The sequence below is a fragment of the Dielma fastidiosa genome (genome assembly GCF_000313565.1).
Classification (GTDB): Bacteria; Bacillota_I; Bacilli_A; order Erysipelotrichales; family Erysipelotrichaceae; genus Dielma; species Dielma fastidiosa.
The window spans coordinates 1-57,671 of record NZ_HE578930.1 but is presented as its reverse complement, the minus strand read 5'-3'; the positions used below and the strand labels follow the sequence as shown (position 1 = coordinate 57,671).

Here is a 57,671-nt window from a genome sequence, read left to right as displayed (position 1 = left end):
TCATTGAAGCAACCCTTTATAATTGTACTACATGCGTTGCAGGGAGGATGAAATTATGATTACAAAAATAAAGAAACGTGACGGCCGAGAAGACCTTTTTTCTCCGGATCGGATTACCCGCGCAATCTTTTTGGCTGCCAGTACAGTAGCTAAAGAAGAGGGTACAGAGGCTGATTATAATACTGCTGAATATCTGACAGACCGGGTTGTAGGGCTGTTAAGCAAGGAATTTAAAGATGTTGTGCCAACCGTGGAACAAGTACAGGATGCGGTTGTTAAGGTGCTGATTGAAACCGGTCATGCGAAGACCAGTGAGAAATATATTCTGTATCGTGCGGAACGGACAAAAATCCGTAATATGAAAACCCGTCTGATGAAAACGATTGAAGAAATTACTTTCTCTGATTCTGATGAAAGTGATTTAAAGCGTGATAATGCCAATATTGACGGTAATACAGCTATGGGAACTATGCTGCAGTATGGCAGTGCGGTTTCTAAAGAATTCTGTATGAGTCAATTGATGAATCCTGAACATGCGGCGCTGCATGAGAATGGGGATATTCATATTCATGATATGGATTTCATGAACATGGGAACGCTGACTTGCTGTCAGATTGACTTAAATCAATTGTTTAAGGGCGGTTTTTCTACAGGTCATGGCTTTTTAAGAGAACCGCAGGATATTATGAGTTATGCGGCATTAGGTGCAATCGCGATTCAAAGTAATCAAAATGATCAGCATGGCGGACAGTCAGTGCCGGCTTTTGATTTCTATATGGCACCGGGAATTATTAAAACTTTCAGAAAGAGTTATATCGATAATGTGAAAAAGGCTGTTGAATTGATGGTTGATGCCAAGGCTGATCCAAGTGCAGATTTAAAAGCGCTGCAGGATCAGGAGGACTTATATCCGCGCTTAGAAATGAATCCTGAATATCTTGCGCGTCAAAAAGCAATCTTGACTGAGAAGTATGGTCTTGAACCTGAGGTTTTAAAGAAAATCGAGGATTTTGCTTACAGTGAAGCATATGCTGAAACGGATAAGAAAACTTATCAGGCGATGGAAGGCTTTATTCACAATCTGAATACAATGCATTCAAGAGCCGGTGCGCAGGTACCTTTCTCAAGTATTAATTTTGGTACTGATATTTCACCAGAAGGCAGAATGGTTTCCAAAAATCTTGTATTAGCTCAGGAGGCAGGTCTTGGTAACGGTGAAACGCCGATTTTCCCTATTCTGATCTTTAAGGTTAAAGAGGGTATCAACTATAATGAACAAGATCCTAACTATGATCTGTTCAAATTAAGCTGCCGTGTTTCCGCAAAGCGTCTGTTCCCGAATTTCTCATTCCTTGATGCACCGTTTAATAAACAATATTATATTCCGGGCCGTCCAGAATCAGAAGCTACCTACATGGGCTGCAGAACTCGTGTTGTCGGTAATGTATGCGGTGAAGAAACCGTAAATGGCCGCGGTAATATCTCCTTTACATCAATCAATTTGCCGCGTATCGGTATCAAGCATGGCGTTGTAACCCTCGGTCGTTTTGATGAGGCTGGTTTCTTTGCGGAGCTTGACAGTAAGATTGACGCCGTTTTTGCGCAGCTGTTGGAAAGAATGATTATTCAGGGACATAAGCGGGTTAAAAACTTCCCGTTCCTGATGGGACAGGGCGTATGGCGCGGTTCTGAAAATCTGGATTGGAATGATACGCTGGAAGAGGTTATCAAACAAGGTACTTTAACGGTGGGATTCATCGGTCTTGCGGAATGTTTAAAAGCAGCCATCGGTGTGCATCATGGTGAAAGTGAAGAAGCGCAGAAGCTGGGCTTAAAGATTGTTTCACATATGCGTGAGAGAGCGGATCAGGCTGCTCAGCAGTATAAATTGAATTTCTCATTGATCGCGACACCAGCTGAAGGACTGTCTGGCCGCTTTACCCGTATGGATAAAAAGCGCTATGGCATCATTGAAGGAGTTACTGATCGTGATTATTATACAAACAGCTTCCATGTGCCTGTTTATTATCACATTAATGCATTTGAGAAGATTAAAAAGGAAGCGCCTTATCATGAGATGACTAACGGCGGTCATATTACATATATTGAAATGGATGGCGATCCGCTGAATAACCTGGAAGCCTTTGAAGCAGTTGTACGCTGTATGAAGGAAAGCGGTGTAGGTTATGGAAGTGTCAATCACCCGGTTGACCGCGATCCAGTATGCGGCTATTCAGGTGTGATTGAAGGTCACTGCTGCCCAAAATGCGGCCGTGATGAACTAAAGAGTGAAGTTAAGTTTGAGAAAATCCGCCGTATTACCGGCTATCTGGTTGGTACTTTGGATCGTTTCAATGACGCGAAAGCTGCGGAAGAAAGAGATCGTGTCAAGCATGTCGTAAGCAGCTCACATGAGTAAGCTGCGGCTGGCAGCGCCCTGCAATATTGACAGCATTGTTGATGGACCGGGGCTGAGAATTGTTGTTTGGACACAGGGCTGTCCGCATCACTGCCCATTCTGTCACAACCCGCAGACGCAGTCATATGAAGATGGCTTTGAAGCTGACAGTGATGAGATTGTCAAATTCATTCAGGCTTCACATCTGCAGTCAGGCATTACGCTGTCAGGCGGTGAGCCGTTTGAACAGCCGCTTGCGCTAATGCCGATCGCGCAGGCCGCAATTGAGTTGGGTTTGAATGTCTGGGCATACAGCGGCTATACTTATGAAGAGATTATAGCGGATGAAAATAAATTTGCTTTATTAAAATTGGTCGATGTGTTAGTAGACGGCAGATTTGTCAATGATTTAAAGCATTATAAGCTGCGCTTTAAAGGCTCAAGCAATCAGCGCATCATTGATGTGAAAAAATCATTGGCTGAGCATCAAGTGATTTTAAGTACCTACGATGAAGTAAATCAGCAATTAGGCAGTTAGTATATAACAACTGCCTTTTTCTTTGCGAATAACGATTAAGGCTTTTAAACAAAGGTAAAAGTGGTATAATAGTAAAGCTAACGGCGAGGTGAAATCATGTTTAGAATAGGACAATCTACGGATATACACAGACTGGAAAAAGGGCGTAAGTTAATTCTTGGCGGTGTGGAAATTGAGCATGAGCTGGGACTGTTGGGGCACAGTGATGCTGACTGTCTGCTGCATGCAATCAGTGAAGCAATCTTAGGTGCATTGGCGTTAGGTGATTTGGGCAGTCATTTCCCGGATAATGATCCGCGTTATAAAGACGCTGATTCGCTGATGCTGCTTCATGAGGTAGTTCAAATGATGAAGGCAAGACAGTATGCAATTGGCAATATTGATGCCTTGATTCTAATTGAAAGACCTAAAATGGCACCGCATATCGAGAAGATGCGCGGCAATATCGCGGGGGTGTGTGAATGCTCAATAGATCAGGTCAGTGTTAAGGCAACCCGCGGTGAAAAATTGGGTTTTATTGGACATGAGGAAGGCGCAGCCGCACAGGCAATCGTCCTGTTAGAAAAAAAGGAAGGTTAAACGAATGGAAAAGCGAGTTAGAGTAAGATACGCACCAAGTCCTACGGGATTTTTACATATTGGCAATGCCAGAACAGCAATGTTTAATTATCTGTTTGCGAAGCATTATCATGGCGATTTTGTTTTGCGGATTGAAGATACCGATGTTGAGCGCAATGTTGAGGGCGGTGAAGAAAGTCAGCTGCATTATCTGCGCTGGTTGGGAATGGAACCTGATGAATCACCGTTGAAGCCAGGGAACTATGGCCCTTATCGGCAGATGGAAAGGCTGGATCTATACAAAGCAGTCATTGATGAATTATTAGATCGGGGGCTGGCTTACAAGTGCTTCTGTACCAGTGAGGAGCTGCAGGCAGAGAAGGAAGCTCAGGAAGCGGCTGGCATCGCACCGATGTATAACCGCAAATGCGCTTATTTAACCCCAGAAGAAATCGCCGAAAAAGAAGCGGCGGGACTGCCTTATGTGATTCGTCTGCGCGTGCCGGAGGGTAAGCATTATACGTGGAAGGATATGATTCGAGGTAAGATCAATGTTGAGTCTAAGGATATCGGCGATTGGGTTATTGTGAAATCTAATGGCATTCCAACTTATAATTTTGCGGTTGTCGTTGATGATCATTTAATGGAAATTACCCATGTATTCCGCGGTGAGGAGCATATTTCTAATACACCGAAACAGCTGATGGTTTATGAAATGATGGGATGGGAAGCTCCTGAATACGGTCATATGACCTTAATTGTGAATGAACAGCATAAGAAGCTGTCGAAACGTGATAACAGCATCATGCAGTATGTTTCCCAATATGATGAAGCCGGCTATCTGCCGGAAGCAATGTTTAACTTCATGGCTTTATTAGGCTGGTCACCTGAGGGTACGGAGGAAATATTCACTAAAGAGGAATTGATTGAACAATTCTCTGAAAAACGTTTATCTAAGGCACCTTCGATGTTTGATAAGCATAAACTGGCTTGGGTAAATAATCGTTATATTAAAAAATTGACACTGGAAGAATGCGCGGCCTTATGTATTCCTTATTTGAAAAAAGCTTATGACTGCAGCAATATCAGCGATGAATGGCTGAAGCAGTTAGTGGCACTGTATCAGGAACAGTTATCCTATGGACAGGAAATTGTAGAATTGACGGAAATTTTCTTTAAGCAGTCCATTACCTATAATGATGAAGCGAAAGAAGTTCTGGCATGGGAAACTGAAGCCGCGGTATTAAGTGAATTTAAGCGTCAGCTTGAGATGCTTGAGGAGTGGAGCGTTGATGGTTTGGCAGCGGCAATCAAACAGGTTCAGGTTAATACTGGCATTAAAGGAAAGCCGTTATTCATGGGTATCCGTGTCGCGGTTACAACGTCTCTGCATGGCCCGGATCTTAAAAACTCAATTCTGATGATTGGTAAAGAGGAAACATTAAAACGTGTAAACCAGTGTCTGAATGCCTAGGAGGATTTATGAATCAATCTTATTATGAAAGCGTAAGGAATCAGTTTGAACGCTTAAGAAAAGCACTTCAGGAAGACGGCCAGACAGTTAATATGTGCGAGTGTATGTTCCTTGGGTATGCATTGGATTGTATAAAGCTGGCTGATGAAGAATTTCAGTTTGAACTGGACGGCAGTGAAAGCAGCTTGCTTCAGTTTGATGAAATCCTGCATGCGGCACATTTAGCTTATCAGACAGGTGAGTTAAAGGAAGCGGATTTGGCTGAGTTTTCAAAGCTGTTTGCAGGGTATGCGGGTACTGTTTTGATTCAGCAGCTGGGCGGCGTTTGGACTTATGCTCAGGATGCGGCAGAACATGTAGGCCCGGCTATCGATTTTAATGGCAATCATTTATTTATGGTCGGAAAAATGGCCGATTGTATTATCAAGGATGAGCCTTATTCAAGATTTTATCAATGGATCAAGGAAAATCAATAAATAAGAAGCGTTGAATGAGACAGGCGGTAATTTATTGCCTGTTTTTATTGTGATGGGAAAGCATTAATAATGGTCTAATTAAATCATAGCTAAGGGGAGGACAGCTTGTGCCGAAGATTGTTTCAAAAGATTTATAATACTCAGTAAAATTCTCAGAATTGTGCCATAAAGTCAAAGAACCATTAAAAAAGGATATAACGATCATGAGTGTTAAATATTATGAGCTTTGTCAGAATCTATATAAAGAATTTGAAATGTCAGAACAAAAAATCAGAGAAGGTAAAACAAAGAACGCAAGAAATTCTCTTAGCATTATGAAGATAAGATATACTTAATGAAGAATTGAGGATATAACAAGAAAAAGCACTTTAACTAATGTTTAGGTGCTTTTTATATACGCAAATATGCTTGGAAATCAACATCTGAACTATATTATTATTTCAGGCAAATAGGTATATCCACATATCCTTTTTTTGCTTTAACGTACTCTTCTTTATAAAGTAAAGAGTAGCAGATGCATGAAATAAAAATGAATAGGCTGCCCCCAATGATACCGGTTAGATTTGGCCCAATAAAAGAATTAGCAGGCTGACTCATAAACAGCTTCACAGGAGTAATTTTATCAATGGCATTCAAGGCAGCATGGAATATGATAGAAGGCCAAAGATTACTAGTCTTGAAATAGAGCCAAGAGGACAAACCACTTACTACTATGCAAAACAAAATCATGGCTAACATACCAAGCACAGGGTGTTCAGTACCATAATTGAAACCAGTTAAGATGATTGGAGCATGCCAAATTCCCCAAATTGTACCACTTACTAAAACTCCTTTAAAACGTCCTATCTGTTCAGCCAGTGCTGGCAGCAGGAAACCACGCCATGCAAATTCTTCGCCTAGACATTGCAGTATTCCGCCGATTGGATTCATCAAGACGGCTAATGGCAGCATTACCATTAACTGACTAAAATAAGCTGAACTGCCTGTCAACTGCCACTGTTTGGCAATTTCAGAATGGAGTGGATCGAAATGATTAGGGAATAAGGTAAAATAAATAAAAGCACCACCGAAAGCGAGCAAAGGAGTAGCAAAATATACAATTAAAAAAATCTTTTTATTTTTAGATAAGTCTGGCTTCAGTTGCTTAAAATTAAGTGGCTGATGAGTAATTTGCTGAGTCAGAATACAGCTTATAGTTGGTGTGAGCATCAAAATTGTCAGCACTGATGGTTTCATAGATTGAATGTATATACCACTTAAAACGGCTAAAAATAATCCTGTAAATATTAAAAAGATTAAGATATTTTTTTGAATTTTCATAAATGTTCCTCTTTCTAAGGTGAGAGGAAATTATTTTTTTATGAATGAAAGGGTTAATAAAAGACAAGCTGCAAATAACAGTCCAACTGTCATTATTGCCATTAAATTGTCAGAGAGTTTAAATTCTAGCATCAGTGGAATGGCAAGAATAGCGATTGCAAACAAAATGACTGAGCTGATTCTTAACAGCTTTTTCATTGGATATGTCTTTGACGAAGATTGCATTTCTGATTTTGATTTTTCAATTTTCTTAACCTGAAGCAATTCATCTACTGATAAATTGAATAAATCACAAAGCGGAACAATCTTATCAAGATCGGGTGTACTTTCATTTCGTTCCCATTTAGAAATAGTCTGTCTTGATACATTAAGCTTATCACCTAATTCTTCCTGACTTAAATTTTGTTGTTTTCTAAGTTCATATATCTTTTCACCAAGATTCATTCCTTCACCTCCCCAATATTGTAATCAAACTGATGAAGTGCATCTACCAGATTTGGTTGTCACTTTGTCAACTGAATTTAACATTCTATGTTTAACATGATTTTAAACACTTTGCAAGTACCTATTATCAATTCAGCCAGAGCAGCTGATGAAAGTGAATATAAGTTTTCATTTTTAATAGTGCAATATAAAATCTATACTGATAGCGTTTACATGCTCAGTAAGCATTTTTTTCATTTTTGAATTGATGTATAATTATCAATTATATCGTTAATCAATCAAGATTATGAAAAGAGGCGCAGGGATGGATAGGAAATTATTTGATAATGCGGCATTGAAACGTTTGATTATTCCATTGGTAATTGAACAATTTCTGGCAGTATTTATGGGTATGATGGATATGATCATGGTATCCAGTTGTGGTGAAGCGGCTATTTCAGGGGTGAATTTGGCAGACAGCATCAATATTTTAATTATAAATGTACTTGCCGCTTTAGCTACCGGCGGGGCGGTGGTAGCGAGTCAGTATTTGGGTAAACAGGAGCCTGAAAATGCAAGTAAATCAGCAAAGCAGCTGATTTATTCAAGCTTGATTTTTGCATTAGCATTGGCAATAGGCTCCATGCTTTTCTGCAAGCCGCTTTTAGGTTTTGTCTTTGGCAGTGTTGATGCTGAGGTTATGGGTAATGCAACAACTTATTTCTTTATAACAGCAATATCTTATCCATTTCTTGCTTTGTATAATTCAGGGGCATCTCTGTTTAGAGCGATGGGTGATTCTAAAGTCAGCATGAAGGTCTCAATGATCACTAATGTTGAGAATATTGTCGGTAATTACATTATGATTTTCCCATTACAGATGGGAGTTGCCGGTGCGGCGATTTCAACGCTTGTTTCACGTTTGACAGGTGCCGTTATCATGCTCGTACTGCTGAAAAAAGAAGAGAACCCAATTCATATCAAGAAATACTTGCATTTTGAATGGAGTAATTCTTTAGTAAGTAAAATCCTGGCTGTCGGTTTGCCAAGCGGTATGGAGAATGGTATCTTTCAATTGGGCAAGATTTTAGTGCAAAGCTTGGTATCAACCTTTGGCTTAAGCGCAATTGCGGCTAATTCTGTTGGTTCTACAATGGCCTCTGTCTGTACGATTCCAGCGGCTGCGATTGGTTTAGCCTTAGTTACGGTGGTCGGACAATGCATGGGAGCCGGTAAACCAGAGGAAGCGGCTTATTACATGAAAAAACTGACAGGCATTGCTTATGTCTGCATCTTTGTTACAGCAGCCCTCACTTATCTGTCATTGCCGTTTATCTTCCGTCTTTATCAGCTATCACCAGAAACAATGACTATTGCCAGAGAGCTGGCGGTATCCTTCTGTATTGCATGTGTTATTTTCTGGCCAGCCAGCTTTACCTTCCCAAATGGTCTGCGCGCGGCAAACGATGCCCGTTATACGATGATTGTATCTGTATTATCCATGTGGATCTTCCGTGTTGGCAGCGCCTATGTTTTTGCCCAGTACATGAACATGGGAGTTATGGGCGTATGGTTTGCGATGTATCTGGATTGGATTGTACGGCTATTATTCTTTGTTTTACGCTTCAAAAGCGGCAAGTGGCAAAGACGCAAGCTTGTATAAGTTATACAGGGATTTCATTTTGATAGAAAATATAGATAAATATTCGAGATATAATATAGCCATTGAAAATAGATACTGAGAAAAGAGTAGGCTTATGAGTAAAAAAAAGAAAAATAACAATAACAGTGAATGCTTTGATGAGTTCGATTATATATATTATGAAGCATTGGACACTGCCGAACAGCAGAGAAATGATATAAAGAAACTTATTATTCTATTGATTGAATATGATATTCCAATTCCTGATGATATTATCAACAAATATCTTAAAAAGGATTCGTATATTGATAACATATCAGAAGAAGATTTGCCTTTTTAATGAAATACTATAACTGCACAGCCAAATGTTACTTGACTGTGCAGTTTTTAAATTTTAACTATTATTTATCAGCATCAAATACAATGCCAGCATCTTTTCTTGCGGCTTCCATCACTTCACAAACGCTCAGTGAATAATCAAGCAGCTTGTAACAAGCGTCATAATCTTTTGCTTCTACAATCTTTAAGAAATCCTTCATCTCATAATACAATGCAGTAATATCTTCCTGATCATTGATGATTTCAACTTCTTCACGATCATTCAAGTGAATTTCAACCTGCCGGCAGCGGCTTGTTTCACCTTCAATCAGCATATATCCCTTTTCGCCTTGGATCTGTGCCATATTATGACTCTTTGTATCCTTGCAGCCAACTGCTTCAGCATAGAACCCATCATATGTGAAAATCAATACGCCGGAAGTATCGATGCCATTGTGAGCTAGATTTGCGAAATAATTGATTTTCTTTGGTTTGCCAAACAAGCCCATAATAAAATTAGTATTATAGACATTAATATCCATCAAAGCGCCGCCAGAGAATTTAGTTGTGAATACATTCGGCGATTCGCCTGCTAAAAATTGATCATACTTTCTTGAATATTGTGAGAAATTACACTGAACCATTTTCAAAGGCCCCAGCTCACCGATTTTTTCTTTCAGACGTTTAAAATTCGGCAGATGAATCGTTGTGATAGCTTCAAAAAGGAATAAATGTTTTTCCTTTGCCAAGCGGATCAGTTCCTGACATTCTCTGACATTGCTGGTAAACGGTTTTTCACCAATGACATTCTTGCCAGCTTCTAGTGCTTTTAAAGCGTAACTGTAATGCAGACTGTTAGGTGAAGCAATATAGATAAAATCTATTTCCTCATCCTTCAGCATCTCTTCAAAATCGGTATATACTTTCTTAACATTAAACTTATCAGCCAGCGCGCGGCCTGTTTCTTCTTTTCTTGAAAAAACAGCCAGGCATTCGCAATTTTCATTATGCTCTACCGCGGTTAGAAACCATTCGACAATAAAACCAGTTCCAATCGTACCTATTTTCATTTGGATCACCTCTGTGTCTATTGTATCATGGTTGAATTGTTTAGTCAGCCTACACATTTGCATAATTACCATAAAGCTGGTTTGATGATTTAAAAAATGTTCGAAACATAAACCATTGTACATCAAAAGTGTTTCTTGTTATGTTTATATAAATGAAGCAGTTATCCGTGTGATTCTGTTTGCTTTTGTATACATTGTTTAAAAATCAGCAGTGAACATTGAGACTCATAGTTTATTATGTTTGATTGAAAATATTTACATGTTGACAATTGACCTTTTACTTGTTTTAATGAACGATGGGTTAAACCGTAAAAGGAGGCTTTTTTTCGTGAAAAATAAATATGATGTGGTAATAATCGGCGGTGGTATCGGCGGTATAATGACTGCTTATCGTCTGGTGGAGAATGATCCGTCTTTACAGGTGGCAATCTTTGAGAAGGGGAATGCTATTACTAAAAGACAATGTCCAATCGTAGCGAAGAAAGTAGAAAAATGTGTAAAATGTCCATCTTGTTCAATCATGGAGGGAATGGCAGGCGCGGGTGCATTCTCAGATGGCAAGTATGTAATATCAACCGAATATGGCGGCTGGCTGACTGATTTTTTAAAGCCGGAAACGGTTATTGATTATATTGAACAGGCAGATAAGGTCCTCGTTTCCTTTGGTGCTACTGAGGAACGCTATATGCCTAATAATGAATTAAAGAAGCTTTGTCTCCAGCATGATCTTCACATGTCACAGGCTCAGCTTAAACACTTGGGTACAGATTCTAATTTCGATACAATGCGTAAGCTGATCGAGTCTTTAGAAGGTAAGGTAGAAATTATTACCGGTGCTAATGTTGTGGATGTGGATAAGGATAGTCACATCGTTCGTGTTCAGCATGCCGGCGGCGAGCATTTTGTGGAGGCAGAGAAAATTGTATTCGCAGTAGGCCGTGTGGGCAGCCGTTTCTTCTCAAAATGGTGCCGTGAAAATGATATCAAGCTTGAGAATAATCAAGTGGATATTGGTGTGCGAGTAGAAGTTCCAAGCATGGTGTGGGAAGATTTTTCTAAAAAAATCTATGAACCTAAAATTTGGTATCGTTCACAGAAATACGGCGATGTTACTAGAATGTTCTGTTTTAATGAACGGGGTCAAGTAGTTACGGAGTTCACTGACGGAGTGCTGACTGTCAATGGCCACAGCTATCGTGATCAGTCACGCAAAACCGAGAACTCTAACTTTGCCTTGCTGTCAACGATTCGTTTTACTGAACCATTTAAGGAACCGATTACCTATGCGCGTCATGTTGCTTCGCTGGCTAATTTGATTTCTGGCGGCAGTGTGCTGGTACAGCGCTTGGGTGATTTGGAGGATGGCCGCCGAACTACGGAAAAACGTCTTCGTGAATCATCACTGCAGCCGACATTAAATGCGGTGCCGGGTGATTTAAGTCTCTGTCTGCCAAAACGCCAACTGGATAATATTGTAGAGACATTGCATGCGCTTGATGTAATAGCGCCGGGTACAGCGAATTATGATACACTGCTTTATGGTATTGAGTGCAAATATTATTCGGCTCGTCCTGAATGTGAGGATTTTGCAATTAAGGGCTGTGAGAATATTTATGCAATTGGTGACGGCGCTGGTTTTACCCGCTCCTTGTCACAGGCTGCCGCGAATGGCCTGTATGTTGCTGATAAATTAACTAAATAAAGAATACCGCAGGAAACTGCGGTATTTTTACAGTTTTCCCTATGGATAGGAAATCATTTATTTGCATTGATTATCCTTACAATTTCCACACACTTAGGAAATTAAATATTTGCGGTAAGAATAAGAGTCTTTTATACTGGAATCAACAATTAATAAGTGTCGACGAAGCGTAATTGTTTTGAAAAGGAGATAGGGAAACTATTATGAATACACTACAAAATGTGTTGATGAAATACCTAATGCCAATTGCAAATAAGGTAGAACAGCAAAAGCACCTTCAAGCTATTAAGGATGGAATGATTGCCGATATTCCTATTGTTATCATTGGATCAATTTGCTTACTGCCAATTGCATTTATGAATTTGCTTGGAAGTGGTCCTATTTATGAATTCCTAGCTAATAATATCAGTATTTTCACCTATGCCTCATTGTATACAAATGATATACTTTCTGTCTATGCGGCTTATTTCATTGCTTCCGCACTCGCAAAACGTTATGACATGAACGCATCAAGATCAGGTATTACTTCAATTGCAGTCCATTTGATTTTGTCCGGTGTTGCTATTGAAGGCGGTATCGGCATTGAGTATCTAGGTGCATCAGGCTTATTTACAAGTATTGTTTCAGCAATTTTATCAGTAGAAGTTTCAAGACTGCTGCTTAAACATCACGTATATATTAAACTGCCTGACAGCGTACCGGAAATGGTTGGTGAAAGCTTTAAAACATTAATTCCACTAGTTATTAATGTTATTGTTGCTGTAATAATTGCTAATCTGTCTTTGGCAATGAGCGGTAAAGTATTCCCAGCACTTGTTATGAGTCTGCTTGCACCAGCAATTAGTTCAATGGATTCATTACCTGCATTATTAACCGTTATCTTTTTTACTCAGCTGCTTTGGTTCTTTGGGTTACATGGACCTTCAATTACATCAGCTGTATGGGCACCGTTTGCTATAGCTTATGGAGCTGAAAATATTGCTAATTTTGCCGCTGGAGCTCCTGTAAGTCATATCTTTACATTTGGTTTATATTATAATATTCTTCAAGTAAGTGGATCAGGTCTGACATTAGGTCTAGTATTCCTTATGATGAAGTCAAAATCAAAAGCCTTTAGTTCAATGGGAAAAGTAGCATTAGTACCTTCATTATTTGGCATAAATGAACCTGTTATATTTGGTCTTCCAATCATTTTGAATCCATATATGCTGATTCCGTTTGTATTCGGACCGTTGGTTATCACTGCTATGACCTACTTCGTTATGAATACAGGCTTTATTGGAATGCCAATTGCTAATCCGCCAGGATTCTTGCCGCCAGGTGTCGGGGCCTTCTTAATGACTCTTGACTGGCGTTCAGTAATCTTCGTATTCGTATGTCTGATTCTTATGACCTTATTCTATCTGCCATTCTTCAAAACGATGGAAGCGGAAGAACTGAAACGGGAACAGGCAAGCGAAGCAGCTAATAATAACTAGAGACGGGAGAAATTACATGTTCACTGGGAGACAACTTAAAATCATCGAGCTGATATTCAACAATACTCAAGGTATTCACGGTTCTAAAATCGCCGAGCTTTTAAGTGTGTCTTCCAGAACAATCCGTCATGAAATAGGTGAAATTAATGATCGCTGGCAGAATGAATGCTGCATTAAATCATCGAAAAAGAGTGGTTATTATTTTCAAGCAGAAAATATCCAGTTTGTCCGAGATTTTTTATTCAAATATCGCAATCTCGAAAATGAAGATACAGATAGTGAAAAAAGACGTTATGCGATCCTTGGCTTACTGCTTTTTGATGAAGATATGGAACTTGATGAAATTGGTGAACGACTCTATGTTTCATCACAAACGGTGTATAAAGATATTCTTAAATTACAGCAGCAGCTGAAAAAGAAATATGGAATTGAACTTTTAAATATATCTGGATCGTATGTACGCATTATTGAGGATGAACATAAAATACGGGAATTAATGTTCAAAATCATTAAAGATGAAGTTTTAATTAAAGAATCCGCGGGTACACATTATCTTAAAGATTTACTGCCGGATGCCTATGATCAAAGTGAATATGAATATTTATTAGAACAAATCAAACATTATTTTAATGAACAAGGTGTAATGCTGACGGATGGTAATTTGATTATGGCCGCAAGTGCTATTTATATCGCGATTGTCAGAAACCAATACGATTATCGAGCCGCAGAGGTAGAAAATAGCGGTATAGATAGTAATGTGAAAAGGCTGATTGATGTACTCATACAAGCACAATGGTCGCTTTATCCTCAGGATATGTATTCTTTGAATCAATTTCTGCATACATTCAAATTAAATGATGAAAAGGATGAAAGTGATATCAGCAATTTCAGTATACATGTATTAGATGAATTCTGTCAGGAAGTATTGGATAAATACAATTTTGATTTGCGTACTTCAGAAGCACTTTATTTGAATATGCTGGCTCATTTTGAATATATGCTGCGCCGTCTTGAAAATGGGTTTCAGTTATTGAATCCAATTCTTGATGATGTAAAGAAAAAATATCCATATGCTTATGAAATTTCTATGTTAATTGTTCATATCGTGTATAAATATAAAAACACCTATGTTCAGGATGATGAAATTTCATACATTGCAATCTATTTAGAGCATTTTCTTGAGAATGTAAATCAAAAATTAAATGTGATCTTAATCAGTTCAGCACGGCTTAGTGTTTCCCATATTCTGTTGAATTGGCTGAAAAATAACTTCAGCAATCAGTTAAATGTTCAGACCGTACTGCCGATTCATTCTCTAGCTAGTTATGTGAATGAAAATGCGGTTGATTTGATATTATCGACTAATGATATGGCACTACATCCAATTATTCCAACTTATAAAATTAACAGCTTGCCAAGTTCACAAGATCAATTGCTTTTGAATGATATGATTCATACAATCAGAATCAGTCAAAGATTCAGAGAAGTTGTAAAAAAACATTTTAGTCCGGAAATGATTAAGATTTATGAAGATAAAACGACGTTTGAATCAATTATTACCGATATGGCTCAGAAGCTGGAAACGTACAATAAAATCAATGATGCAGAAGAATTTGCAAAGGACGTTTTACAAAGGGAAATTAATTATCCGACCTTTGTTAATGATCTTTTTATGATTCCTCATCCGCTTATGACATTTGCTAATAAGACAGCTGTTTCAGTTGCAATATTAAAGAAACCGTTGTTGAAAGATGGCCGTTCAGTACAGTTAATTTTCACTTTAGCAATTGAACGTAAGCAGAATGATGATGTTCGCGTGTTGTTTCAGATTTTTAAACAGATTGCCGCAAATAAGCAATCAATGAAAATGTTGATCGAGGCAACAGATAATAATAAGTTCTTATCTGCATTAATCAATTTATCTGGTTCGATTCAATAATTCTGCCATCAGACAGAGAGGGTTGAATATGAATAAAGTGTATTTAGCGCAGTATATAAAACGATTTTGTTTTTTGATACTAGGTGCATTTATCACAGGTGCTGCAATTGGTGTATGCAACCGCTCCGGTTGGGGAGCAGACTCAATCACTGTTTTCTATGACGGGCTTGCGAAGACAGCAAATATATCGGTGGGTGAAGCCAGCAAATGGACGGCGCTTACAATGGTTGGAGCGGCAGCACTGATTGATTGGCGGCAGCTTGGATTGGGAACCATTATTGCCCCCTTTTTTACGCAGTATGGTATTGATCTATCAATGTGGTTGCTTCAAGGCGCAGCTGGCGGTATGATTGGATTTCTCTATTTTGCGGTAGGAATTACATTCATTGCACTGGGAATTGCACTTATGGTTTCAATGAATCTAGGCAAAAGCTCATATGATGCACTGCTTTTAGGTTTAGTAAATCGCTGCGGATTTTCATATGCGCCAATTCGATGGGTGTTTGATACAGGTTTATTAGCTGTTGGATTTTTACTTGGCGGCAAGGTTACTGTGGGTACTTTTATCGCCATTTATTATCTAGGCAAAGCAATCCCATTCTTCCGATATCACATAGAGTTAAAAGTCACTGCAAGGGTTATTTAAAACGTTTCCTAAGCGGTAGGAAATTGAATATTTGTTTAAGGCAGACAGCTTTGATATAATCACGATGACAATAAAATCTAACATTCAATGTATCTCTTTATTGTTTCAAATAGAAAGAGAGGAAATAAATATGAAAAAGAAATCATCAGTTGTAATTGCAGGCGGAGGCAGCACTTATACGCCGGAAATCATTTTAATGTTATTAGATAATCTCGACAAGCTGCCGCTTCGCAAGATAAAATTATATGATAATGATGAAGAACGTCAGAACAAATTAGCAAAGGCTTGTGAGATTATTGTAAAGGAAAAAGATCCAAGTATTGAATTTTTGGCAACCACTGATCCGGAATTAGCATATACGGATGTTGACTTCTGTCTTGCTCATATCCGTGTAGGTCAGCTGCCAATGCGCGAGATGGATGAAAAAATCTCGCTGAAGCATGGCGTAGTCGGTCAAGAAACTTGCGGCCCAGGCGGCATTGCATATGGTATGCGTTCAATCGGCGGTGTGCTTGAGAATATTGAATACATGGAGAAATATTCACCCAATTGCTGGATGCTGAACTATTCCAATCCAGCTGCTATTGTTGCAGAAGCATGCCGGCGTTTGAAACCTAATTCAAGGGTGATTAATATTTGTGATATGCCAATTGGTATGGAAAATACAATGGCAGAAATTTTAGGAGTAGCATCAAGAAAAGAGCTTGATGTACGTTATTTTGGTCTTAATCATTTTGGCTGGTGGACATCAGTTAAAGATAAAGAAGGTAATGAGTTACTGCCGAAGCTGCTTGAACATCAGTTAAAATATGGCAATTGTATGACAGATGGCGGCGGCAATTTTACAGATGACAGCTGGCAGGAAACAGCAAGAAAAGTTAAGGATATTGTGGCGGTTGATCCGACATTAGTACCAAACTCTTATTTGAAATATTATTTATTTCCAGACTATGTTGTAGAACATTCAGATCCTAATTATACAAGAGCGAATCAGGTCATGGATACAAGGGAAAAGCGTGTGTTTGGTGAGTGTGCGCGAATTGAAAAAGCCGGTACAGCAGTTGGCACCTGTCTGGAAATTGGTATTCACGCATCATTTATTGTTGATTTAGCGACAGCACTTGCATTTAATACACATGAAAGAATGCTGCTGATTGTTCAAAACAATGGAGCTATTGAGAATTTCGACCCTGAAGCGATGGTTGAGATTCCGTGCATTGTAGGTAAAGATGGTTATGAACCTTTGTCAATTGGTAAGATTCCTACTTTCCAAAAAGGCTTGATGGAAGAACAGGTTGCGGTTGAAAAGCTGACAGTCGATGCTTGGCAGGAAGGCAGTTATCATAAATTATGGCAGGCTCTTACATTGTCTAAGACAGTGCCTAGTGCAACCGTAGCTAAAGCAATTCTTGATGATATGATTGAGGCAAACAAGGGTTACTGGCCTGAATTAAAGTAATTGTATCAGCCATCTATTAGGTATGAAAAAAGGAGAATTATATGAAAATATTATTATGCTGCAATGCAGGTATGTCCAGTTCAATATTGGTTAAGAAAATTCGTGAAGCCGCAAGTAAAAGAGGCATGGATTTAGAAATAACGGCTGTTGCTAATTCAGGAATTCGCGATGAAGTGGGGAAATGGGACGTATGTCTTGTAGGGCCTCAGTTGGTATATGCGGTTAGTACGATTCAGTCTCAGCTTAATATACCAGTAGCTAGTGTTGAACCACGTACTTATGCGATGGCTGACGGGGAGAAGGCATTGGATTTTGCTCTCAGCCTGCTGAATAAGTAAGCAGGAAATAATTATGGTAAATGTTGAGAAATTATCTGAAACGGCTATGCATATCATAACCTATGCCGGTTTGGCAAAATCATATTATATGCAAGGTTTGATGTATTATAAGGAAGGAAATACAGAAGCAGCATTAAAGTTAATTCAGGAAGGTGAAGATGAATTTATCCGGGCACATCATGCCCATGGAGAAACTTTGACAAATGAAATGTCTACATCTGATCCGCAGATTTCATTATTAATGGCACATGCTGAGGATCAGTTGATGAGTGCAGAAACAATCAAAATCATGGTTATGGAACTGATTGATGTATATAAGGAAAAGCGAGGAAATAAAGGTGAGTAATTATAATATTTGGGCAGATTCTAAAACACGGAATGGTTTCGCGGCTGATGAAATAATCTCCTGTCTGCAAAAGGCAATCCGCCGTTCAATGGTTGAAGAGGCGTGTCAGTATGCGTATGAATTATATACATCAGGACCTATTTTCTTAGATAAGGTATGGCGCCGGTTGCTGACAATTTCAGTTGAGGATATCGGTTTTGGCAATTTGGATGCGGCAGTGCAGATAAATGCTTTAGATCAAATGCGAAAAAGCTTTCCTTATGACGATGGTGACCAGCCGATGTATTTTATCCATGCGATACGAATTCTATGCATGAGTACAAAAGATCGGTCTAGTGACTTTTTGAAAAATATTATTATAAAGAGTGCTGCTATGGGCAGGAAGCCTGAAATCATGGATGTTGCACTTGATAAACATACTCGCCGCGGTCAATCAATGGGAAGAGGTTCAAAGCATTTCTTTGAAGAGGGCTGTTTAGTTTTTCCACAATTAGAAGTTGATAATGATTATAGGGAACGCTATGGCAAGATTCTTGAGGAATATGACCCCGAAAATGTTGTTGAGAATGCCTTTGTTTATAATACAGGTCAGTATTAAAGAGTTGTTTCGGCAACTCTTTTTTGAAAGGAGAGTTTATGAAGGCTTTTGAGAGCGTGCGGTTAACAAACATTGAATTAAAGAACCGTTTTATTCGATCAGCTACGTCAGAACGTCTTTGTTTGGATAATGGCCATTTGAGTGAAGCTTATTATCAGCATTATGAGAAACTGGCGCAAGGTGGCGCAGCCATGCTTATTACTGGCTATACATATCCTGATGAAGCTTTTAAAGTTAAATCACGAATGGCTGGGTTTTATGATGACAGCTTTATACCTGAGTATCAGCGGCTGACAGCTTTAGCTCACTGTTATGATACAAAACTTTTGCTTCAGCTTGTTCACGGCGGAAGTTCGTCCTCATTGGGCTGTATTGAAAGTGCTTCGGCTATACCTCATATATCATCAGGATTGGTTCCAGAAGCTATGAGCAAGGAAAGATTAAAGACAATCACTAATATTTTTGTAACTGCGGCTATACGTGCAGAGCGTTGTGGATTTGACGGTATACAAATCCATGCCGCACATGGGTATTTGTTTTCACAATTTTTAGATCCTCGAATGAATCAGCGAATGGATGAGTATGGTGGCCCAATCAGCAATCGAGCTCGCTTGCTTGTTGAAGTGATAAAAGCAATTGATAAGCAAGTTTCCAAGCATTTTCATATTAGTGTAAAAGTGCATTGTTCAGATTTTAATATTAATGGCATGTGCTTTGATGAAGCTTTAGAATTATGCGGCTTATTAACAAAAGCAGGCGTTGATTCAATTGAGATAAGCGGGGGTGATTATGCAGCACGCAAAGGGGAGCTGTTTTATCAATCAGAAGCGGCACTGATTGCTGAAAAAGTAAATATCCCAGTATTTTTAGTGGGGGGTGTACGCAGTCTGAAGGCTGTAGAAAAACTGTTATGCACGACATCAATCGCTGCAATTTCAATGAGCCGTGCTTTATTATGTGAGCCCAATCTCGTTAATGCTTATTATTATGGCAAGAAAGCATCACCGGATTGTCTGCAATGCCGTACATGCCAAGCTTGTATTCTGCCATCAAAACATGCACCCGCGCTGTTTGTTTCTGACGTAGACGGTACAATCTCAATGCATGGCGTTATTTCAAAAGCCGATGTGGCTGCTGTAAATCAATATGCTAAACATAATTATCTAGCTTTTATCAGCGGCAGATCATTGTCTAATTTAAAGTGCGATTTGGACAAACATAAGATTAATTATGATTTTCTCGGAGCATATAACGGTGCTTATTTAATTGATCGATGTGGCAAAGTTTTGATCGATCATCCGCTTGCTATTGAAATGGAGGAATTGTTTGAATTAATAAGTAAATTTCAGATTAAAGGATATGCTTTGACAGGTAAAGCAGGGATGTATTTTAATATTATGGATACTGATTCGATCATGAATAAAATGAAAACATCATCCTATGAACCACAGATTGAACAGCGAGAGGTAATGAAGCAGCTATATTCAGTGAATATAGAATTCAGAGATGATAGTACAGCAAGTTTGTTTATCGCACAGGCTGAAGCTTTAAAGTTGAATTGTCAGATATATCTGAATACGCATTTTGTTGATATTGTAGCGTATCGAACCGGTAAGCTTGAAGCAGTTAAATGTCTGCAGTCAGCACTTGGTCTTGAAAGAGAAGCAGTTACTGTTATTGGTGACAGCTTTAACGATTTGCCTATGATTGAAGCTTATAATAGCTTTGCAATTTCTTCTGGGGATTTGAAAGTCATTAAAGCGGCAGCTAATCAGGCTGACAGTGTTGAAGCGGCTATCCATCATATTATGGGTTAATAAATTAGAAACAGTCTATCGATAATGATAGACTTTTCGTCATGCAAAAAATGCACTTGATTACAAAAAAATGATATAATAGATAAAATAGCATGAATCGTGACGGAGGAAATTATGAAAAATATAAATATGTATAAACTTGTTCTTCGTGCGCTTTTTTTAATAGGCGGCGCTGCTTTAAATGGGTTCGCGATCGGCCTGTGCAATCAGTCAGGCTGGGGAGCCGACGCGATTACGGTCTTTTATGGCGGCTTATCATCAACCTTTAATATAACGGTTGGGGCAGCAAGTACCTGCACGGCGATCGGTATGCTGATACTGGCAGGCATCATTGACTGGCGTCAGCTTGGTTTAGGTACCTTGATCACACCTTTTTTTACCCAGTTTGGAATTGATTTCGCTATGGGCTTGATTCCTCACCAGCAAGGCTGGATCACATTTGTAATGTTCGCATGCGGTTTGCTTTTAATGGCAATCGGCATCGCGGCTATGATTGATGCAAATCTTGGTAAATTTTCATACGATGCTTTAATTTTAGGATTAGTTGATAAAATGAAAAAGCCGTTCCATATGATACGCTGGACATGTGATATTCTGCTTCTTGTTTCCGGTATGATCTTAGGCGGTTCGGTGACAATCGGCACTTTTGTAGCCATCTTTGCATTAGGTAAGCTAATTCCGTTCTTTACCAATCAATTCAATCTAAGATTTAAAATGCAAAATAAGGAACAATACTCATAATCTTACATAAATAATGTAAGATTAGAAGCTATAATACTGTCAAGGAGGATTTATTATGCAGAGAACAAGTGAAACAAAAGTATTAAGAGATCCGATTCATGGTTATATTCATGTAGACCTTCAGGTTATCTGGGATTGCATCAATGCCCGTGAATTTCAGCGGTTAAGAAGAATTCATCAGCTTGGCGGTAATTTTCAGGTTTATCATACGGCTGAACACAGCCGGTTTGCACATTCGTTAGGGGTTTATGAAATTGTGCGGCGAATGGTGTATGAGGTGCATGCGCTGAATGAGCAGCTGAGTGAATATGATAAGATGACAGTCATGCTGGCGGGCTTGCTGCATGATATCGGACATGGGCCTTTTTCCCATGCGTTTGAAGCCATTTCATCAGTAAAACATGAAGAATTCACAGTACGGATTATTCTTGAAGATACAGAAATTAATCATATCCTAAGAGCGGTGGATGCACGGCTCCCGCAGGCTGTGGCATCTATTATTACCTATGATCATCCCAATCCTTTACTGAATCAAATCGTAAGCGGACAGCTTGATGCGGATCGAATGGATTATCTGCTGCGTGATGCTTATTTTACCGGTACCAGTTATGGTGAATTCGATCTTGAACGCATCATCCGTACTATGCGTGTACGCAATGGCAAAATTGTTGTGAAAGAGAGCGGGATTCATACGGTTGAAGATTACATCATGGCTCGCTATCATATGTATTGGCAGGTTTATTATCATCCGATTGCCCGCAGTTATGAAACAATCCTGCATTTATTATTTAAACGAATGAAGACGGTTTATCGTGAACATCCTGAATGGCTGTCTGATTTGAAGATGTTTCTGCCGTTTCTGGCAAAGGCTCAGCCAGATGTGCATGATCATTTCATACTTGATGAATCAGCGGCTTTATATGGCTTTACTGTGCTGACAACAGGCAAAGATCCAATCCTTGCGGATTTGGCAGGCCGCTTGCTGAATCGCCGTTTGTTCGCCTATACCACGATTCATAATGACGAGGATATCGATGCAATCCGCACTGAAGTAGCACTGCGCGGTTATGATACAGAATATTATCTTGCTTGTGATCAGGCGTATCAGCGGCCTTATCAGCCTTATAAGGCGGGTGACGGACATAATATTTGGGTCATCTGCGAGGATGATTCTGTTAAGGAATTATCAGAAATATCTGATATTGTATCAGCAATCGTCCGCGGCAAGTCAAAGGAAGATAAAAAGGCTTTCTATCCTGAGGTTTAACCTATGTATCTTATCGATCTTGTTTGTTTTGATGATTTATCCGTGAAGCAATGCCGTATTGAAACAGAGGAAGCCAAGGATGAATTTCTTGTCCATTGTCTATTCGATGAAAGAGCTGTTATCGGCATTGGAGACAGTATGTTTACCGCGTTTCAAAAGCTGATGGATCAATTGTATTCGATGCATTATGGTATGAACTGTCAGGGTGCTAAACAAAATGCGATGCAGTCTGCCATGGCTTATGCGAGTGATAAAATTTATCTTCTCACACTTGGACAACAGGCTATGAAAAAAGATTTAGTCAGTATGTTTGAACCTGTTGAATTAACAATGTATTGCCGCAGCGATGAGCAATTGGAATATGCCCAGCAATGGCTGGCAAGTCTATGAGACAGCGGTATGAAGCTGAAAAGAATAATATATATCAATAATATTGAAGTAACAGACAGCTGGTTTTACCAGTTGTTTTTCTATTCCTTTTTAAACCAATAAATACTGCCCAAAAGAGAATCTTTGCCAGTAATGGGGTCAACACGGCGCTCCATAAGATTATTTGTAAGCTGATACCAGGCGGCTGTTTCTTCACCTTCATACAAAGAATTAAAGGTGGACTGAAAGATGCGTTTGGAAATGTTATAGTATTCTTTATCTAACGACCGGCTGTCATCAAAACCGCTCCATACGGCGATCGTATATTCAGGATTAAAACCAATCACTAAAGAATCAGCTTCACTGGTGCCTGATTTAGCGCCTACCTGAACTTTAGGTTCACTGCCGTACATTGTTGGAAAGTTTACGGTTTTATTCTTAATATCAAAGGTTGCCGTCAGCATTTGATTGATCATCAGCACTGAATCAAGATTCATCAAACGTTTTGTTTCCATATCACGTTCATAAACCACATTGTTGTAGCTGTTGGTAATCGCGGATATCATGGCCGGTTTGATGTATTGCCCGCAGGATGCAAACGTATTGTATATGGTTGACAGCTCCAGCAGCGACATATCTACCGTTCCCAGCGCCAAAGAAGGAACCGCCTGTGAATTTTCGATGCCAAAGGCTTTTAACGCATTATCTAATGTATCCATGCCAAGGAAGAGATGGGTTTTCACCGCATATATATTGTCAGACATGGCAATAGCATTAATCATTGAGATTTCACGGTTTGGATACAGCTCGTTATAATTGGTCGGAGCATATTCATTTTGCGCGTCTATCTGAAATGTAGTGGGTGTTGACATAAAGGTTGTCGAGGGTGTAAAGCCAGATTCTAAGGCCGTGTAATAAAGCAGCGGTTTGATTGTTGATGCAACTTGCCGATGGGCATAAATTGAACGGTTATACTGTGTAATCGTATAATCCTTACCGCCTTGTATCGCTAAAATATTGCCGGTAAAGGGCTGTGTAATGATGGCCGAGGTTTCCAGCTCATCGTTCAGATCTACATTATTTCTGAAGCTTTCAACCAGTTTTTTCTGTACGTCAGGATCATAATATGTATAAATATTGCCGCCTTCCTTTAATGATATTTCACCGCGGCTGATCATTGCGTTCACCTCATCAATGACTGCCTGAATATAATAGGAAGCATTGGTATTTTCTTGATGATCTTCATTATAAATCAAGGGTTCTTCGATGGCTGCCTGCATTTCCGCTTCACTGATTAAACCGGCATTGGCCATAACCTGTAAGATTACCGCCTGTCTTGAATGGGCATTTTCTTCATTAATCAGCGGTGAATATAGGCTTGGCCCATTAGGAATGCCGATCAGCATCGCAAGCTGCGCATTATCCAGTTCATTCAAGGGTAAACCAAAGAAAAAATCAGCAGCTTCTTTAATGCCGTAGACGCCATGACCATAATACAGGGTATTGAGATAACCCTCTAAAATAGCGTCCTTATCATACTGCATTTCCAATCGGGCCGCGTAAAATAATTCCTCCAGCTTACGGGTAAAAGTCTGTTCATTGCTTAGAAAGAGATTTTTAGCCATCTGCTGAGTGATCGTTGATCCACCCTCCACAATTCTGCCTTCCATTAAATTGCTGATCAGCGCCTTTGTGATGCGGATAACGTCAAAACCATGATGCTGATAAAAGCGTTTATCTTCAACAGCGACAACTGCCTGTTTCACATTTTCAGGAATTTCTTCAATCGGCGTCCAGGTCAGTTCCTTTTTAAAATTAGTTTCATATAAAATATTGTTATTGATATCATAAATGGTAAAACGTTCCTTCTTTGAATCTAATTCAAGAGGTGTAAAAGCTGCCGCGGTATAAAAAAGGAACAGGCAGATAAAGCCGAAGATTGTAAAAGCGAGAAAGAATTTCAATAATTTGCGCATCTTATCACCTCATGGCTAGTATGGGAAAGTAAGCTTGAATTTAAACAGACATAAGGATCAAGAAATATAAAAAATGAAAGTAAAAGTTATATTTGATGAAGAAGAGTCTAAAAAGTTGATTTAAGATACCGTATTATTAAACATATCTGCGCCCTTTTGCAATCCTTATTCACTGCTCAGCATGTATTTTTATGCCCGCTTGAATCCGCTGAAGAACGTATTTTATCTTAGCTCTCATTAAAGTGGAATTTAATATTTCACTTCAGGGAAATGAAAAAAATTCATTATCTACTTGCAGTATCTCATGTTTATGGTATAATGCGAAACGATGAGTGGTGAAGCTGATGAAACAACGGGTTCTTGTAAAGCAAAAGAATCAAATCACAAATGAAGAGTTTCTGATGGCCGATGGCATGTGTGAAATCAGAACTGATGAAAATAAACGAGAAGTTTTTTATCATGAACTTGATGCGGCTTCAACAAAAGTAGAAATGTTTATACATAAAGATCAGCTGACAATTATCCGGCATGGTGAAGTAGTCAGTACCCTGCATTTTAGAAACAATGAGAAAACTGTGGGTACTGTATTGAGTGAGTTTGGTGAGTTTCAGATTGAGCTTTTTACCCGCCGCTATCTATGCGCTAATGAGACAATTGCTGTCGAATATGATGTACTGAGCGGTGATGAAGTCAGTGATTCTTTTCGGATACTGTGGAAAATAAGGAGAGATGATGCATGAACGAAATTGAAAATAAATTAAAAGAATGTATCTGCGATGCCGTTAATAAAGGTTTTGATCTAACCATCGCAGCCGATGAGGTAACAATTGAAATACCTAAGGATAAGAGTCACGGAGATTATGCGACTAATATCGCTATGCAGCTGACACGTAAGCTGCATCAAAATCCTCGTCAGATTGCCGAGAAAATCATTGCCAATTTAGATAAAGCAGCCGGTAATCTTGAACAAGCGGAAATCGCAGGGCCGGGTTTTATCAATTTTAAAGTAAAGAGTTCAACCTTAGCCAGCGTCATTACTAAGATTCTTGCACAGGGTGATGCTTATGGTGAAAATGAAGTCGGCAATCATGAAAAAATCATGGTTGAATATGTATCTGCCAATCCTACCGGCGATTTACATTTAGGTCATGCCCGCGGCGCAGCTTGGGGTGATTCATTAACTCGGTGTATGAAAGCCAGCGGTTATGATGTATGCCGTGAATATTATGTGAATGATGCAGGTAATCAAATTAATAATCTTGCATATTCTTTAATAGCCAGATATCAGCAGAATTTCGGAATTGATGCGCAGATGCCGGAAGATGGCTACTATGGCAAGGATGTTGAAAACATCGCGAAGCAGATTGCCGAACGCGACGGTGAAAAATGGCTTAATGCTGATGAAGAGGAACGTTATCAATATTTCCGTAAGGAAGGAATCAAATTTGAATTGGATAAGCTGAAGGCTGACTTAGGCTTATTCAGAGTAGAATTTGATGTTTGGAGCAGTGAACAGTCACTGTATGATAACGGTGAAGTAGAGGCGGCTTTGAATAAGCTGATCGATTTAGGTCTGACTTATGAAAAAGATGGTGCAATCTGGTTTAAATCAAGTGAATACGGAGATGATAAAGATCGTGTTCTGCGTAAGTCAGATGGTTCCAACACCTATTTGCTGCCGGACATTGCCTATCATATCGGTAAGTTTAACCGCGGTTATACCAAGCTAGTCAATCTTTGGGGAGCTGATCATCACGGTTATATCCCGCGTATGAAAGCAGCGATGCAGGCATTGGGCAAAGATGCTGATGCTTTGGAAGTAGATATTATCCAAATGGTTCGTCTGGTTGAGGACGGCATGGAAGTGAAGATGTCAAAGCGTACTGGCAATGCGGTTACTGTGCGTGAGTTATGCGAGGAAGTCGGTGTTGATGCCGTGCGTTATAACTTTGTGCAGCGAGCTTTAGATACCCATCTTGACTTTGATTTAGGTCTGGCCCGCAAGCAGTCAAATGAGAATCCGGTTTACTACGCGCAGTATGCTCACGCGAGAATTTGTTCGATTCTGCGTCAGGCAGGCGATGCGGAAGTCCCTGAGTCATTTGATTTATTGACGCATGAAAAAGAAGTGAGCCTGATGAAATATCTGAATGAATTCCCTGGTGTCGTTGCGGATGTCGCTGTTCAGCGCGCACCGCATAAAATGTGCAACTATATTCAAAAATGCGCACAAAATTTCCACAGTTTCTATGGCGCATGCAAGGTCATTGACGCTGAAAATCCTGAATTGACCAAGGAACGTCTGGCCCTGTTAAAGGCATGCAAAGTAACGCTGAAAAATGCTTTAAACCTCATTGGTGTTGAAGCGATAGAAAAAATGTAGAAGGAGAATTGTTTGAATGAAGAAACCTATGGTTGACATCGCATTTGATTTGATGTCGAAGAAAAAGAAACCCGTATTATTTTTAAAGCTGTGGGAAGAAGTTGCCCAAATCGACGGTTTGACTCCCCAACAGGCAGATGATAATATAGCACAGTTCTATATGGATTTAGGCCTTGATAATCGCTTTGTTCATATGGGTGAAAACAAATGGGATTTAAGATCCCGTCATACCTTTAATGAGGTTGTAGTTGATACGGATGCATTGATCATTGATGAAAATGACGGTGAAGAGGATGAACTGGAGCTTCTTGATGAAGAAGAGGAAAAAGACGAAATCGTTGAAGATAAATATTAATCAACAGCCAGGGTAATACCTGGCTTTTATATTGAAAAAAACACCCGTGAGGGTGTTAATTAATTTTAAGCTTTACTTTCTCAATGCATTTATCCTTTACTTCAAGGATCTCAAAATATAAATTGTCGATCTTAATCGTATCTTTCGCATCATCATCAGGAATGATGCCTAATTGATCAATCAGATAACCGTTAAGTGTTTCATGATTCTCTGAGTGCAGCGACAGCTTTAACCCTTCGTTAAGATCATCAAGCGGGATTGATCCGGCAATAATATAACTGCCGTCAGCTGTTTTGATAATCGCTTCACTTGGTTCATCGTCCTCATCCGATATATCACCGACAATTTCTTCGACTAGGTCTTCCATGGTCACAATACCGGCAAAACCACCGTATTCATCAATCAGAATCGCCATGTATATTTTAGCTTTCTGCATTTTTTTGAATAATACATCAATTTTAATGCTTTCAGGTACAAAATAAGGCTTTTGAAGAATTGCCTTGAGATCAATCTTATCAAAGCCATGCTGCTTCGCTTCAATAATCAGATCTTTTAAATGCAGGATGCCGACAATCTCATCCTGATCATTTTGATAGACAGGAATTCTTGAATATCGCATAGCCAGCAGTTCATCTAAGTTCTGATTTAGATTTTCATCAAGATCAACCATATAAACATCGGGGCGCGGCGTCATAATTTCATAAGCCAGCTTGTCATCAAATTCAAAGATACTCTCCATGAATTCCTTACCTGTCTCATTAATTACACCGCTCTGCGTACCGGCAGCCAGCAATGCCTTGATTTCCTCCTCAGATACTGCGTCCTCAATATCATCTTGATTCATATGGAAAAGCTTTAATAACGCGGTAACGGATACCGAGAGAATCTTGACAAAGGGAGCTGCAATCTTAGATACAAATATGATAATATTCACGCTTGCCAATGATACCTGCTCACTCTTCTGCAGGGCGATACGTTTTGGAAACAGCTCGCCAAACACAAGGGTGAAGTATGACAGAATCACGGTTACAATGACTACGGCAATCGTTTCGCTGTAAGGCAGATTGAAATGATTGAAGAAGTCAGCAAGGTAAACCGAGATGCCGGTAGCGGCACTGGCACTGGCAAAGAAACCAGCCAGCGTAATAGCTACCTGAATCGTTGACAGAAAGCGGTTTGGCTCATCAATCAGCTCTAAAAGCTTTTGTGCCTTGCGGTTGCCTTCTTGGGCCAGCGTTGATATTTTTGTTTTATTGAGTGATACGACCGCCATTTCTGATGCGGCAAAAAAAGCGTTGATGCCAGTTAAGGCAATGAGTAATAAAATTTGTAAGAATAGATCGGGATCAATGTCCATTCGATCATCCACCTCCTAATAAATTGAAAAAATAATAACATAAGACAGACGAAAAAGCAAATGACGTCTTTGTCACACAAAAAAGCTATATTTTATGCAAAGGTTGCAGTTTTAGGCTTTCAATTTGATGTTAGTTTGAGTATAATACTTGTGTATAACCAATAAAAGGAGGAATTTATTTATGGCATTAGTATCAGCAAAAGAAATGCTTGAAAAAGCACATGCAGGTCATTATGCAGTTGGTCAATTCAATATCAATAACCTTGAATGGACAAAAATGATTTTATTAGCAGCTCAGGAAACAAATTCACCAGTTATCTTAGGTGTAAGTGAAGGCGCTGGAAAATACATGACAGGTTACAAAACAGTAGCTGACATGGTTAAAGCTATGATCGATGAAATGGGTATCACTGTACCTGTTGCATTGCATTTGGATCACGGTTCATATGAAGGTGCTAAAAAATGCATCGAAGCTGGTTTCTCTTCAGTAATGTTTGATGGTTCTCACTATCCATTCGAAGAAAACGTTGAAAAATCAAAAGAAATTATCGCTTTAGCTCATTCACAGGGCATTTCTGTTGAATGTGAAGTTGGTGCTATCGGCGGTGAAGAAGACGGCGTTATCGGCGGCGGTGAAGTTGCTGATCCTGAAGAATGCGCTAAGATCGCTGCATTAGGCGTAGATATGCTGGCTGCAGGTATTGGTAACATTCACGGTAAATATCCTGAAAACTGGAAAGGCTTGAACTTTGATGTACTTGCTGAAATCCAAGCTAAAACTAACGGTAAACCATTAGTTCTGCACGGCGGTTCAGGTATTCCTACTGACATGATCAAAAAAGCAATCTCTTTAGGTGTTTCTAAGATTAATGTTAACACTGAGTGTCAATTAGTATTTGCTGACGCAACTCGTAAATACATCGAAGCAGGCAAAGACTTAGAAGGCAAAGGCTTTGACCCACGTAAATTATTAGCTCCTGGCTGCAATGCAATCAAGGAACTGGTTATTGATAAAATCAAAGAATTCGGTTCTGACAATCAGGCTTAATTTAAGAAATAATGCTGGCTGTATGCCAGCTTTTTCTTTGTTCCTGTTGAGAAACAGGTGATTTGTGCTATACTTTAAGTAGTTATATACCATTAAAGGAGTGTGTACGACGATGGCTAAGAAGAACGATGTTTTGAAAAAGAAAATCGAAAAGAAAGCAGAAGCAGTCAAAGAGGTTGTAGGGGAAGAACCAGCTGTTGAACCTAAAAAGATTACAGCCGCTGAAGAACCTAAGAAAATTGCCGCAAAAGCAGCGCCGAAGAGAATTTCCGCAAAAGAAACTCCTAAAAAAATAACGGCTAAGGAAGAACCTAAAAAGATCGCCGCCAAGGCAGCGCCTAAGAAGCTTGAAAATAAGGCTGAGCCGGAAGAAAAAGAAGTGGCAGCTGCTGTGGAAGTGAAGAAGGCAGTCCGCAAAGCCAAGACGGAAACGCCTAAGGCTGAAGCAAAACCGAAAAAAACGGTGAAAGCTAAGACTGAGACAACTGAGGAAAAGGCTAAGCCAGCTCGTAAAGCTGTGAAGAAGGCTACTGAGGAAGTCAAAGAAGATAAAACGAAAAAAGCTGTAAAACGCCCTGCTAAGAAAGCTGAAGCAGAAGCGGTTGTTTTACCGTTTACCGTAGAAGAAGGCATTCAGAAGATGAATGCGATGAATATTTTCTATACTTTTGATGAATATCATCGCTTATTGATTGAAAATGAAACGATTACCAAAGCGATTGAAGCAATCATTGATGAATGCAAGCTGGTAGATTTTGACCGTTCAGTGCTTGAGGTGCTGTATGGTGATCTAGTACGCCGTGTCGATGTAAAGACCAGTGATTTCAAGGCGATGAAGAAAACGCTTGAAGAGATTATGAATCGCAAGACAACTAGCTTTGAGGAAGATTCACAGCTCTATCATGATGCCTTCTATTTTGCCGGCAAGCTGTTGGAGTACGGTGAACGTTTCAAATTATCAACAACTGATAAATTAAAGGCATGGACTGGTGTAGATATGGTTCAATACTATAATTTCTACATGGATATGGCATTAAAGGTATTGCCTGAATGGGCGGATAAAGATGTAGATATTTATGAAGATTTCATGAGTGAGGTATGCACGCAGTTTACGGATTTATGCGCTGAATTGGAATTCCGCTTCCAAATCGATCTGGCTGATATTCAGATTGCTCATGGTTTTTACAGCAAGGGCGATTCAACGTTTGAATATCTGCTGAGAGAAAATGAAATCAAGGATTATATTTATTATCGTTATGCGCATGCATATGTTGATATTAATTTAGATAAGGCTAAATGGATTGCTAACCGGGCATTTGCGGTTGTTGATAAACGTTATGTTTATTATCCATTGCTTGTTGAAATTGCAAATCGTTAAAGACTCAGGAGAAATCGCAAGGTTTCTCCTTTCTTTGATTTTATGGTTTTATTAAAAAAGCACACTTTCCAGTGGATAGTTATTCAGCTTTAGCGGTTTTTTTGATATAATATGACTTACTGGAGGAATATTGATGACAGCAAATTTTACACAGGAAACATTTTATGAGACGCTCAGGTGTCATGGCATCGAGTTAAGCGATAAGCAGAAGCAGCAATTTGATGTTTACGCGAAGATGCTTGTGGAATGGAATGAAAAAATGAATTTAACAGCGATTACGCAAATTGATGAAATTTATGAAAAGCATTTTCTTGATTCCATTTTACCAAGCTTTGTTTTTGATATCAGCGGTTCTTTGTGTGATGTTGGCGCGGGAGCCGGTTTCCCATCAATTCCTCTGAAAATCGTATATCCGCATTTATCGGTTACGATTATAGAAACCTTGGGGAAAAGAGTTACGTTCTTAAATGAATTAGTTAAAGCGCTGGCACTGGAGGATGTTCAATGTCTGCATGCGCGTGCGGAAGAGGCATGTGCGGATTTCAGAGAGAGCTTTGATCATGTAACAGCTAGAGCAGTGGCAAATCTGCCGATGCTTTCTGAGTTATGCATTCCTTTTATTCGGGTCGGCGGCAGTTTTATCGCCATGAAGGGTGCCAGCGGTCATGAAGAGGTTGCGGCAGCCAAGAAAGCGATTCGTGTTTTAGGCTGTGAGCTGAGAAACAGCAGTGATGTGTATTTGAGTGATGGATCTTTAAGGGTAAATGTTGAATTTGTGAAGGTTAAATCAACGCCGAAGCAATATCCGAGGGCGTTTGCTAAGATTAAGAAGAATCCGTTAAGAGGAGAATAGAAGATGAAAGAAACGAAGATTATACCGATTGAGCGGATCGTGCCCAATCCTTATCAGCCGCGGTTGGAATTTAATGAAGAATCGCTGTTTGATTTAGCTCAGTCGATCCGTGAGAATGGTCTGATTCAGCCAATTTCAGTTCGTGAGGCAAAGGGACATTTTGAAATTGTAGCCGGTGAACGCCGGTTCAGAGCGATGCAGCTGTTGGGTATGACAGAGGTTAGTGCCTATGTGATGGATGCTGATGAGATGCAGATGGCTGAACTAGCGCTTGTGGAGAATGTACAGCGTGAGAATTTAAGTGCGATTGAGGAAGCGAAGGCTTATCTTCAAATCATGAAAATAACTGGCTGCACACAAAGTCAGCTGGCGATGAAGATGGGTAAATCACAAAGCTCAATTGCGAACAAAATTCGTCTGTTGAATCTTGATGATAATATTCAAAATGCTGTTTCCAGTAAAATTATTACGGAACGTCACGCGCGGGCGCTGATCGGTGTGGAAAATGAGAAGCAGCAGGAATTTCTTGAAAAGATCGTTAAAAAGGGTCTGAATGTTGCTCAGACGGAGAAATTAGTTCAGGAGTCAATGAATCATGAGAAGAAAACGCGTGTTAAAGGGTTTGCCCGTGACATCCGAGTTGCGGTGAATACGGTCAAGCAGGCGTTCTCAATGATTTTGAAAACCGGTATCAATGCCGAATTAAATGAAGTTGAAACTGATGATGATTATCAAATGATCATCCGTTTCCCCAAGAGTTAAGAAGGAAGTGTACATATGGGTAAAATTATTGCAGTTTCAAATCAGAAGGGCGGCGTTGGCAAAACAACGACGAGTATTAATCTGGCTGCAGGTTTAGGTTATCTGGGCAAAAAGGTACTGCTGGTTGATTTTGATCCGCAGGGCAATGCTTCCCAGGGCGTCGGCGCGTCATTAAAGGGCAATCAGCTCAGCGTATATAATCTGATCATGGAAGATTATCATGTGAAGGATATCCGCAAGACTTTATCAACACCGCCGATTGATGTAGTGCCTTCCAATATTTCACTGGCTGGTGCTGATCTGCAGATGATTAAATTTGAAGTAGGCAAAGAAATGCTGCTGAAGAATAAACTGGATGAGGTAAAGGATGAATATGATTTCATTATCATTGACTGTCCGCCCTCATTGGGTCTGCTGAATACGAACGCTTTAACAGCGGCTGATGCAGTCATGATTCCAATTCAGTGTGAATATTACGCGTTAGAGGGTGTTACTCAGCTTCTGCTGACGATTCGTCTAGTGCAGCAGCTGTTTAATAAGAATCTGATTATTGAGGGTGTACTGCTGACAATGTTTGATGCTCGTACTAAATTGAGCGTTGAGGTTCAGCAGGAAGTGCGCAAGCATTTTAAAGAGCGGGTTTATAAGAACTATATTCCGCGCAACATTAAATTGTCGGAGGCGCCTTCCCATGGCCAGTCAATTTTTGAATATGATATTCGCTGTGACGGAGCTAAGGCTTATGCGGGCTTAGCCAGCGAAGTAGTTAAACAGAACAGTGAGGAGGCGGCATAATGGCAAAGAAAAAAGAAGAGCCGCGTATGGGGCAGGGACTGAACGCGATCTTTGGTGATGACATTGGCAGTCTGCTGGAGGATATTCAGCATGGCAATGCAGAGGGCAGCAGTCCTAAAATGGAACTGCCCATTGATGAAATTAAACCTAATCCGTATCAGCCAAGAAAACAGTTTGATGAAAAGAAACTGCAGGAACTCTCAGAAAGCATCGCAAGTCATGGTGTCTTCACACCCATTCTTGTTAAGCAGGGAATTTCAGGCTACGAGCTAGTTGCCGGTGAACGCCGTCTGCGTGCTGCTAAGCTGGCAGGATTAAAGACAATTCCGGGTATTTTAGTGGAATTTGATGATCAGCAGATGATGGAAATCGCACTGCTTGAAAATATTCAGCGTGAAGATTTGAATGCCATTGAGGAAGCGGCCGGTTATCAAAAAATTATTGAACGTCTTGGTTATACTCAGGAACAATTGGCTAAGCGGGTCGGCAAATCCCGTGAGCATGTAACGAATATGCTGAGATTGCTGAAGCTGCCTAAGACTATTCAGAATTATGTCATTGACGGCAAACTGTCAATGGGACATGTGCGCGCGATGGCTAATGTAGAAGATCATGAAACGATGGAGCTGATTGCGAAACAGGCGATTAATGAAAAATTGAGTGTAAGAGCCGTTGAAGGTTTAGTGAAAAAACTTCATGAACCTAAGAAACCAGCCGTTGAAAAGAAAACGGATGCCCATCTTGCAGATCTGCAGGGCCGTCTTCAGGATAAATTTCAAACTAAGGTTTCACTTGACAATAAGCAATTAGTGATTCATTATCATGGATATGATGATCTGAATCGTATATTGGAGATTCTTGACTGTTTAGACGCAGAAGATTAGTATGAAAAAAGTAATTCGATGTGATCTGTGTGACACATGGATCGATTCCAAATTATTCAGCGGTATCACACATCTGCGCTGTCCTAAGTGTGGAATGCGTTATCAGCTGGAGCCGGCAAGTATCAAGCGGCATAGTATGCTGCCGATCGCACTCTGTCTGCTTGCCCTATTTATCAGCTATCGTTTTATTGACAGCAGCCAGCCAATGCTGAAAGTGATTTTTGTATTATGCTTCAGCGGCGGGGGAACACTAATCGTAAATCGATTGTTCCTGAAATATGGCTATTATCAATATGAAAGCGGGAAAGGTGACTCTTATCATGAAAAATAAACTGCTAACAAGTAAATGTCTTGCATTCCTATGCAATATCGTAATTATTCTTTTACCTATTCTGGTATGGGATATTATTGTATTATTTGTATTGGCGGGTATACTGCCGGCAGGAATGCTTGATGTGGTCGATCCATTTGTGGAAATTCTCATGATCGTATCATTGCTGCTGACCAATGTCTTTATCGCGGTATCTTACGGCCAGACATTTGGTGCGGTATCCTTTGATATCCGGGTTGTAGACTTAAGCAAGAAGAAAGCATCAAGACTGCAGTGCATGCTTCGTGAACTGATTGGTTTCAGTCTGCCTTTCTTCATTCTGTACTGGCTGTTTAATTATATCGGCATCGTCGCTTATCTGCTTGTCAATCTGTTAGTTATTCTGATTGATCCATATGGCCGTTCAATTGTTGATTATATTACACATACTAGAACGATTTCGGCATATGATGCGGGGGCGCCGGTGAAAAAGAAAATTGCTAAAAAAAACGAAGTTGAAGAAGTTAAAGAAGTGGTAAAACCGCAGCCTGCAGCGGCTCCTGCACCAGCGGTACAGGATGTGCGTGACGGTATTTATAAGGTTGATCTGCACATGCACTCCCGTTATAGTGATGACGGTGATTTCAGTGTTGAAGAGCTGTTCGCAATGGCAAAGCGCAATGGCATTCAGACAATTTCCATTGCTGATCACAATAGTATAAAGGCTAATTTTGAAGCGGCAATATTGGCTGACCGCTATCAAATCAATTATATCCCAGGTATTGAAATGGATTGTTCCTTCCATGGCACGAATCTGCATCTGTTAGGTTATGGTATTGATTATAAAGATGAACGTTATATTCAGCTCAGCAACTATCATTTGAAACAGGAGCGCAAGGCTTCAATTGAACGAGTGGATAAATTTGAAGCGGTAACCGGCTTAAAGCTTGATGTCGATTTACTTCTGTCAATGAACAACGCCGGGATTATTACCGGGGAAATGATTGGTGAACAGCTGCTGAACAACCCTGCTTACGCGGATGAGGAATTATTAAAGCCATATCGTGTCGGCGGAGAACGCAATGATAACCCATATGTAAACTTCTATTGGGACTTTTTCGCTCAAGGGAAACCAGCCTATGTTGATATAGCCTACCCAACGATGCAGGATATGGTTGAGTTAATTAAGGACACCGGCGGTATACCAATCCTTGCCCATCCAAAGAAACCATTCGGCTGTGACAGTGAAACATTAAAAGCTATCCTTGACTGCGGTGTACGCGGACTGGAAGTCTTCAGCAGTTATCATAGCCCTGAGGAAATTGCCTGCTACTTGCAGATCGTTAAAGAGACATCATGCTTAGTTACATGCGGCAGTGATTTCCATGGCAAGACAAAGCCAAGTATTGAAATGGGTGTCAGCGGGGCTGAACCTAAATATGATAAACTAATTTCCATCTTTACTAAGAAATTTATTGACGCATAAGGGATCTTCGGATTCCTTTTTTTGTATTCTAAAGCAATGAATCATATTTTAATTCACGGTATTTTTGCGGTGTCATTTTATAAATTGCTTCAAATTTCTTATAGAAAAAGCCTAAATTATCATAGCCTACTTTATTGGCAATTTCATAAATCGGCATTTCTGTATTTGATAAATAGAAACATGCCTGACACATCCTTTGCAGAATGATTAATTCTTTAAACGATTTGCCTGTGCCTTTTTTTATATATGAACTTAAGTATTGAGGCGTGAAACCAAAAACATCAGCGGTGTCTTGAAGCGAAGTAGTAAAACAATGATCTTCAATGTAATTTAAAATCGACATTAAATGATTTTTATTCTTCTTCTCATTCATCTGCTGATTTTTATATTTCCTTAATATTTCACAGAATAATAAAATCATATAAGCATCAATGACCTTGTCACTGCAGAATATAGGTTCATAATGCTCACATAAAATGTTTTGAATAATTGTATGAATTTGATTATCTTCTTGTTTTTTAAATAATAGATACTGGTCATGTTTGGCATTGGAAGAAAGTGAATTAAGTAAAAAACTATTGATGATGCCATTATCCCCTAAACGATTTAAAAATCCCTGTGTTAAATATTCCTTGCGGATTTCAATAGAAATGATAATATCTTCTTCATTTAGATAGGCGATGGAATGCGGTACATTGGTATCTAACATACATATATCCCCTTGTTCCATGAAAACCTTCTTCCCATCGATTGTCTGCGTACATTTTCCTGAATAAACATAAATAAATTCGATCACCGTATGAATATGCTCGGGAATAAAAGTGAAACGTGATTCTTTATTTACGATAACATATTTGTTTTCAAAGAGTGAATTGAAAGTAAACAAATACATTGAGCGGTCTTGATAGTTAATTTTTTGGATATTTTTATAGCGTTCTGACAGTGTCAAAGGATCATGGCCTTGATGATATTGTTCAGATTTTGTTAATTCAAATAAAGAAGCTTCTAGTTTTTTTATGTTCATAGGATCACCTGGCTTAAGTTTAAAATATTAAGTTTGGTCAGTCAATGCGTTTTATTTGGAAATTGTAAACGGATTCATTAACAGATATCATAATAGTGTAAGAACGGTTCTGACAAGTAAAATAGAAAGGATAAGCGATGGATATGAATAAAAAGCTTAAAATAGATGTATTATCGCCCGCAGCCGGACAATATGTTCCTTTGCGTGAAATCAAGGATGAGACATTCAACAGCGGTGTAATGGGGAGCGGCTTTGGCATTATGCCGACAAAGGGTGTAATTTATGCGCCGGTAAATGGAACTGTCTCAATGCTGTTTCCTACCGGTCACGCGATTGGTTTCACTGCCGAGAATGGTTTAGAAATTCTTGTTCATATCGGTATTGATACAGTGAATCTGAACGGCAAGGGGTTTGAAGTGCTGAAAAAAACTGGTGACACTGTGCATGCAAATGAAGCAGTGATTAAATTTGATATCGATGCGATTAAAGAAGCTGGCTTAGATCCGACAGTAATTGTTATTTATACAAATGAGAGTAAGTATACAATTGAGAATTATGAAGCAGTTCAATTGGCATTGGATACTAGAGTAGCCCAATCCTTCAGGAAGGAAGCGAATGTGATGAAAAAAGATTTAAGTAAGTATGAATATGGTGCCATGTGCTCAGAGATATTAGAAATTATCGGCGGTAAAGAAAATATCGCTAATGTATTCCACTGTATAACTCGATTAAGAATTGTGCCGGTTAACCGTGATTTAGTAGATATTGAAAAACTGAAAAATGTGAAAGGCATTTTAAAGGTTGTTGAATCTAGCGGACAAATTCAATGTGTAATTGGTACTACGGTACCTGAAGTATTTAATGAATTTGTTGAAATTTCTGGTGTGACTGCCGAATCCACAAGTACCGGCAATATCAAAGAAAAGAAGCCCAACCTGATTACCCGCGGTCTCAATACCTTGGCATCCTGTGTCAGTCCGGGGTTATACGCTATTGTTGCCGGCGGTATGATAAAAGGAATCGTTGCTTTAATAACTGCATTAGGTTTAGTAGATGCTTCATCACAAATCATTACCGTATTAAATGCTGTCGGTGATGCACCCTTCTATTTCATGCCGTTTACCGTTGGCTTTAATGCCGCTAAGCGATTTAAGGTAAAAGAAGTATTTGGTATCATGACAGCCGGTATTTTGATGTACTCGACATTTGCAGCACCGGCAGAGGGAATAACCGGCTATGCTTTTGGTTTTCTGACCATACCGGCCTATAATTATAAAGCATCAATCTTCCCAGTAATATTGTCAGTGTGGATTTTCTCGTTGATATTCCATTTCATTGATAAAAAAATGCCTAAAAATTTACGCATTGTCTTCTCAGGCGCGTTGTCATTCCTGATAGCTGCTCCTCTGTTTCTGGCCTTTGCCGCTCCAATCGGCAATGAGATCGCTAAGCTTATGACAGGCACGTTCGCATGGTTATTTACGAATGCAGGTCCGTTTGCCGGCGCATTGTTCTGCGGCATCATTCCTTTAACAATTATCTTTGGTATTAAAGGGTGGTCAGCCATTGAACTGCAGAATTTATCAACCTTAGGTTATGATTATATGCTGCCTAATTTCTTCTATTCAAATCTAGCCGTATCCGGTGCGATCCTCGCTTATTCGTTAAAACAAAAACCAAGCGATAACCGATCAGCAGCAATCTCTACCGGTTTGGTATGTATTTTAGGCATTACTGAACCTGCATTGTATGGTTATGCACTGCCGGAAAAGAAGCCTTTGTATGCAGCAATGCTGGGCGGTGCGATAGCCGGGGCGGTAGCGATGCTTTTAGGAGTTGTTACCTATGCATTCTCAATGCCTGGTATCACAAGTATCGCGACATATGTAGACAACGGCAACAATTTCCTGATGCTGCTGATTACGATGGCGGTAGCATGGGGAGCATCATTTGCGATTTCATATGCGATTACTAAGAAAGAACAATAGAGGTGGAGTATGAAAAAAGGATTTCCAGAAGGATTTTTATGGGGCGGCGCGATTGCGGCTTCACAGGCAGACGGCGCTTATAATCAAGGCGGTAAAGGTTTAGATACTCAGGATTTAAGATATTTTGATGCGGCTTGGACTAAGGAAGAGCGCGCAATGTATAAAAACCGCAGAATCAATGGTGAAAAATATAAAAAAGCATTAACCGATGATGATACTGTTCACTATCCATTCAGATGGGGAATTGATTTCTACAACCATTATAAAGAGGATGTGAAGCTGTTTGCGGAATTAGGCATCAAAGTATTGCGCACATCGATTAACTGGGCAAGAATTTATCCTAATGGCGATGATGAAATGCCCAATGAAGAGGGTATTCAGTTTTATATAGATTTGTTTGATGAATGTCATAAATATGGTATTAAAGTATTCGCAACCATTCTTCATTACAATATACCTGTGAATCTGGTAGAAAAATACGGCGGCTGGAAGAACCGGAAAACAATCGATTTTTATGTCAAATATGCGACAACATTATTTGAAAGACTCGGTAACAGAGTTGATTATTGGCTGCCCTTCAATGAATTTAATGCCGGCAGATTTAATCCTTATAACGGTGTATGTCTTGTGGAGGATCAGGAACCGGATTATGTTAATGCGATATTCCAATGTCTTCATCATCAATTCATCGCTAATGCATTGACAATAAAAGCGGGTCATGAGATTTTGCCGGGGTCAATGATTGGCGGTATGATTGCCAGATTCACAACATATCCAGCCACTTGTCATCCTGACGATGTGATGCAGATGATTTTAGATGATCAATATTCAAATTGGTTCTATCTGGATGTAATGGCTAGAGGAAAATATCCTGCCTATATTGAACGGTATTTTGATAAAGAAAACATTCAGATTAAAAAAGAAGCGGGCGATGATATGATTTTAAGTGAAAATACGATTGACTTCACAGCCTTCTCCTATTATTTTTCACAGGTTTCTACCACTAAACAAGGCTGGGAGAAGACAGCGGGTAATCTGATCATGGCTAATAAAAACCCATATTTAGAAACCAGTGAATGGGGATGGCAGAAAGATCCGGTTGGCCTGCGTATTACGTTGAATCAGATTTATGATCGTTATCAATTGCCGGTATTTGTTGCTGAAAATGGATTAGGTGCCAAAGATATCCTTGAAGCTGACGGCACTGTTCACGATCCATATAGAATTGATTATTTGAAAACCCATATCGCGCAAATGAAAGAGGCAGTCATTGATGGCGTTGATCTGTTGGGATATACGATGTGGGGCTTCATCGATATTGTCTCATGCGGGCCTATGGAAATGAGTAAACGCTATGGTGTAATCTATGTTGACCGAGATGATGAGGGAAAGGGAACCAATAAACGATACAAAAAAGATTCTTTTTACTGGTATAAAAAATGTATCGAATGCAACGGTGATATTGAATAATTAAAGGATGTAGTATAAAGCGGTATCTTTCATGTAGAGATACTGCTTTTGTTTATTCTGGCTGGGTGAGTGATTTTGTGCATTTATAAGCAGTCCTAAGCATAAAATGCCATGAGGTGATTGAATGTTTGACCGTCTGAACTGCATCATGGTCGATTTGCTGATCCAATTTTCGCCCTATGTACTTTGGGCCATTTGTTTTGTGTTTCTGCTCAGCAATGCCGTCAGTCTTGAATTTTATCATACATATGTAAGATTAACGCCATGGTTAACGCTTCTTACGATATTTAGATTTTGTAAGGCGACCAATGGCGAGGCGCTTTTTGACTGTCACCCATATGGCTGCGGCATCTATGTGATGCAGGGGCTGATACCTTGGCTTCTCATTCAGTTTTTCGGCTTTATAGGAATGGAACTGTCGTTATTCTTTATAATTGGTCTGCATACTTTCAGTGACCGTTATCTCATATTTATGACAGATAGACTGCCTTCAATGAAGATAAAATAATACTTTTTGATTGTTTAGTCATGGTTTAAATAAGGAAACATTGACTTTTACTTGATTAAAGAAAAATAATTGCATATAATAATCAAGTAAAGGTTAAGACGGAAAGAGTAGTACCTGATGAACTGACAGAGAGCGGATGGCTGGTGGAAATCCGCAGGGATAAGGGTATGAAGATGGCTCCTGAACTGTTTTTCTGAATCGTTAGGAAAAAACGTAACTGCGCGTTAAGCAGATGAGGTGTACGATGTACACAAATTAAGGTGGTACCACGAGATTTCGTCCTTTGGCGGAATCTTTTTTTATTAAAGCAGGAGGATGCGACATGAAAAATAAAGGTAAATATTATTTGACGACGGCGATTGCCTATACGTCAGGGAAACCGCATATCGGCAATACATACGAAATTATACTTTCAGATGCAATTGCCCGTTATCGCCGTTCACAGGGATATGATGTGTTCTTTCAGACAGGAACTGATGAGCATGGACAGAAAATTGAAGAAAAGGCAGTAGCTGCAGGAGTTACACCACAGGCATATGTTGATGGTGTGGCGGATGTGATTCGTGAGAATTATAAACTGATGAATATTTCTTACGATTATTTTGTGAGAACAACCGATGATTATCATGTAAAGCAGGTACAGAAAATCTTTAAAAAGCTTTACGAACAGGGTGATATTTACAAAGGTAAATATGAAGGCCTGTATTGTACGCCATGTGAGTCCTTCTGGACTGAAAGCCAGCTTGTCGATGGGAAATGTCCTGACTGCGGCCGGCCAGTTCAGAAAGCAACTGAGGAAGCGTATTTCTTCAATCTGCAGAAATATGCTCAGCGCTTGATTGATCATATTGAATCTCATCCTGAATTTATTCAGCCTGAATCAAGAAAAAATGAAATGCTGAATAATTTCATCAAACCGGGACTGCAGGATCTTTGCGTTTCCAGAACTTCTTTTAAATGGGGAATTCCGGTTGATTTTGATGATAAGCATGTGGTTTATGTATGGATTGACGCGTTATCAAACTATATTACAAGCTTAGGCTTTGATGCGGATGGCAACCATGGTGAAAACTATAAGAAATACTGGCCGGCCGATGTTCATGTCATTGGTAAAGATATTCTGAGATTCCACACAATTTATTGGCCGATCATGCTGATGGCGTTAGGGCAGCCGCTGCCTAAACAGGTATTTGGTCATCCTTGGCTGTTAGTCGGTGATGGCAAAATGAGTAAATCCAAAGGCAATGCGATTTATGCGGATGAGCTGGTGAAGTATTTCGGTGTCGATGCCGTGCGATATTTCTGTCTGAGTGAAATGCCTTATGCACAGGATGGCACAATTACATGGGAACTCATGATCGAACGAATCAATTCTGATTTGGCGAACGTACTCGGCAATCTGGTGAACCGCACCATTTCAATGACCAATAAATATTTTGTGGGCGAGGTTAGCAATCCTGAAGCTAATGAACCGCTGGATGAGGAATTGAAACAGGCGGCAATGAACGCGGTTAAGGGTGTTGAGAAGAAGATGGATGAGCTGCGCGTCGGTGATGCGATTGCGGAAATCTTTGTTCTGCTTAAACGCTGCAACAAATACATTGATGAGACAACACCTTGGACATTGGCGAAAGAAGGTAAAAATGATCGTCTGGCAACGGTGCTGTATAATCTGCTTGAAGGGATCCGCATCGCGGCTATTCTGCTTGAACCATTCCTGCCAGAAACGGCGGAAAAGATTTTCGCACAATTGAATACGGAAGTAACTGATTTAGATACTTGTGAAAGCTTCGGTCATTTGGAATGCGGTAAAAAAGTCATCGCAAAGCCGGAAATTCTATTTGCCCGCATTGATGCAAAGGAAATGCTGGATACTATCGAAAAGGATCATGAAAAAGCGGCTGAACCTCTAAAGGAAGCTGAAGAAGCGGAAAAGAAACCGGAAATTACTTTTGATGATTTCTCTAAAATAGAATTAAAGACAGGCACGATTCTGAAGTGTGAAAAACATCCTAAGGCGGATAAGCTTTTAGTTTCCCAAATTGATGTTGGCAATGGTGATGTGCGTCAGATTGTCAGCGGCATTGCGACCCATTTCACACCTGAAGATATGGTTGGCAGACAGGTTATCGTTGTGACTAACTTAAAACCGGCAAAACTGCGCGGTGTGGAAAGTCAGGGTATGATCTTAGTCGGTGAAACAGCCAATGATGAACAGTTGGCATTAGCTGCCTGTGATTTGCCGAATGGCTCAATCGTACGTTAATGAGTGAACTGATTGAATTCAAGCTCATTGATCTGAATTCAGTGGATTACCTTGTTGAGAAACAGCTTCGTGAGGATCTGCTCAGAAAACCGCTGGGCTTGATTCTCTCACATGAAGACCTGCGCTATGATCATCTGTTCACCCATGCCGGTGCTTATATTCAGGGGCATTTAGTTGGCTGTCTGATTTGGCGTAATGTTAGTGAGACATGTGTCCAGATCAAACAAGTATGCGTGCATCCTGCTTATCAAGGCAGACAGATCGGCTCAGCAATGATGAGATTCGCGCAGCAGGAAATTGCCAAAGCAGGAAATCAGGAAATCATGCTTCATGCAAGAATTAATGCCTGGTCATTCTATCAGCGATTGGGTTATGAATTCTGCAGTGATGAGTTTAAAGAGGTTGGCATCATTCATCGTGAAATGCGTAAAATATTATAGAAATAGGACGGAAATGGTTTTACTGTTTCCGTTTTTTTATAAATTCTATTAAACTACTTTATCTGTCGTAGTAGTTGTGCTATACTGAAGGTACTTCATCAGGTGGAGTAGTTAGGAGGCGCTATGATCAGCAGTGATGTATTGCGTGGTTATAACGATACGATCGTATTGGCTTGTCTGCTTGATAAAGATTCATACGGCTATGAAATCAATAAGCAGATCAGAGATCAGTCAAGAGGTTACTATCATATTAAAGAAACCACACTGTATTCAGTGTTTAACCGATTAGAGAAGCATGGCTTTATTACCTCCTATTTTGGTAATGAATCATTGGGGAAACGGCGGACTTATTATCATATAACACCAAAGGGGTATGAATATTATTGCAGTAAATGTCAGGAATGGAAGGAAACTCAAGAACTGATTGACGCATTTGTCAGAGAAACGATCGAGGAGAAATAATATGGAAAAAATTAGAGTATTTGTGGATAATGTATTTTCCGGTTTGCCTAAAACAAAAGAAGTAATCGACATGAAAAGAGATATTCTAAGTAATATGGAGGAACATTATCTTGAGTTAATTAAACAGGGGAAGGATGAGGATTCAGCATTTGGTATTGTCGTTTCTGAGTTTGGCAGTATTGAAGATATCCGCCGTGAGTTAAACCTTGATGAAATTTTATATAATGAAAGCAATTTGCCGATCGATGAGGATAATCCGATGATATCCTATTTTCAGCGTAAATTCAGAAATGGTATTATTGCGGGCGTTGTCTGTTGTATTATTGGGGTATTTGGTACAGCTGTTATTTATGAGATTTTTTATTATAACTATTTGGTAGAAGCGATGCAGATCGCATGGTTTAGTGTATTTGTCTGTATCGGTGTGATTTTATTTATCTACTGGGGAATGGAAAAGGATCGCTTTGAGAAAAGCTGCGGCAGTCTGAATGGGATGGAAGCCTTTCAGGAAGCACCGATGAAAAATAAAAAAATGAAGGGAATCATTAATGGTATATTATGGCAGTTAACTGTATTGATTTATTTGCTGATGGGTTTCTTTATGGGATTATGGCATCCAGGGTGGATTATCTTTATCATATCAGCGATTATCAGCAGTGTTATCAATGCCTTCCTTTAAGCAGCTGCGGCTGCTTTTTATGTTGTAGGCAGTCAATGTTTGTGATAATATATACAAAATACATTGAATGTGGAGGTAAGAGTATGAATGAAATTGAAAAATGGTATGATGAAGTTTATGATGAATGGACACGGCTTGATCGGCATCGTGTTGAGTTTGATATTACAAAACGGTATCTTGATCATTACCTTAAAGGGGATAAGTTAAAAATCTTTGATATCGGAGGCGGTCCGGGACGCTATTCGATCTATCTGGCGGAAAAAGGCCATCAGGTAACACTGCTTGATCTGTCTGGCAAAAATGTTGAGATGGCTAAAATTAAAGCGAAAGAAGCAGGTGTTGAGCTTGCGGGTGCGGTTAAAGGCAACGCCTTGGACTTAAGTGAATTTGAAGGTGAAGCGTATGATGTTGTTTTATTAATGGGACCGCTTTATCATTTGATTCATGAAGCAGACCGCCGCAAGTCGATAGAGAATGCAATGCGGCTGTTGAAAAAGGGAGGCTTGCTGGTTGCGGCTTTTATATCAAATTACGCGCCGATTCAAGATGCATTACTTTATTGCAATGCTGATTTTGATACTGAAGAATTACTGACTTATTTGGAAAATGGATTGAATGAAGCTGAACAGGGCTTTACTACGGCTTATTTTACAGGGGTAGAAGAAGCTAAGGCACTGATGAATAGTTTTGATTTAGAAGAGCTTGCTTTTGCGGGCATTGAAAATATCCTTGGCAGCAAGGAGAGTGAAATCATGGCTAGTCCGCAGTATGCGAAATGGATCGATATCGCCTATGCGCTAAGTCAGGATGCTAAGGTTTATGGTACAAGCCAACATTTTTTATACATCGGTAAGAAATAGAAGTTGCAAACTAGAATAAACATGTTTAAACTATGTTTATAGGAAGTGATACAATGTTTGAGAAAATATATGATTATTCAGTGAATGAAATAAAACGCGGATATGCTGAGGATGAGGAAGGCTTTGTATGTCTGTGCTGCCAGGAAAGGTTTTCAAAGGATGAGATTTATCTATTGGATAACCATTTCTATAAGGCAAACAAGGCAGTGATAGTGCATCTGAAACAAGCGCATCCTGATTATTTTGATTTATTGCTGGAACATACGAGCCATGGCTGCACAGAGCGGCAGATTGAAATTCTAAAGGCGATGAAGCAGGGATATAAGGATAATGAAATTGCAAGGCTTACCGGTGTGGCAGCGGCTACCATTCGGCATCAGCGGTTTATTTTAAAAGAAAAGGCCAGACAGGCTAAAAGCTATTTGGCAGTTGCTGAATCTGTATTTGACCCTGATGAAAATGACCCTTATGTAAAGATTCATGAGGGTGCCAGAATGGTTGATGAACGTTATTGTGTCACTGAAGATGAGGAAGCAAAGGCTATGGTGAGTCTGTTTCTTTCACTGGAACCTTTAAAGCTGAAGCAGTGGCCGGCAAAGGATAAGAAGAAGATTATCGCTTTGCGAAAGATCTGTGAATGCTTTGAGAGAAATCATGAGTATACGGAAAAAGAAGTTAATGTGATTTTAAAAAATATTTTTGATGATATCGCAAGCTTGCGCCGGGCATTGATTGAATATGGATTTATGGCTCGCAGTGAGGACTGCAGTAAATACTGGCGAACATAAATGAGTGTGGTTAATCCACACTTTTTATTTTTAGTTGACATATATCATAAACAATAATAGAATATGTTTATGATATATGTAAATAAGGAGATTGCTTATGAAAGAAAATGATGAATTGCGGATGTTTAAAAGCTTAATTCCGCTTAAATTGATTGCATTGCCTAAAAAGAAAGAACTGCGTCAAATTACGCTGCAGAGAATTGCTGAATGTTTTACGGCATCAAGGGAATATACAGAGCAGGAGGTTAATGAAATCCTGATGGGGGTTTATGAGGATTATGTTTATCTTCGCAGGGAATTGGTGGAACATCAATATTTGCAGAGGACAGCAGATGGCCGCCGATATTGGAAGTGATTTAAAGCGGGCACTGCTTGGCCGGGCGGTGTCAATGCTGGGGAATGGCATGCAGAGTATCGCGCTGCCATTGATGTTTCTGAAGCTGACGGATTCGCTGTCGGCGAGCGGCACACTGTTTGCGTTTATGCAATGTCCTGCGGTTCTGCTTGCTCCCTGGCTTGGCTTGAAGCTTGAAAGTCTAAACAAAAAGCATTGCATGATAGCTCTTGATATTGCACAGGCAGGACTGCATGGTTTACTTTTAATTCTTGTGCTGAATCATGCTGAGCTATGGCTGATGGTATCTCTGTTAGCAGTCAGTGCGGTTTTGTCACAAGCTTTCAATATCAGTACCAGTGTGCTGCTAAGTGAATTAAGCAATGAAGCAAACCGGCAGCGGATGAATGGATTAAAGGGTATTGTTGATAATGGTGTGGCTTTGACGGCACCTTTGCTTGGAACACTTGTCTACACGGGTTTAGGTTTTGAGGCTATTGTGCTGCTGAATATCGTTAGTTTTGGTTTGTCAGGATTAATGGAATGTTTCATTAAATTAGAAGAAAAGCCGGCTGACATTCAGCAAAGGGATAGGAATTATCGGGAATTAATCCCCTTTTTCAAGAAAAAGCCTTTTGTTCTTCGCTTATTTTTAATTGCTGGCTGTTTGAATCTGTTTTTTGCTCCGCATGAGGAAATCTTTTATCCGGCAGTGCTGATTAAAAATTATCACTATTCAGAGACGGTGTATGGACTAGCGAATCTGCTTTTTGTGGCAGGTATGCTGCTGACATCTTTTATTCTTTATCGCTTTAATAAAGGCTTATTCAGTCTTAAAACTAATCTGCTGCTGAACAGTGCGCTGCTTGGATGCCTTGGCTTCAGCTCATTGCTTGGTATCAGTCCAGCAATTTATTTTGTGATTTTTATGATGGTGATGATTATCAGCGGTTCCCTGACATCGATGATAAACATTCCTTTGATTTCTTATTTTCAAAATGAAGTAGATGCAGCTATCCAAAGCCGGTTTTTTGCTCTGCAAAGCTTTACATCTTCATGCTTAATTCCACTGGGTATTTTTCTGGCCGGGCAGTTAAGCGAGATCAGCTCCGGCGGTTTTGTTATGGGAATGTTTAATTGCTGCATCCTCATCCTTGTTTATTTACTTATGAGAGGGTACAATATAGAAAACAATCAGAGGTGATAGGAATGAGTACGTATGTAATCAGTGACCTGCATGGTCAGCTGGAGCTGTTTAATCAGATGCTGGATAAAATTGAATTTAAAGAAACTGACCATTTATATATGCTTGGGGATGCTGTGGATCGCGGTCCTGATGGTATTTTATTGTTGAAAAAGGTTATGGGAATGAAGAATTGCACTTTTATTTTGGGTAATCATGAAAAGATGCTTCTGGATCATTATACGGATACGGATGTGGATCATGAAACAGCCTTGAAGCGATGGCTGCGTAATGGCTGTGAACCAACAATGAGGGGCTATGAGGCATTAAACGATAAGGAAAGGGAAGCGGTAATCCATTTTCTTGAACAGGCACCGCTGCAGCTGATCCTGGATGTAAATGGCAAAACGTTTTGTTTAGTGCATGGCGCTCCATGCTATGAAAATCAAGAGGATTATGATCCGGCTGAGCATCTGGGTCATTCATGGCGTGATGTTTTTGTATGGACGCGGATCGGTGCTGATGAAACTTTTGAAGGCCCGCATGTAATTATCGGACATACACCAACGGCGGCTTATCAGATGGATAAACCCTGCAGGATTTGGCATGGCAAGAATGTGAGCGATATTGACTGCGGATGCGCGATGCTGGATATGGGCGGACAGCTGGGGTGTATGCGGCTGGAGGATATGGCGGAATTCTATGCAGCCCCTAAGAGAAACGATAATTAATGTTAAAAATGAAAGAAAATACAGTAAGTATCATCGTACCGGTATATAATCGTGAAAAAGTTATTGTCCGATGTCTGCAGTCTTTGCAGGCTCAAACCTATAGGTATTTAGAAATTATTGTTGTTGATGATGGCAGTCAGGATCAATCGGCTGAAATATGCATGACAATGGCTGCGAATGATTCACGCATTAAAGTAATTAAGCAGACAAATGGCGGGGTATCATCGGCGAGAAACAGAGGTATTAAAGAAGCTTCAGGTAAATATCTTATGTTTCTTGATTCAGATGATGTATATGAGGCTGATACAGTAGCCGCAATGATGGAATACGCGGCTGAAAATAGACTTTGCATCTGTGGAATACGGCGCATAGATCAACATGGCAAAAGCAAAGACTATGTTTATGATCAAACACCAGTAAGCTATTACGATTCAGATTATTATTTTGAAATAGATCGTCGGCGATTATTTTATTCTGTCTGCAATAAATTATATATTAAAGAGATAATAATAAAGAATGGTTTATTTTTTGATGAAAATATTCATTATACAGAAGATTTTATATTCAATTTACATTATTATCAGCATATAGATCGAGTGATCTTAATTAATAAGCCTTATTATCATTATATTGATTGTGATCAAAATTCATTGTCTAAGGATAATCAGCAGAACTTTTTAAAGGGGACGCTTGCGAATAATCAAACGGTTATCGAATATTTGAATGCCAATCCCCAAATCCCTGAAGTTTTAAAAGCACGTTGCTATCATAGCTTTTTAGTGAATATTCTATGCTATCTTGATCGCAGCAATTCGTTTTTTAAGGTTGACCGAAAGGCGGCATCCGCATTAATTTCAGACGCGATGAAGGATATGGAAAGGTGGCTGCCTTATGCGAATCATAAGACACGCATGGAATTTTTGCTGCTTAAACACAAACTGTTTCTAACTGACAGAATCATACGCGCAATCTATTTTAAATGGTTTGCTTAATCAATGCGGCAGCTCCCTTAGGTGTAAAATCTGAAAGTGAGCTGTTTTTGATTGAAATCATGGTAAATTTAATATAAATTGTACTATAATAGTAGGAAGTTGAGGAGTTGGTAAAATGGTTGATGTAATCGTACTGGGCGGCGGCCATGCTGGTGTTGAAGCGGCATTAGCGGCAGCCCGTTTAAATAAAGAAACAATCTTATTCACTATGCATATAGATATGATTGCCGCTATGCCGTGCAATCCAAGTGTCGGCGGTCCGGCAAAAGGTATCGTTGTACGGGAAATTGATGCTTTAGGCGGTGAAATGGGCAGAGCAGCTGATGCTACTGCTTTGCAGTTCAAAATGCTGAATACTACAAAGGGCCCCGGTGTTCAGTGTCTGCGGGTGCAAAGTGATAAAATCGCTTATAAAAAATACATGCAGAATGTGGTTTTGAGTACTAAAAATCTTAAGGTGCGGGAAGCTATTGTTGAGGAAGTATTAATTCAAGACGGCAAAGCAGTCGGCATAAGATTAAACACCGGTGAAATAGTTTCTTGCAGAGCGCTGATCATTACCAGCGGTACATTTATGAGCTCCTTAGTTATGGTTGGGCATACGGCAACACCAAGCGGACCGGATGATGAACCGACGACAGAAAAGCTATCGGAGAGTTTAAGAATGGCCGGTTTAAGAACATTCCGTTTAAAAACAGGTACGCCCGCCAGAGTTTATACTGACAGCATTGACTTTTCAAAGACCGAGCTGCAGCCGGGAACGGATGAGTTTGTCTGCTTTTCGGCTGATACTAAACGTGAGGACGTGCGACCTTTCGAGAAACAGCATGTCTGCTATTTAACCTATACGGCCCCGCAAACACATAAAATTATTAATGATAACTTGAAGGAATCGGCCATGTATTCTGGTTTGGTTAAAGGCGTGGGACCTAGATACTGCCCTTCAATCGAAGATAAATTGGTGCGTTTTGCTGATAAGGAAAGACATCAAATATTTTTAGAGCCTGAATCAGAATCATTGGACACTACTTATGTTCAGGGGTTCTCTACATCAATGCCGCATCATATTCAGGATCAAATGCTGCATTCACTGCCGGGTCTTGAAAACTGCCGGATTAAGAAATATGCCTATGCAATAGAATATGATGCTATAGATCCGCTGCAATTAAAGCCGACGCTGGAATTAATTGCTGTTGAAAATCTGTTTACGGCCGGTCAGATCAACGGTACCAGCGGCTATGAGGAAGCAGCGGCGCAGGGGTTGATGGCAGGAATCAATGCCAGCTTAAAGCTTGATGGCAAAGAAGGCTTGATCCTGCATCGTGACGAAGCTTATATCGGTGTAATGATTGACGATTTGGTTACGAAAGGTACACAGGAGCCTTATCGGCTATTGACATCAAGAGCTGAATATCGATTGCTGCTGCGCCATGATAACGCGGATATGCGGCTGACTGAAAAAGGCTATGAAATCGGCTTGATCTCACAGAATCGTTATGATCGTTTTAAAAAGAAGATAAGTGATATAGAAGCAGGTGCAAAGGCACTCTCAGCGATTCGTTTCACCTCTAAATCAGAGGTAGCTCTCTATCTTGAAAAACTTGACTTCGACCCGCTGACTGAAGGAATCAGCGCTTTAGAACTGCTGAAACGGCCGGGTGTGACAATTAATGAATTAAAACCATATACGCATTTGGAGATTTCTGAAGAAGCAGCCCGTCAGATAGAAATTGAAGTTAAATATGAAGGTTATATTCGCAAGGCGCGTAAAGAAGCAGATAAACTAAAAGCGATGGAGAATCTAAAACTGATTGGTATCAATTATGATGAGGTTGAAAATTTATCGCTTGAAGGCCGTCAGAAGCTAAAGGCAATTCAGCCGGCAAGCGTAGGTCAGGCTTCCCGAATATCGGGGGTTAATCCTGCGGATATAGCTGTTTTAGCAATTCATCTTGAACAGCGCAAACGCCAAAATCAGTAAAATCAGGTGTAATTGACATTCGTGTGTAAGAAGTATATGATGAAGCATATAGGAGAAGAGAACGATGCAAGCTTATTATCTAAAAAGTCTGGAAGGTGCCTATGATTAAAGCGGTGTTATTTGATATGGACGGTGTTCTGATTGACTCAGAGCCGGTTTATAGTCAGCGTAAAATTGATTTTTTCAGCCAATATGGCTATCATTTCACAAAAGAAAGAATGAATTCTTTTGCTGGACTCGATCTGGATGTCATCATGCAGAAGCTGTTCCCAGAGAAGTCAGACGCTGAATTGGAAAAAATCATCGATGTTTATAAACAATTTTCAGAAACTTACCATTTCCCCTATGATGAAATCTTGAACGCGGGGGTAAAAGAAACACTGCGTTCGTTAAAGCAGCAGCATATTAAAACTGCAATCGTCTCAACTTCTCCTAAAAAAAGTATTAATGAAATGATTCGTATCTGCGGTTTAGAAAATATGTTTGATCTGATAGTCAGCGGTGAAGATTATCCTAAATCAAAGCCGGATCCAGCTGTTTATAATGCAGCCAGAGATGCGCTTGGGTATGAAGCAGATGAATATCTAGTCATTGAAGATTCAGATACTGGTATAGCGGCGGCAAAAGGCAGCGGTTTATCAGTAGCTGCCATACGGGCTGCTCAGTATGGTTTTCATCAAGATCAAGCGGATATGCTGATTGATACGGTAGATCAAGTATTAGATATAATTAAAAAAATAAATAAGGAGTGATTCCATGAGTATGCTTAAGACAATTGGTACTGTATTTATTGGTATCGGGATGGCTGGTGTGGCAATCAGTGCAGTGTCCAAAATCGTGAAAATAAGTCAGGAAAAGAAAAACAAGGCTGAAACATCAGCGGTTAGTGAGCCAATCGTTTCGGCATCGATCGAAAAGGTTGCGATTGCAAGACCTAAACCTGCACAAATCCGTCACATGAATGAGCTTTTAAGACGGGTAGAGATTCATGATGATCGTTTGAAAAGATCAGCGGCAAAACGTTTATCTACAATCAGAAAAAGAACGCGGGTCATTATTCATAAATAATAAAAAAATGCATTATTTAGCTGTCCGGATAGCGGATGGTGATAATAATGCATTTTTATTAGTCGAAGCTGATATATTATGATATCAATAATTATAGAAACGATGCCAATACAAGTGAAAGTATCACAGTGATAATTCCGCAAAGGCCCAAAGCAATACCGCTCATTGCACCTTCAACCTCACCGATTTCCAATGCTTTTGATGTGCCGAGCGCATGCGAAGAGGTGCCGATGGCAATGCCGCGAACAACAGGATCTTTAATTTTAAAAACTTTAATTAGGGTTGGCGCTAAAACAGCCCCAATTATGCCGGTTATAATCACTGCGGCAATGGTGATCGGTACGATGCCGCCTAAAGAAGCACTGACGTCCATGGCAATGGGAGTGGTTACGGATTTGGGAATCAGCGAATAAGCCATAGCTTCATCAAGCTGAAATACATTGCAAAGCAGCATAACAGAAGTCATGGATACGATGGATCCTACTAAAGTGCCGGCTAGAATGGGAATTAGATTCTTTTTTAGTTTATCAGCCTGGCGGTAAATAGATAGGGCTAACATGCAGGTAGCAGGTGTGAGAAACATTGAGATAAAAGAAGCGCCCTGATTAAATTGATCAAGGGATATGCCGGCAGCACTCAGAAAAACAATCACAATCAGAATTGCAATCAGCAATGGGTTGGCAACTGCCAGTTTCGTCTTCTGCTGGATCAGCAATCCGATTTTATAAGCAATGATACATAGAAATATAGAGAATAAAGGAGAAGCAATAATTTCGTTCATACTAATTTCCCCTCCTTATCAATTTCTGAACTCCCTGCACTGTCAAAACAGTGGAAAAAAAAGTAAGTAAAGTAGTGAACAGACAAATCAGCAGCAAAATCAGCGCCTGACTTTTCAATAATTCAAAATATTCCATGATGCCAACACCGGCAGGAATGAAAAGAAAAGCCATATTTTTTAATAGATAATCACCAATATCAGCAATCTGATGTTCCTTGATAATTTTAGTACATAATAATATAAAAAGGATAGCCATGCTGATAATGCTGACAGGAAAATTAAACGGCAGACTCTCGGCAATAGCAATTGATCCAAGACAGACAGCGAATAATAAAGCGCATTGTTCCAGAAGTTTCATAAGATTCCCTCATTTTTTGATATAACGATTTTTATTATAGTCAGTTTTCATAGCATTTACAATGCATATACAATAAAAAAGTGATGAAAGGAATCATCACTTTTTCATAAATTCTTTGATTTTATTGATAGTTTCATCACAGACAACATGCTCAATCTTACAAGCATCATTCTCTGCGTTCTCTCTTGAAACATGCAGAACACCTTCTAAAAAATCACATAATATTTCATGTCGGTTATAGACATCACTGGCTTTTTGCCGTCCGGCTTCCGTCAGATGTACTTCACCATAAGTCTCCTGTGTTACAAAACCCATTTCTTTTAAAACATTCATCGCTTTATTAACACTTGGTTTTGATACATTTAAACTTTTAGCTATATCCACAGAACGAACTTTACCGTTTTTCTCCAATAAAAGTATTGTTTCAAGATACATTTCAGCACTTTCACCTAATCGATCACTATGATTCATGATTCATTTCCCTCGCTATTTCTTCATATGCGGATTCCTTAAAACCAACTAATACTTTTGTATCACTGACCAGCAGCGGACGTTTAATCAGCATGCCATTCTCGGACAGGGCTTTGATTTTCTCATCATAGCTCATGATTTTAAGCTTTTCCTTATAATTGTTATCGCGGTAAACCTTGCCGCTGGTATTGAAAAATTGTTCAACAGTAAGACCGCTGAGCGGTATCCACCGTTTTAATTCATCAGCGGTAGGCGTATCAACATGAATATGCCGATCGATGAATGTTACATTCTTTGCTTCAAGATATTTTCTTGCTTTGATGCAAGTGCTGCATTTAGGATACTCAATAAACTGCATCAAATCACCTCATGTCTATATTAACACAAAATAATAAATAAAGCGTCTATTTAGCCTGATGATCTTTTAAAAAGTTGACATAAGATAAAATATTGTTTTGTTCTTCAGCCGTAATTTCACGGTAACCGCTCAGCAGCTGGCTTTCTTGTTTAGTGAGGGTGTAAATCGTATCCTCTTCCATACCGCCTTGAACAACTGCGCGGAAGTCAAGTTTTAAAATATCGCAAAGCATCAGCAATGTTTCTGAATCAGGACGGCGTTTACCGTTGATGTAATTGCTTATTGTATTTTGAGATAAATGAGTAGCCGCAGCCACTTCTTTCTGTTTAAGGCCTTGCACTTCCATTGCATTTTTTAAAATCGTACCAATATCTCTAGTCATATAGTTACCTCCTTCAATCGATGGCAGAGCCATCTCTTCTACTATTATATAGTAAAGTTTAAAGAACTTCGATATTTTATTTAGAAAAATTCTCAAACTGTTGATTATTTTCTTGTGAAAATGTCAGTTTCAGCTTAAAATATCAGGGTGAGGTAGATGAAAATGTTATTTAAAAATTTTAATTTAAGTGATGAATTACTAAAAGCGGCAGCGCTTTTGGGATATGAAGAGGCTTTGCCGGTGCAGGAAAAAGTGATTCCTGCCTTGCTGGCGGACAGAGATGTTTTAGTACAGTCAAAGACTGGGAGTGGGAAAACTGCAAGCTATGCGATTCCCGAAATTGAAAAGATTGACTGGCTGGGAAATGAACCGCAGGTGCTGGTGCTGACGCCGACTCGAGAGCTTGCGAGACAGGTGCAGGTTGATTTTAAGTCTTTAGGAGCATATAAAAGGATTAATGCGGTTACGTTATTTGGCAAGCAGCCATTTAAAAGTCAAATCATGGATTTAAAGCAAAAGGTGCATGTGGTAGTTGGTACGGCGGGCCGGGTGCTTGATCATTTAGAGCGTGGTACGCTGAATCTGGATCATGTCCATACGTGTATTTTGGATGAAGCGGATGAAATGCTGAATCTGGGTTTTATAGAGGAGGTAACTAAAATATTAAGTTATCTGCCGGCTAAATGTACGATGGCTATGTTTTCTGCGACAATCAATGATTCGATTAAGGAAATTGCGGAAACATATTTGCATGATGCGGAAGTGATTAAAGTCGGTGAAGTTAAAAAGTACAATACGAATGTAGATTTGTTTTATGTGAAGGCGGATAAGGAATGCAAAGAGGAGCAATTGCTTAAAGTGTTATATAAAGAATTGCCGCAGCAGGCAATGATCTTCTGTAATTTCAGGGAGAGTGTGGAGCAGGTGTTTGATCTGCTTTGTGAAAAGCGGATCAGCTGTCTGATGATACACGGTGGTCTGATGCAGGAAGAACGGCTGGCTAATATGCGGGATTTTAAAAAAGGAAAGTACCGTGTCTTGGTAGCGACTGATGTAGCCGGCAGAGGCATTGATGTTGCGAATGTTACCCATGTTATCAATTATGAGTTTCCAACTACCACCGAGGATTTTATTCATCGGATCGGCCGATGCGGACGTGTTGATAAGAAAGGAAAAGCTATTTCGCTGGTGCTGCCAACGCAGATGAAGTATTTGAATATGGTGCAGGAAGAACTGGAAACGGAGCTGGCATGCATTGATGAGCAAGCGTTTGAAGGTGTGGTATATGATTCAATACTGAGCCGATCTGAAGAGATTAGACAGAAAGAGGAAGTGATTGATGAGGATAAATGCAAGCTTTATTTTAAAGGCGGGCGGAATAAGAAGCTGAGAGCTAAAGATCTGGTCGGGGCAATTATGGATGTGCCAGGTGTGGAATTTAATGATATAGGGATTATTGAGGTTTTGGAGACTACTAGTTATGCGGAGATTCTTAATGGTAAAGGAGAATTGGTGCTGCGGGGGCTGCAAGGAAAGAGTATAAAGAATAAGCAAATTACAGTGGAAAAGAAAAGATAAGCGGTTAGTGAATTAATGGAAGGTTATTTGACTTATCTTTTGATACTAAATAAAAGGCAGGCGTGAAGTGTTGTGAACGTCTGTCTTTTATTTGAATGATAGTGATGTAAAAAAGATGTAAAAAATTGTGCATTTTGTTCACTTTTTAAAAGTTTATGCTATAATATCAATGTATTGGAATTGTTGGCTTATGCTGGTCCAAAGTTGTGACAAGGCTAAGCCTGGATACAATGTAATCATTGATTTACCAGAAAAGGCTAAGATGTTTATATTACTGTTTGGTGATATAAAGGGAAAGCATTTTCAATCATTGCGTTTATTTGGATACTTTAATGGATTAGCTTTCCCACTTTTTCGTTAAATATTCGGATAAATACACTGTTTTCGGGGTGCTTTTTCGAAAAACTTTCAATTTTAGGTTGATTTCTGGTTCATGAATGATATAATAGTAGCAAGGATACGATT

The 57,671-nt window shown here is 39.6% G+C and carries 58 protein-coding genes and 1 other annotated feature; of the genes, 47 read left to right on the top strand and 11 right to left on the bottom strand.

What is annotated here, in order from left to right:
* The first annotated feature begins 55 nt into the window (after positions 1-55).
* From DAHG_RS15010 to DAHG_RS14990, 5 genes are all read left to right on the top strand, one after another.
* On the top strand, positions 56-2,419 hold the full coding sequence (locus tag DAHG_RS15010) for an anaerobic ribonucleoside triphosphate reductase (RefSeq protein ID WP_022939171.1): 2,364 nt from the start codon (positions 56-58) through the stop codon (positions 2,417-2,419).
* On the top strand, positions 2,412-2,936 hold the full coding sequence (gene nrdG / locus DAHG_RS15005; protein ID WP_022939170.1) for an anaerobic ribonucleoside-triphosphate reductase activating protein: 525 nt from the start codon (positions 2,412-2,414) through the stop codon (positions 2,934-2,936). The genes DAHG_RS15010 and nrdG overlap by 8 nt, the downstream gene beginning before the upstream one ends.
* A gap of 96 nt (positions 2,937-3,032) precedes the next feature.
* Positions 3,033-3,515, top strand: coding sequence for a 2-C-methyl-D-erythritol 2,4-cyclodiphosphate synthase (ispF, locus tag DAHG_RS15000; protein ID WP_022939169.1), 483 nt, complete (start codon positions 3,033-3,035; stop codon positions 3,513-3,515).
* 4 nt (positions 3,516-3,519) lie between these two features.
* Complete coding sequence (gltX, locus tag DAHG_RS14995; protein ID WP_022939168.1) at positions 3,520-4,968, top strand: glutamate--tRNA ligase; 1,449 nt, start codon at positions 3,520-3,522, stop codon at positions 4,966-4,968.
* A gap of 8 nt (positions 4,969-4,976) precedes the next feature.
* The gene (locus tag DAHG_RS14990; RefSeq protein WP_022939167.1) at positions 4,977-5,444 is read left to right on the top strand and encodes a hypothetical protein; all 468 of its coding nucleotides are present in this window, start codon (positions 4,977-4,979) and stop codon (positions 5,442-5,444) included.
* Between the two features lie 435 nt (positions 5,445-5,879).
* On the opposite strand, the gene DAHG_RS19890 is transcribed toward DAHG_RS14990, so the two are convergent.
* On the bottom strand, positions 5,880-6,764 hold the full coding sequence (locus DAHG_RS19890; RefSeq protein ID WP_022939165.1) for a CPBP family intramembrane glutamic endopeptidase: 885 nt from the start codon (positions 6,762-6,764) through the stop codon (positions 5,880-5,882).
* Between the two features lie 30 nt (positions 6,765-6,794).
* On the bottom strand, positions 6,795-7,208 hold the full coding sequence (locus DAHG_RS19885; RefSeq protein ID WP_022939164.1) for a helix-turn-helix domain-containing protein: 414 nt from the start codon (positions 7,206-7,208) through the stop codon (positions 6,795-6,797).
* A 304-nt stretch (positions 7,209-7,512) separates the two neighbouring features.
* Here DAHG_RS19885 and DAHG_RS14970 point away from each other — a divergent pair, with 304 nt between their 5' ends.
* The gene (locus DAHG_RS14970; RefSeq protein WP_022939163.1) at positions 7,513-8,850 is read left to right on the top strand and encodes an MATE family efflux transporter; all 1,338 of its coding nucleotides are present in this window, start codon (positions 7,513-7,515) and stop codon (positions 8,848-8,850) included.
* Positions 8,851-8,944: 94 nt separating this feature from the next.
* Positions 8,945-9,169 (top strand): hypothetical protein, encoded by a 225-nt coding sequence (locus DAHG_RS14965; protein WP_022939162.1) that lies wholly within the window; start codon positions 8,945-8,947, stop codon positions 9,167-9,169.
* Between the two features lie 61 nt (positions 9,170-9,230).
* Here the strand turns inward: DAHG_RS14965 and DAHG_RS14960 are convergent, their stop codons facing one another.
* On the bottom strand, positions 9,231-10,217 hold the full coding sequence (locus tag DAHG_RS14960; RefSeq protein ID WP_022939161.1) for a Gfo/Idh/MocA family protein: 987 nt from the start codon (positions 10,215-10,217) through the stop codon (positions 9,231-9,233).
* A gap of 328 nt (positions 10,218-10,545) precedes the next feature.
* Here DAHG_RS14960 and DAHG_RS14955 point away from each other — a divergent pair, with 328 nt between their 5' ends.
* The 12 genes from DAHG_RS14955 (at position 10,546) to DAHG_RS19875 (ending at position 22,938) form a co-directional block, all read left to right on the top strand.
* Positions 10,546-11,919 (top strand): NAD(P)/FAD-dependent oxidoreductase, encoded by a 1,374-nt coding sequence (locus DAHG_RS14955; RefSeq protein WP_022939160.1) that lies wholly within the window; start codon positions 10,546-10,548, stop codon positions 11,917-11,919.
* 203 nt (positions 11,920-12,122) lie between these two features.
* Positions 12,123-13,397 carry a PTS sugar transporter subunit IIC gene (locus tag DAHG_RS14950; RefSeq protein WP_022939159.1) on the top strand — a complete coding sequence of 425 codons (1,275 nt, stop codon included), beginning with the start codon at positions 12,123-12,125 and terminating at the stop codon, positions 13,395-13,397.
* A gap of 16 nt (positions 13,398-13,413) precedes the next feature.
* Positions 13,414-15,336 carry a BglG family transcription antiterminator gene (locus DAHG_RS14945; protein ID WP_022939158.1) on the top strand — a complete coding sequence of 641 codons (1,923 nt, stop codon included), beginning with the start codon at positions 13,414-13,416 and terminating at the stop codon, positions 15,334-15,336.
* A gap of 28 nt (positions 15,337-15,364) precedes the next feature.
* Positions 15,365-15,982 carry a YczE/YyaS/YitT family protein gene (locus DAHG_RS14940; protein ID WP_022939157.1) on the top strand — a complete coding sequence of 206 codons (618 nt, stop codon included), beginning with the start codon at positions 15,365-15,367 and terminating at the stop codon, positions 15,980-15,982.
* A gap of 130 nt (positions 15,983-16,112) precedes the next feature.
* Complete coding sequence (locus DAHG_RS14935) at positions 16,113-17,441, top strand: 6-phospho-alpha-glucosidase (RefSeq protein ID WP_022939156.1); 1,329 nt, start codon at positions 16,113-16,115, stop codon at positions 17,439-17,441.
* A gap of 41 nt (positions 17,442-17,482) precedes the next feature.
* Entirely contained in the window at positions 17,483-17,779 is a 297-nt protein-coding gene (locus DAHG_RS14930) for a PTS sugar transporter subunit IIB (protein ID WP_022939155.1), read from the top strand.
* Between the two features lie 13 nt (positions 17,780-17,792).
* Positions 17,793-18,125, top strand: coding sequence for a PTS lactose/cellobiose transporter subunit IIA (locus DAHG_RS14925; protein WP_022939154.1), 333 nt, complete (start codon positions 17,793-17,795; stop codon positions 18,123-18,125).
* A complete protein-coding gene (locus DAHG_RS14920; protein WP_022939153.1) occupies positions 18,118-18,723 on the top strand; it encodes a hypothetical protein in 606 nt (201 codons plus the stop codon). The genes DAHG_RS14925 and DAHG_RS14920 overlap by 8 nt, the downstream gene beginning before the upstream one ends.
* 38 nt (positions 18,724-18,761) lie before the next feature.
* Positions 18,762-20,540, top strand: a complete 1,779-nt coding sequence (locus DAHG_RS20665; RefSeq protein ID WP_022939152.1) for an HAD-IIB family hydrolase — start codon at positions 18,762-18,764, stop codon at positions 20,538-20,540.
* Between the two features lie 114 nt (positions 20,541-20,654).
* Complete coding sequence (locus tag DAHG_RS14910; protein ID WP_022939151.1) at positions 20,655-21,281, top strand: YczE/YyaS/YitT family protein; 627 nt, start codon at positions 20,655-20,657, stop codon at positions 21,279-21,281.
* A 55-nt stretch (positions 21,282-21,336) separates the two neighbouring features.
* Positions 21,337-22,548: an HD domain-containing protein gene (locus DAHG_RS14905; RefSeq protein ID WP_022939150.1), complete on the top strand. Its 1,212-nt coding sequence runs from the start codon at positions 21,337-21,339 to the stop codon at positions 22,546-22,548.
* Between the two features lie 3 nt (positions 22,549-22,551).
* Positions 22,552-22,938: a hypothetical protein gene (locus tag DAHG_RS19875; protein ID WP_022939149.1), complete on the top strand. Its 387-nt coding sequence runs from the start codon at positions 22,552-22,554 to the stop codon at positions 22,936-22,938.
* A gap of 80 nt (positions 22,939-23,018) precedes the next feature.
* Here the strand turns inward: DAHG_RS19875 and DAHG_RS14895 are convergent, their stop codons facing one another.
* Positions 23,019-24,893: a transglycosylase domain-containing protein gene (locus DAHG_RS14895; RefSeq protein ID WP_022939148.1), complete on the bottom strand. Its 1,875-nt coding sequence runs from the start codon at positions 24,891-24,893 to the stop codon at positions 23,019-23,021.
* A 344-nt stretch (positions 24,894-25,237) separates the two neighbouring features.
* On the opposite strand from DAHG_RS14895, the gene DAHG_RS14890 reads away from it, so the two are divergent.
* From DAHG_RS14890 to rpoE, 3 genes are read left to right on the top strand one after another with little or no spacing between them, the layout of a single operon-like run.
* Positions 25,238-25,633, top strand: coding sequence for a DUF1934 family protein (locus tag DAHG_RS14890; protein ID WP_022939147.1), 396 nt, complete (start codon positions 25,238-25,240; stop codon positions 25,631-25,633).
* On the top strand, positions 25,630-27,276 hold the full coding sequence (gene argS / locus DAHG_RS14885; RefSeq protein ID WP_022939146.1) for an arginine--tRNA ligase: 1,647 nt from the start codon (positions 25,630-25,632) through the stop codon (positions 27,274-27,276). Before DAHG_RS14890 ends, argS begins: the two co-directional genes overlap by 4 nt.
* A gap of 16 nt (positions 27,277-27,292) precedes the next feature.
* Positions 27,293-27,631: a DNA-directed RNA polymerase subunit delta gene (gene rpoE / locus DAHG_RS14880; protein ID WP_022939145.1), complete on the top strand. Its 339-nt coding sequence runs from the start codon at positions 27,293-27,295 to the stop codon at positions 27,629-27,631.
* 55 nt (positions 27,632-27,686) lie between these two features.
* Here the strand turns inward: rpoE and DAHG_RS14875 are convergent, their stop codons facing one another.
* A complete protein-coding gene (locus tag DAHG_RS14875) occupies positions 27,687-28,988 on the bottom strand; it encodes a hemolysin family protein (protein WP_022939144.1) in 1,302 nt (433 codons plus the stop codon).
* A 181-nt stretch (positions 28,989-29,169) separates the two neighbouring features.
* Here DAHG_RS14875 and fba point away from each other — a divergent pair, with 181 nt between their 5' ends.
* From fba to DAHG_RS20655, 8 genes are all read left to right on the top strand, one after another.
* On the top strand, positions 29,170-30,036 hold the full coding sequence (fba, locus tag DAHG_RS14870; protein ID WP_022939143.1) for a class II fructose-1,6-bisphosphate aldolase: 867 nt from the start codon (positions 29,170-29,172) through the stop codon (positions 30,034-30,036).
* Between the two features lie 112 nt (positions 30,037-30,148).
* Positions 30,149-31,414, top strand: a complete 1,266-nt coding sequence (locus DAHG_RS20660; RefSeq protein WP_022939142.1) for a cell envelope integrity TolA family protein — start codon at positions 30,149-30,151, stop codon at positions 31,412-31,414.
* 133 nt (positions 31,415-31,547) lie between these two features.
* Entirely contained in the window at positions 31,548-32,267 is a 720-nt protein-coding gene (gene rsmG / locus DAHG_RS14860) for a 16S rRNA (guanine(527)-N(7))-methyltransferase RsmG (RefSeq protein ID WP_022939141.1), read from the top strand.
* A gap of 3 nt (positions 32,268-32,270) precedes the next feature.
* Positions 32,271-33,029, top strand: a complete 759-nt coding sequence (gene noc, locus DAHG_RS14855; RefSeq protein ID WP_022939140.1) for a nucleoid occlusion protein — start codon at positions 32,271-32,273, stop codon at positions 33,027-33,029.
* 15 nt (positions 33,030-33,044) lie between these two features.
* Complete coding sequence (locus DAHG_RS14850; protein ID WP_022939139.1) at positions 33,045-33,824, top strand: ParA family protein; 780 nt, start codon at positions 33,045-33,047, stop codon at positions 33,822-33,824.
* Complete coding sequence (locus tag DAHG_RS14845; protein ID WP_022939138.1) at positions 33,824-34,708, top strand: ParB/RepB/Spo0J family partition protein; 885 nt, start codon at positions 33,824-33,826, stop codon at positions 34,706-34,708. Before DAHG_RS14850 ends, DAHG_RS14845 begins: the two co-directional genes overlap by 1 nt.
* A 1-nt stretch (position 34,709) precedes the next feature.
* Positions 34,710-35,039 (top strand): hypothetical protein, encoded by a 330-nt coding sequence (locus DAHG_RS14840; protein ID WP_022939137.1) that lies wholly within the window; start codon positions 34,710-34,712, stop codon positions 35,037-35,039.
* Positions 35,029-36,504 carry a PHP domain-containing protein gene (locus tag DAHG_RS20655; RefSeq protein WP_022939136.1) on the top strand — a complete coding sequence of 492 codons (1,476 nt, stop codon included), beginning with the start codon at positions 35,029-35,031 and terminating at the stop codon, positions 36,502-36,504. Before DAHG_RS14840 ends, DAHG_RS20655 begins: the two co-directional genes overlap by 11 nt.
* 28 nt (positions 36,505-36,532) lie before the next feature.
* Here DAHG_RS20655 and DAHG_RS14830 read toward each other — a convergent pair whose 3' ends face one another.
* The gene (locus DAHG_RS14830; RefSeq protein ID WP_022939135.1) at positions 36,533-37,528 is read right to left on the bottom strand and encodes an AraC family transcriptional regulator; all 996 of its coding nucleotides are present in this window, start codon (positions 37,526-37,528) and stop codon (positions 36,533-36,535) included.
* A 137-nt stretch (positions 37,529-37,665) separates the two neighbouring features.
* Between DAHG_RS14830 and DAHG_RS14825 the strand changes: the two genes are divergently transcribed.
* The 16 genes from DAHG_RS14825 to DAHG_RS14750 all read left to right on the top strand — a co-directional run bounded on the left by DAHG_RS14825 (position 37,666) and on the right by DAHG_RS14750 (position 53,278).
* The gene (locus DAHG_RS14825) at positions 37,666-39,516 is read left to right on the top strand and encodes a glucose PTS transporter subunit IIA (protein ID WP_022939134.1); all 1,851 of its coding nucleotides are present in this window, start codon (positions 37,666-37,668) and stop codon (positions 39,514-39,516) included.
* Between the two features lie 9 nt (positions 39,517-39,525).
* Positions 39,526-40,986, top strand: coding sequence for a glycoside hydrolase family 1 protein (locus DAHG_RS14820; RefSeq protein WP_022939133.1), 1,461 nt, complete (start codon positions 39,526-39,528; stop codon positions 40,984-40,986).
* A gap of 124 nt (positions 40,987-41,110) precedes the next feature.
* The gene (locus tag DAHG_RS14815; protein WP_022939132.1) at positions 41,111-41,494 is read left to right on the top strand and encodes a hypothetical protein; all 384 of its coding nucleotides are present in this window, start codon (positions 41,111-41,113) and stop codon (positions 41,492-41,494) included.
* Positions 41,495-41,580: 86 nt separating this feature from the next.
* Positions 41,581-41,781: a binding site (T-box leader), on the top strand.
* A 35-nt stretch (positions 41,782-41,816) separates the two neighbouring features.
* Positions 41,817-43,760, top strand: a complete 1,944-nt coding sequence (gene metG / locus DAHG_RS14810; protein ID WP_022939131.1) for a methionine--tRNA ligase — start codon at positions 41,817-41,819, stop codon at positions 43,758-43,760.
* The gene (locus tag DAHG_RS14805) at positions 43,760-44,200 is read left to right on the top strand and encodes a GNAT family N-acetyltransferase (protein ID WP_022939130.1); all 441 of its coding nucleotides are present in this window, start codon (positions 43,760-43,762) and stop codon (positions 44,198-44,200) included. Before metG ends, DAHG_RS14805 begins: the two co-directional genes overlap by 1 nt.
* A 123-nt stretch (positions 44,201-44,323) precedes the next feature.
* Positions 44,324-44,662: a PadR family transcriptional regulator gene (locus DAHG_RS14800; RefSeq protein WP_022939129.1), complete on the top strand. Its 339-nt coding sequence runs from the start codon at positions 44,324-44,326 to the stop codon at positions 44,660-44,662.
* A gap of 1 nt (position 44,663) precedes the next feature.
* A complete protein-coding gene (locus DAHG_RS14795) occupies positions 44,664-45,341 on the top strand; it encodes a permease prefix domain 1-containing protein (RefSeq protein ID WP_022939128.1) in 678 nt (225 codons plus the stop codon).
* A gap of 83 nt (positions 45,342-45,424) precedes the next feature.
* On the top strand, positions 45,425-46,201 hold the full coding sequence (locus DAHG_RS14790; protein WP_022939127.1) for a class I SAM-dependent methyltransferase: 777 nt from the start codon (positions 45,425-45,427) through the stop codon (positions 46,199-46,201).
* A 53-nt stretch (positions 46,202-46,254) separates the two neighbouring features.
* The gene (locus DAHG_RS14785; RefSeq protein WP_022939126.1) at positions 46,255-46,989 is read left to right on the top strand and encodes a DUF2087 domain-containing protein; all 735 of its coding nucleotides are present in this window, start codon (positions 46,255-46,257) and stop codon (positions 46,987-46,989) included.
* A gap of 97 nt (positions 46,990-47,086) precedes the next feature.
* Positions 47,087-47,344, top strand: a complete 258-nt coding sequence (locus tag DAHG_RS14780; protein WP_022939125.1) for a DUF2087 domain-containing protein — start codon at positions 47,087-47,089, stop codon at positions 47,342-47,344.
* On the top strand, positions 47,322-48,527 hold the full coding sequence (locus DAHG_RS14775; protein WP_022939124.1) for an MFS transporter: 1,206 nt from the start codon (positions 47,322-47,324) through the stop codon (positions 48,525-48,527). The genes DAHG_RS14780 and DAHG_RS14775 overlap by 23 nt, the downstream gene beginning before the upstream one ends.
* 5 nt (positions 48,528-48,532) lie before the next feature.
* The gene (locus DAHG_RS14770; protein WP_022939123.1) at positions 48,533-49,237 is read left to right on the top strand and encodes a metallophosphoesterase family protein; all 705 of its coding nucleotides are present in this window, start codon (positions 48,533-48,535) and stop codon (positions 49,235-49,237) included.
* Positions 49,237-50,229 (top strand): glycosyltransferase family 2 protein, encoded by a 993-nt coding sequence (locus DAHG_RS14765; protein ID WP_022939122.1) that lies wholly within the window; start codon positions 49,237-49,239, stop codon positions 50,227-50,229. The genes DAHG_RS14770 and DAHG_RS14765 overlap by 1 nt, the downstream gene beginning before the upstream one ends.
* A gap of 115 nt (positions 50,230-50,344) precedes the next feature.
* Entirely contained in the window at positions 50,345-52,210 is a 1,866-nt protein-coding gene (gene mnmG / locus DAHG_RS14760; protein WP_022939121.1) for a tRNA uridine-5-carboxymethylaminomethyl(34) synthesis enzyme MnmG, read from the top strand.
* 101 nt (positions 52,211-52,311) lie between these two features.
* Positions 52,312-52,962 carry an HAD family hydrolase gene (locus DAHG_RS14755; protein WP_022939120.1) on the top strand — a complete coding sequence of 217 codons (651 nt, stop codon included), beginning with the start codon at positions 52,312-52,314 and terminating at the stop codon, positions 52,960-52,962.
* A gap of 4 nt (positions 52,963-52,966) precedes the next feature.
* Positions 52,967-53,278, top strand: a complete 312-nt coding sequence (locus tag DAHG_RS14750) for a hypothetical protein (RefSeq protein ID WP_022939119.1) — start codon at positions 52,967-52,969, stop codon at positions 53,276-53,278.
* Positions 53,279-53,369: 91 nt separating this feature from the next.
* Here the strand turns inward: DAHG_RS14750 and DAHG_RS14745 are convergent, their stop codons facing one another.
* The 5 genes from DAHG_RS14745 to DAHG_RS20650 all read right to left on the bottom strand — a co-directional run bounded on the left by DAHG_RS14745 (position 53,370) and on the right by DAHG_RS20650 (position 55,628).
* Positions 53,370-54,059, bottom strand: coding sequence for an LrgB family protein (locus DAHG_RS14745; RefSeq protein WP_022939118.1), 690 nt, complete (start codon positions 54,057-54,059; stop codon positions 53,370-53,372).
* Between the two features lies 1 nt (position 54,060).
* Entirely contained in the window at positions 54,061-54,417 is a 357-nt protein-coding gene (locus DAHG_RS14740) for a CidA/LrgA family protein (RefSeq protein WP_022939117.1), read from the bottom strand.
* Between the two features lie 96 nt (positions 54,418-54,513).
* Positions 54,514-54,888 carry a metal-dependent transcriptional regulator gene (locus DAHG_RS14735; protein WP_022939116.1) on the bottom strand — a complete coding sequence of 125 codons (375 nt, stop codon included), beginning with the start codon at positions 54,886-54,888 and terminating at the stop codon, positions 54,514-54,516.
* Entirely contained in the window at positions 54,878-55,246 is a 369-nt protein-coding gene (locus DAHG_RS14730) for a Spx/MgsR family RNA polymerase-binding regulatory protein (protein WP_022939115.1), read from the bottom strand. Before DAHG_RS14730 ends, DAHG_RS14735 begins: the two co-directional genes overlap by 11 nt.
* Positions 55,247-55,292: 46 nt before the next feature.
* Positions 55,293-55,628, bottom strand: coding sequence for a helix-turn-helix domain-containing protein (locus tag DAHG_RS20650; protein ID WP_022939114.1), 336 nt, complete (start codon positions 55,626-55,628; stop codon positions 55,293-55,295).
* 156 nt (positions 55,629-55,784) lie between these two features.
* Here DAHG_RS20650 and DAHG_RS14720 point away from each other — a divergent pair, with 156 nt between their 5' ends.
* On the top strand, positions 55,785-57,206 hold the full coding sequence (locus DAHG_RS14720) for a DEAD/DEAH box helicase (RefSeq protein WP_084744610.1): 1,422 nt from the start codon (positions 55,785-55,787) through the stop codon (positions 57,204-57,206).
* Positions 57,207-57,671: the final 465 nt, after the last annotated feature.

Coding starts and splice junctions, on each gene's coding strand:
- DAHG_RS15010 (WP_022939171.1), top strand. CDS start 56: ATGATTACAAAAATAAAGAAACGTGACGGCCGAGAAGACCTTTTTTCT.
- nrdG (WP_022939170.1), top strand. CDS start 2,412: ATGAGTAAGCTGCGGCTGGCAGCGCCCTGCAATATTGACAGCATTGTT.
- ispF (WP_022939169.1), top strand. CDS start 3,033: ATGTTTAGAATAGGACAATCTACGGATATACACAGACTGGAAAAAGGG.
- gltX (WP_022939168.1), top strand. CDS start 3,520: ATGGAAAAGCGAGTTAGAGTAAGATACGCACCAAGTCCTACGGGATTT.
- DAHG_RS14990 (WP_022939167.1), top strand. CDS start 4,977: ATGAATCAATCTTATTATGAAAGCGTAAGGAATCAGTTTGAACGCTTA.
- DAHG_RS19890 (WP_022939165.1), bottom strand. CDS start 6,764: ATGAAAATTCAAAAAAATATCTTAATCTTTTTAATATTTACAGGATTA.
- DAHG_RS19885 (WP_022939164.1), bottom strand. CDS start 7,208: ATGAATCTTGGTGAAAAGATATATGAACTTAGAAAACAACAAAATTTA.
- DAHG_RS14970 (WP_022939163.1), top strand. CDS start 7,513: ATGGATAGGAAATTATTTGATAATGCGGCATTGAAACGTTTGATTATT.
- DAHG_RS14965 (WP_022939162.1), top strand. CDS start 8,945: ATGAGTAAAAAAAAGAAAAATAACAATAACAGTGAATGCTTTGATGAG.
- DAHG_RS14960 (WP_022939161.1), bottom strand. CDS start 10,217: ATGAAAATAGGTACGATTGGAACTGGTTTTATTGTCGAATGGTTTCTA.
- DAHG_RS14950 (WP_022939159.1), top strand. CDS start 12,123: ATGAATACACTACAAAATGTGTTGATGAAATACCTAATGCCAATTGCA.
- DAHG_RS14945 (WP_022939158.1), top strand. CDS start 13,414: ATGTTCACTGGGAGACAACTTAAAATCATCGAGCTGATATTCAACAAT.
- DAHG_RS14940 (WP_022939157.1), top strand. CDS start 15,365: ATGAATAAAGTGTATTTAGCGCAGTATATAAAACGATTTTGTTTTTTG.
- DAHG_RS14935 (WP_022939156.1), top strand. CDS start 16,113: ATGAAAAAGAAATCATCAGTTGTAATTGCAGGCGGAGGCAGCACTTAT.
- DAHG_RS14930 (WP_022939155.1), top strand. CDS start 17,483: ATGAAAATATTATTATGCTGCAATGCAGGTATGTCCAGTTCAATATTG.
- DAHG_RS14925 (WP_022939154.1), top strand. CDS start 17,793: ATGGTAAATGTTGAGAAATTATCTGAAACGGCTATGCATATCATAACC.
- DAHG_RS20665 (WP_022939152.1), top strand. CDS start 18,762: ATGAAGGCTTTTGAGAGCGTGCGGTTAACAAACATTGAATTAAAGAAC.
- DAHG_RS14910 (WP_022939151.1), top strand. CDS start 20,655: ATGAAAAATATAAATATGTATAAACTTGTTCTTCGTGCGCTTTTTTTA.
- DAHG_RS14905 (WP_022939150.1), top strand. CDS start 21,337: ATGCAGAGAACAAGTGAAACAAAAGTATTAAGAGATCCGATTCATGGT.
- DAHG_RS19875 (WP_022939149.1), top strand. CDS start 22,552: ATGTATCTTATCGATCTTGTTTGTTTTGATGATTTATCCGTGAAGCAA.
- DAHG_RS14895 (WP_022939148.1), bottom strand. CDS start 24,893: ATGCGCAAATTATTGAAATTCTTTCTCGCTTTTACAATCTTCGGCTTT.
- DAHG_RS14890 (WP_022939147.1), top strand. CDS start 25,238: ATGAAACAACGGGTTCTTGTAAAGCAAAAGAATCAAATCACAAATGAA.
- argS (WP_022939146.1), top strand. CDS start 25,630: ATGAACGAAATTGAAAATAAATTAAAAGAATGTATCTGCGATGCCGTT.
- rpoE (WP_022939145.1), top strand. CDS start 27,293: ATGAAGAAACCTATGGTTGACATCGCATTTGATTTGATGTCGAAGAAA.
- DAHG_RS14875 (WP_022939144.1), bottom strand. CDS start 28,988: ATGGACATTGATCCCGATCTATTCTTACAAATTTTATTACTCATTGCC.
- fba (WP_022939143.1), top strand. CDS start 29,170: ATGGCATTAGTATCAGCAAAAGAAATGCTTGAAAAAGCACATGCAGGT.
- DAHG_RS20660 (WP_022939142.1), top strand. CDS start 30,149: ATGGCTAAGAAGAACGATGTTTTGAAAAAGAAAATCGAAAAGAAAGCA.
- rsmG (WP_022939141.1), top strand. CDS start 31,548: ATGACAGCAAATTTTACACAGGAAACATTTTATGAGACGCTCAGGTGT.
- noc (WP_022939140.1), top strand. CDS start 32,271: ATGAAAGAAACGAAGATTATACCGATTGAGCGGATCGTGCCCAATCCT.
- DAHG_RS14850 (WP_022939139.1), top strand. CDS start 33,045: ATGGGTAAAATTATTGCAGTTTCAAATCAGAAGGGCGGCGTTGGCAAA.
- DAHG_RS14845 (WP_022939138.1), top strand. CDS start 33,824: ATGGCAAAGAAAAAAGAAGAGCCGCGTATGGGGCAGGGACTGAACGCG.
- DAHG_RS14840 (WP_022939137.1), top strand. CDS start 34,710: ATGAAAAAAGTAATTCGATGTGATCTGTGTGACACATGGATCGATTCC.
- DAHG_RS20655 (WP_022939136.1), top strand. CDS start 35,029: ATGAAAAATAAACTGCTAACAAGTAAATGTCTTGCATTCCTATGCAAT.
- DAHG_RS14830 (WP_022939135.1), bottom strand. CDS start 37,528: ATGAACATAAAAAAACTAGAAGCTTCTTTATTTGAATTAACAAAATCT.
- DAHG_RS14825 (WP_022939134.1), top strand. CDS start 37,666: ATGGATATGAATAAAAAGCTTAAAATAGATGTATTATCGCCCGCAGCC.
- DAHG_RS14820 (WP_022939133.1), top strand. CDS start 39,526: ATGAAAAAAGGATTTCCAGAAGGATTTTTATGGGGCGGCGCGATTGCG.
- DAHG_RS14815 (WP_022939132.1), top strand. CDS start 41,111: ATGTTTGACCGTCTGAACTGCATCATGGTCGATTTGCTGATCCAATTT.
- metG (WP_022939131.1), top strand. CDS start 41,817: ATGAAAAATAAAGGTAAATATTATTTGACGACGGCGATTGCCTATACG.
- DAHG_RS14805 (WP_022939130.1), top strand. CDS start 43,760: ATGAGTGAACTGATTGAATTCAAGCTCATTGATCTGAATTCAGTGGAT.
- DAHG_RS14800 (WP_022939129.1), top strand. CDS start 44,324: ATGATCAGCAGTGATGTATTGCGTGGTTATAACGATACGATCGTATTG.
- DAHG_RS14795 (WP_022939128.1), top strand. CDS start 44,664: ATGGAAAAAATTAGAGTATTTGTGGATAATGTATTTTCCGGTTTGCCT.
- DAHG_RS14790 (WP_022939127.1), top strand. CDS start 45,425: ATGAATGAAATTGAAAAATGGTATGATGAAGTTTATGATGAATGGACA.
- DAHG_RS14785 (WP_022939126.1), top strand. CDS start 46,255: ATGTTTGAGAAAATATATGATTATTCAGTGAATGAAATAAAACGCGGA.
- DAHG_RS14780 (WP_022939125.1), top strand. CDS start 47,087: ATGAAAGAAAATGATGAATTGCGGATGTTTAAAAGCTTAATTCCGCTT.
- DAHG_RS14775 (WP_022939124.1), top strand. CDS start 47,322: ATGGCCGCCGATATTGGAAGTGATTTAAAGCGGGCACTGCTTGGCCGG.
- DAHG_RS14770 (WP_022939123.1), top strand. CDS start 48,533: ATGAGTACGTATGTAATCAGTGACCTGCATGGTCAGCTGGAGCTGTTT.
- DAHG_RS14765 (WP_022939122.1), top strand. CDS start 49,237: ATGTTAAAAATGAAAGAAAATACAGTAAGTATCATCGTACCGGTATAT.
- mnmG (WP_022939121.1), top strand. CDS start 50,345: ATGGTTGATGTAATCGTACTGGGCGGCGGCCATGCTGGTGTTGAAGCG.
- DAHG_RS14755 (WP_022939120.1), top strand. CDS start 52,312: ATGATTAAAGCGGTGTTATTTGATATGGACGGTGTTCTGATTGACTCA.
- DAHG_RS14750 (WP_022939119.1), top strand. CDS start 52,967: ATGAGTATGCTTAAGACAATTGGTACTGTATTTATTGGTATCGGGATG.
- DAHG_RS14745 (WP_022939118.1), bottom strand. CDS start 54,059: ATGAACGAAATTATTGCTTCTCCTTTATTCTCTATATTTCTATGTATC.
- DAHG_RS14740 (WP_022939117.1), bottom strand. CDS start 54,417: ATGAAACTTCTGGAACAATGCGCTTTATTATTCGCTGTCTGTCTTGGA.
- DAHG_RS14735 (WP_022939116.1), bottom strand. CDS start 54,888: ATGAATCATAGTGATCGATTAGGTGAAAGTGCTGAAATGTATCTTGAA.
- DAHG_RS14730 (WP_022939115.1), bottom strand. CDS start 55,246: ATGCAGTTTATTGAGTATCCTAAATGCAGCACTTGCATCAAAGCAAGA.
- DAHG_RS20650 (WP_022939114.1), bottom strand. CDS start 55,628: ATGACTAGAGATATTGGTACGATTTTAAAAAATGCAATGGAAGTGCAA.
- DAHG_RS14720 (WP_084744610.1), top strand. CDS start 55,785: ATGAAAATGTTATTTAAAAATTTTAATTTAAGTGATGAATTACTAAAA.